The organism is Flavobacterium sp. P1_E4 (genome assembly GCF_056405915.1).
Genome location: NZ_JBFUBE010000007.1, coordinates 57,672 through 115,342, shown reverse-complemented (window position 1 = coordinate 115,342; position 57,671 = coordinate 57,672). Strand labels below are relative to the sequence as shown.

32 protein-coding genes and 1 tRNA gene (2 of these 33 cut by a window edge) are annotated in these 57,671 nt (G+C 36.2%); 23 read left to right on the top strand and 10 right to left on the bottom strand.

Going from position 1 to position 57,671, the window contains the following annotated elements; translation table 11 throughout:
- The 3 genes from AC1DY0_RS09190 to AC1DY0_RS09180 all read left to right on the top strand — a co-directional run.
- Positions 1 to 771 carry the 3' portion of an SGNH/GDSL hydrolase family protein gene (locus AC1DY0_RS09190; protein WP_477188307.1) on the top strand. 801 nt of this gene lie to the left of the window's left edge, so 771 of the gene's 1,572 nt are visible here — the last part of the coding sequence; its start codon lies beyond the left edge, outside the window; its stop codon occupies positions 769 to 771.
- Between the two features lie 258 nt (positions 772 to 1,029).
- Positions 1,030 to 2,541 (top strand): F0F1 ATP synthase subunit beta, encoded by a 1,512-nt coding sequence (gene atpD / locus AC1DY0_RS09185; protein WP_477188306.1) that lies wholly within the window; start codon positions 1,030 to 1,032, stop codon positions 2,539 to 2,541.
- Positions 2,542 to 2,617: 76 nt separating this feature from the next.
- Entirely contained in the window at positions 2,618 to 2,899 is a 282-nt protein-coding gene (locus tag AC1DY0_RS09180; protein ID WP_326402525.1) for a F0F1 ATP synthase subunit delta/epsilon, read from the top strand.
- A 154-nt stretch (positions 2,900 to 3,053) separates the two neighbouring features.
- Here the strand turns inward: AC1DY0_RS09180 and AC1DY0_RS09175 are convergent, their stop codons facing one another.
- Positions 3,054 to 3,632: a DUF4136 domain-containing protein gene (locus AC1DY0_RS09175; RefSeq protein ID WP_477188305.1), complete on the bottom strand. Its 579-nt coding sequence runs from the start codon at positions 3,630 to 3,632 to the stop codon at positions 3,054 to 3,056.
- 97 nt (positions 3,633 to 3,729) lie between these two features.
- Positions 3,730 to 3,897 carry a hypothetical protein gene (locus tag AC1DY0_RS09170; RefSeq protein WP_477188304.1) on the bottom strand — a complete coding sequence of 56 codons (168 nt, stop codon included), beginning with the start codon at positions 3,895 to 3,897 and terminating at the stop codon, positions 3,730 to 3,732.
- 578 nt (positions 3,898 to 4,475) lie between these two features.
- On the opposite strand from AC1DY0_RS09170, the gene AC1DY0_RS09165 reads away from it, so the two are divergent.
- The 10 genes from AC1DY0_RS09165 (at position 4,476) to AC1DY0_RS09120 (ending at position 13,798) form a co-directional block, all read left to right on the top strand.
- Positions 4,476 to 5,597 (top strand): hypothetical protein, encoded by a 1,122-nt coding sequence (locus tag AC1DY0_RS09165; protein WP_477188303.1) that lies wholly within the window; start codon positions 4,476 to 4,478, stop codon positions 5,595 to 5,597.
- A 61-nt stretch (positions 5,598 to 5,658) separates the two neighbouring features.
- Positions 5,659 to 6,423 carry a porin family protein gene (locus AC1DY0_RS09160; protein ID WP_477188302.1) on the top strand — a complete coding sequence of 255 codons (765 nt, stop codon included), beginning with the start codon at positions 5,659 to 5,661 and terminating at the stop codon, positions 6,421 to 6,423.
- 24 nt (positions 6,424 to 6,447) lie between these two features.
- Positions 6,448 to 7,614 carry an aminotransferase class I/II-fold pyridoxal phosphate-dependent enzyme gene (locus AC1DY0_RS09155; RefSeq protein ID WP_477188301.1) on the top strand — a complete coding sequence of 389 codons (1,167 nt, stop codon included), beginning with the start codon at positions 6,448 to 6,450 and terminating at the stop codon, positions 7,612 to 7,614.
- A 12-nt stretch (positions 7,615 to 7,626) separates the two neighbouring features.
- Complete coding sequence (locus AC1DY0_RS09150; RefSeq protein ID WP_477188300.1) at positions 7,627 to 8,010, top strand: GxxExxY protein; 384 nt, start codon at positions 7,627 to 7,629, stop codon at positions 8,008 to 8,010.
- A gap of 471 nt (positions 8,011 to 8,481) precedes the next feature.
- Entirely contained in the window at positions 8,482 to 9,339 is an 858-nt protein-coding gene (locus AC1DY0_RS09145) for a TraB/GumN family protein (RefSeq protein WP_477188299.1), read from the top strand.
- Positions 9,340 to 9,343: 4 nt separating this feature from the next.
- Positions 9,344 to 9,847: an RNA polymerase sigma factor gene (locus AC1DY0_RS09140; protein WP_477188298.1), complete on the top strand. Its 504-nt coding sequence runs from the start codon at positions 9,344 to 9,346 to the stop codon at positions 9,845 to 9,847.
- The gene (locus AC1DY0_RS09135) at positions 9,837 to 10,445 is read left to right on the top strand and encodes a hypothetical protein (protein ID WP_477188297.1); all 609 of its coding nucleotides are present in this window, start codon (positions 9,837 to 9,839) and stop codon (positions 10,443 to 10,445) included. The genes AC1DY0_RS09140 and AC1DY0_RS09135 overlap by 11 nt, the downstream gene beginning before the upstream one ends.
- Before the next feature lie 51 nt (positions 10,446 to 10,496).
- Positions 10,497 to 11,114, top strand: coding sequence for a dethiobiotin synthase (gene bioD / locus AC1DY0_RS09130; RefSeq protein WP_477188296.1), 618 nt, complete (start codon positions 10,497 to 10,499; stop codon positions 11,112 to 11,114).
- 94 nt (positions 11,115 to 11,208) lie between these two features.
- The gene (gene bioA / locus AC1DY0_RS09125) at positions 11,209 to 12,480 is read left to right on the top strand and encodes an adenosylmethionine--8-amino-7-oxononanoate transaminase (RefSeq protein WP_477188295.1); all 1,272 of its coding nucleotides are present in this window, start codon (positions 11,209 to 11,211) and stop codon (positions 12,478 to 12,480) included.
- A 163-nt stretch (positions 12,481 to 12,643) separates the two neighbouring features.
- A complete protein-coding gene (locus tag AC1DY0_RS09120) occupies positions 12,644 to 13,798 on the top strand; it encodes a beta-ketoacyl synthase N-terminal-like domain-containing protein (protein ID WP_477188294.1) in 1,155 nt (384 codons plus the stop codon).
- A gap of 63 nt (positions 13,799 to 13,861) precedes the next feature.
- Here AC1DY0_RS09120 and AC1DY0_RS09115 read toward each other — a convergent pair whose 3' ends face one another.
- Complete coding sequence (locus AC1DY0_RS09115; protein WP_477188293.1) at positions 13,862 to 14,338, bottom strand: regulatory protein RecX; 477 nt, start codon at positions 14,336 to 14,338, stop codon at positions 13,862 to 13,864.
- A 281-nt stretch (positions 14,339 to 14,619) separates the two neighbouring features.
- Between AC1DY0_RS09115 and AC1DY0_RS09110 the strand changes: the two genes are divergently transcribed.
- From AC1DY0_RS09110 to AC1DY0_RS09100, 3 genes are all read left to right on the top strand, one after another.
- The gene (locus tag AC1DY0_RS09110) at positions 14,620 to 18,906 is read left to right on the top strand and encodes a T9SS sorting signal type C domain-containing protein (protein ID WP_477188292.1); all 4,287 of its coding nucleotides are present in this window, start codon (positions 14,620 to 14,622) and stop codon (positions 18,904 to 18,906) included.
- A gap of 268 nt (positions 18,907 to 19,174) precedes the next feature.
- Positions 19,175 to 25,027 (top strand): Ig-like domain-containing protein, encoded by a 5,853-nt coding sequence (locus AC1DY0_RS09105; protein WP_477188291.1) that lies wholly within the window; start codon positions 19,175 to 19,177, stop codon positions 25,025 to 25,027.
- Between the two features lie 167 nt (positions 25,028 to 25,194).
- Complete coding sequence (locus AC1DY0_RS09100) at positions 25,195 to 27,648, top strand: hypothetical protein (RefSeq protein WP_477188290.1); 2,454 nt, start codon at positions 25,195 to 25,197, stop codon at positions 27,646 to 27,648.
- A 66-nt stretch (positions 27,649 to 27,714) separates the two neighbouring features.
- On the opposite strand, the gene bioB is transcribed toward AC1DY0_RS09100, so the two are convergent.
- From bioB to AC1DY0_RS09085, 3 genes are all read right to left on the bottom strand, one after another.
- Positions 27,715 to 28,800, bottom strand: coding sequence for a biotin synthase BioB (gene bioB, locus AC1DY0_RS09095; RefSeq protein ID WP_477188289.1), 1,086 nt, complete (start codon positions 28,798 to 28,800; stop codon positions 27,715 to 27,717).
- Between the two features lie 100 nt (positions 28,801 to 28,900).
- Positions 28,901 to 29,338 carry a hypothetical protein gene (locus tag AC1DY0_RS09090; protein ID WP_477188288.1) on the bottom strand — a complete coding sequence of 146 codons (438 nt, stop codon included), beginning with the start codon at positions 29,336 to 29,338 and terminating at the stop codon, positions 28,901 to 28,903.
- Positions 29,339 to 29,748: 410 nt separating this feature from the next.
- Complete coding sequence (locus AC1DY0_RS09085) at positions 29,749 to 30,693, bottom strand: bifunctional riboflavin kinase/FAD synthetase (protein ID WP_477188287.1); 945 nt, start codon at positions 30,691 to 30,693, stop codon at positions 29,749 to 29,751.
- A gap of 357 nt (positions 30,694 to 31,050) precedes the next feature.
- Here AC1DY0_RS09085 and AC1DY0_RS09080 point away from each other — a divergent pair, with 357 nt between their 5' ends.
- A complete protein-coding gene (locus tag AC1DY0_RS09080) occupies positions 31,051 to 33,756 on the top strand; it encodes a zinc-dependent metalloprotease (protein WP_477188286.1) in 2,706 nt (901 codons plus the stop codon).
- 58 nt (positions 33,757 to 33,814) lie between these two features.
- Here AC1DY0_RS09080 and pth read toward each other — a convergent pair whose 3' ends face one another.
- From pth to AC1DY0_RS09065, 3 genes are all read right to left on the bottom strand, one after another.
- Positions 33,815 to 34,441: an aminoacyl-tRNA hydrolase gene (gene pth / locus AC1DY0_RS09075; protein WP_477188285.1), complete on the bottom strand. Its 627-nt coding sequence runs from the start codon at positions 34,439 to 34,441 to the stop codon at positions 33,815 to 33,817.
- Positions 34,442 to 34,884: 443 nt separating this feature from the next.
- Positions 34,885 to 35,493, bottom strand: coding sequence for a 50S ribosomal protein L25/general stress protein Ctc (locus AC1DY0_RS09070; protein ID WP_477188284.1), 609 nt, complete (start codon positions 35,491 to 35,493; stop codon positions 34,885 to 34,887).
- A 111-nt stretch (positions 35,494 to 35,604) separates the two neighbouring features.
- The gene (locus AC1DY0_RS09065) at positions 35,605 to 36,546 is read right to left on the bottom strand and encodes a ribose-phosphate pyrophosphokinase (RefSeq protein WP_219317584.1); all 942 of its coding nucleotides are present in this window, start codon (positions 36,544 to 36,546) and stop codon (positions 35,605 to 35,607) included.
- Positions 36,547 to 36,765: 219 nt separating this feature from the next.
- Between AC1DY0_RS09065 and AC1DY0_RS09060 the strand changes: the two genes are divergently transcribed.
- Positions 36,766 to 36,845: transfer RNA gene (locus tag AC1DY0_RS09060), tRNA-Leu, on the top strand.
- Between the two features lie 229 nt (positions 36,846 to 37,074).
- Here the strand turns inward: AC1DY0_RS09060 and AC1DY0_RS09055 are convergent.
- On the bottom strand, positions 37,075 to 37,257 hold the full coding sequence (locus tag AC1DY0_RS09055; RefSeq protein WP_477188283.1) for a hypothetical protein: 183 nt from the start codon (positions 37,255 to 37,257) through the stop codon (positions 37,075 to 37,077).
- Between the two features lie 368 nt (positions 37,258 to 37,625).
- Between AC1DY0_RS09055 and AC1DY0_RS09050 the strand changes: the two genes are divergently transcribed.
- The 5 genes from AC1DY0_RS09050 to AC1DY0_RS09030 all read left to right on the top strand — a co-directional run.
- Complete coding sequence (locus tag AC1DY0_RS09050; protein WP_477188282.1) at positions 37,626 to 39,551, top strand: glycoside hydrolase family 97 protein; 1,926 nt, start codon at positions 37,626 to 37,628, stop codon at positions 39,549 to 39,551.
- Between the two features lie 454 nt (positions 39,552 to 40,005).
- On the top strand, positions 40,006 to 47,943 hold the full coding sequence (locus AC1DY0_RS09045) for an Ig-like domain-containing protein (protein ID WP_477188281.1): 7,938 nt from the start codon (positions 40,006 to 40,008) through the stop codon (positions 47,941 to 47,943).
- A 52-nt stretch (positions 47,944 to 47,995) separates the two neighbouring features.
- Positions 47,996 to 48,913 carry a PorP/SprF family type IX secretion system membrane protein gene (locus AC1DY0_RS09040; protein ID WP_477188280.1) on the top strand — a complete coding sequence of 306 codons (918 nt, stop codon included), beginning with the start codon at positions 47,996 to 47,998 and terminating at the stop codon, positions 48,911 to 48,913.
- Between the two features lie 18 nt (positions 48,914 to 48,931).
- Positions 48,932 to 50,794: an OmpA family protein gene (locus AC1DY0_RS09035; RefSeq protein WP_477188279.1), complete on the top strand. Its 1,863-nt coding sequence runs from the start codon at positions 48,932 to 48,934 to the stop codon at positions 50,792 to 50,794.
- A gap of 299 nt (positions 50,795 to 51,093) precedes the next feature.
- A protein-coding gene (locus tag AC1DY0_RS09030; RefSeq protein ID WP_477188278.1) for a T9SS type B sorting domain-containing protein crosses the window boundary here: on the top strand, positions 51,094 to 57,671 show its 5' portion. The gene runs 2,815 nt beyond the window's last position; the window shows 6,578 of its 9,393 coding nt (coding positions 1-6,578); the start codon lies at positions 51,094 to 51,096; its stop codon lies off the right edge, out of view.

The window sequence follows — 57,671 nt, the reverse complement described above, 5'->3', positions numbered from 1 at the left end:
GTTAGTCCATCGGCATACTTTGTTGACGGTGATGAAAGCGAGAAGTTGCCTGTAATTAGTGCTGGTGATGTAGCAACTATTAATGCTTTGAATACACAGCTTTTAGGGCCATTAAAACAAGTTTTAACAGCTTTGGGAGCTGGTGATAGGATTGAGTTGTTGTCTACTACTGCAAATAATCCGGTATTGATTGTAGATGAAACCTTAACGGATTATAGTCAGCAAATAGCTGCTGCTTTGACACCAGTTTTGGGAGCTCCTACGGCAGGTTTTTATGGTGTAACTTTTGGAAGAGTGAGACAAACTAAAAAAGGGGATACTTCAACAGATTTAATATTATTGTCTACTAGTAGTGTAATAGGAGCAACTGCAGCAGGGGCACCTTCTCCATTAAATAAATATGGAATTTCTTATCCATTGCAAGATAAGCATGTGTTAATTCCATCTGAAATTTCAGAAATGGAAGCTGCGGTAATAGCTTATAATACTATTATTAAAAGTGCAGCTGAAGCAAAAGGACTGGCATTTGTAGATGCTAAATCGGCAATGGCACAGTTGTCTACTACTGGTGTTAGTTTTGGGAATTTTCAAATGACTGCCTCCTACATAACAGGTGGGGCTTTTTCGTTAGACGGGGTTCATCCAACTCCTAGGGGGTATGCTTATATTGCCAATCTTTTTATTAATGCGATAAATAAGAAATATGAAGCAACTTTAAGAACGGTAAATTTGGCTGAATATCAAACTTTGTTTCCTTTGACAATACAGTAATTCAATTTTTAATTGATGCTAAAACCACCCGTTTATGACGTGGTGGTTTTTTTATTTTTTGGCTGAGAAAGAAGTGTTTTGATAGTTTGAAACTGCTTAATAATCAATTCGATAAAAATTTAGCTTTTTTTATAAAAAAAAATATTGATTTTATATTTTAAAAAATTATCTTTGCACTCTGAAAAAAGTATCCATTCGATGAAATTCGATGGGCTGTATTTCATAAACCTAAATAGCTATTTAATAAACACATAAGTAATGTCAAAAGTAATAGGAAAAGTTGCCCAAATCATTGGACCAGTAGTCGATGTAGTTTTCAACGGAAAAGATGTTGAACTTCCAAAAATTTATGATTCATTAGAAATCACAAAAAAAGACGGAACATTATTAGTTCTAGAAGTACAATCTCACATCGGTGAAAACACTGTTCGTACCATTTCGATGGATTCAACAGACGGTTTGAGCAGAGGTTATGAAGTAGTTGGAACAGGAAATCCTATCAAAATGCCTATCGGAGCCGATGTTTACGGTCGTTTGTTTAATGTAATTGGTGATGCTATTGACGGTTTGCCTGCTTTGCCTAAAACAGGTGAAAACGGAACTCCAATTCACAAGCAAGCACCAAAATTCGAAGATTTATCTACATCTTCTGAAGTTTTATTTACAGGTATTAAAGTAATCGATTTGATTGAGCCTTATTCAAAAGGGGGTAAAATTGGATTGTTTGGTGGTGCTGGAGTAGGTAAGACAGTATTGATTCAGGAGTTGATTAACAATATTGCAAAAGGTCACGGTGGACTTTCTGTATTCGCAGGAGTAGGAGAAAGAACGCGTGAAGGAAATGACTTACTTCGTGAGATGTTGGAGTCAGGAATTATAAAATACGGTGAGGAATTCATGCACTCTATGGAAAATGGAGGATGGGATTTATCTAAAGTAGATTTACCAGGAATGAGAGAGTCTAAAGCTACTTTCGTTTTTGGACAAATGAATGAGCCTCCAGGAGCTCGTGCTCGTGTGGCACTTTCTGGATTGTCTATCGCTGAATATTTCCGTGATGGAGCAGGTACTGATCAAGGAAAAGACGTATTGTTCTTCGTTGATAATATCTTCCGTTTTACACAAGCAGGTTCTGAGGTTTCGGCTCTTTTAGGACGTATGCCTTCTGCGGTAGGTTACCAACCAACATTGGCAACTGAAATGGGTGCGATGCAAGAACGTATTACATCTACAAACAAAGGTTCTATTACATCTGTACAAGCGGTTTACGTTCCTGCGGATGATTTAACTGACCCGGCGCCAGCAACAACGTTTGCTCACCTTGATGCTACTACTGTATTGTCTCGTAAAATTGCTGAGTTAGGTATCTATCCTGCGGTGGATCCATTGGATTCTACTTCAAGAATTTTGGCACCTCACATTATCGGTAACGAGCATTATGACTGTGCACAAAGAGTAAAAGAAATTCTTCAAAAATACAAACAATTGCAAGATATTATCGCAATTCTAGGTATGGAAGAACTTTCAGAAGAAGATAAATTAGCGGTTTCAAGAGCTAGACGTGTACAACGTTTCTTGTCTCAACCTTTCCACGTTGCTGAGCAATTTACAGGATTAAAAGGTGTATTAGTTGATATCAAAGATACTATCAAAGGATTTAACATGATTATTGATGGTGAATTAGATCACTTGCCAGAATCAGCTTTCAACCTTAAAGGTACTATTGAAGAAGCTATCGAGGCTGGAGAAAAAATGTTGGCAGAAGCGTAATTGGTTGCTAGTTGTTAGTTGTCAGTTGTTAGAAACAACCACCAACCATCAGCCATCAACTATTAACTAAATAATTATGATTTTAGAAATAGTATCACCAGAAGCGAAATTATTTTCAGGAGAAATTACTTCTATTTCTGTTCCAGGAGTAGACGGTCGTTTTCAAATGTTGAATAACCACGCGCCAATAGTTTCATTGTTGCAAAAAGGAACGGTTAATATTACTGCTCCAAGTTTTGATTTAAACGAAGAAACTGCAAGTTTATTTACCAAAATAAATGATCAAAATTATACTTTAGAGATTGCCTCTGGTACTCTTGAGTTAAAAGATAATAAAGTAATTGTTTTAGCAGACTAAGACAATTCAGTTTTTTAAATGAAAATGCCTGACTTGTGTCAGGCATTTTTTTGTTTAAAATAGTTTTGGAAACAGTTGATTTAATTTATCGTTTTGAATAAATCATTCAAGGGTTATATCCATATGGTATAATTTTAGAAATAAAGTATTAGATTTATTTTTTAGCTGCTCCGGGAGGGAAACCTGCCATAATGCTTTTTACGGAACTATTAATAAATTCTTCAGGATTGTCTGGTTTGTTGTCAATTTCTGCATTACCAATACCCTGCCAAACTAGTTTGTCGGTTTTTGTGGATACAATATCAATTACCAAGGAGCCATCAACATAATTATAGGTGTTAAATGTTGTTGAGCCTCCCATCATTGCACCTCCACCCCAATATCCGTAGGGGCGATACATACCGCCATAACCATAGTAATTAGAATTGGCAGTAACCTGAGTTTTGTTTTTTAAAATCGCTACTGCATTTACTTTTAAATCGGGATTATCGCTTGTTTCTTTAAAACCTTTAGCAGTCATTTCTGCGATAATTGCTTTTGTAACCCGATCAACGTTTAATTGGTTTACCTGCCCTTTCTGTGCATTTAAATCGAAAGTTGCAAAAGTTTTGAATTCGCTAAAATTAACCGCACGATCATAATCTTGAGTAACAGTTACGGTTGGGCCACAGCTAAAAAATAATCCCAAAAACAGCATAGGAATTATATCTAATGTTCTTTCTTTAATGTTCATCTTATTAAATTTTGAGTTAATAATAATTGTTTGTAAATTCTTAAAATAGGTATTGATTGTCATTTTAGACATCAGTTGCAATAGGCAGACGACCTTCTTAAATTATATCCTGCATTTTTACATAATCAATATCATTTTGATCTGCATACAAAACTGACAAATGCGCTAATGCATGGTCGAATTCATCATTTTTTTTCATATAACCAAATAATACAATTTTACTCCCTTTTGAATAAGGCTCAATCAAATTGATTCTCTTTTTCATCTAAGAATTTATCATACATAGATTCAGTTTAATTAAAATTTATCCTCTTTTGAAAATCTAAATAGATGTATTAACATGTTGATTGTCAGTGTTAAATTTACTGAAATTTAAAACACTATAAAAGGGATTTTGATTTAAAATACTTAGTTTTTATGAATTAATTCTCAATTCGTATAAGTCGACTTGTTTTAATTTCTGATGGAATCTAAGTTATTTCTCTACAAATAACTTTTCGAGTCTTCTTTCATATTAATTATATGCCGTTTGTTTTTTGAAGCTACGCCTAATGAAGTGTTATCTTTTTCATGATGGCTTTATTCGCTAAAAGAATATTCTGGTTGATTAACAATTAGTTTAAATTGTGAAGTGCTGAAAAAGAAGATTATTTTTTTAAAACAGGTGTTTGTTGCCTCTTTTTTTATAAAGCATTTCAAAGATATAGAAGTAGTTTGTTAGATTTTTTTTCCAGCTTTAAGCTTAGGAATTAATTAAAAACAGGGTCTATGGAGGTTTGACCAATTATTTTTTTAACTTTACCTTATGAATTTTTAAGTGTATAGGTAATTTAAATTTTAAAAATGAAAAATAATAAATTTTTAGTATTTCTTTTTTTATTAGTAAGTGCTATAGGTTTTTCTCAAGTATATACTAATAAAGTAGTGGGTAAAAAAAATGCAGCGCTCCTAGATAGTCTTAAAGTAGAGGAGTATCCATATGCTTTGCCTATATGGGGAGAAAAAGCAACACAAAAAGGCTATCAATTACCATATTCAGCAGGTCTTTCGGTGAATTATTTTTGGCAAGAATCAGATTTAACCATAAAGAATTTGGAAGTTGGGTTCAATAATGGACCGATGTACAATCTGGATCAAATTATACGTTTTAATAGCGCAGTTGCATCTGGATATGCAGTCAATGTTAGACCAGATATTTGGTTATTCCCATTTTTGAATGTGTATGGAATTTTTGGAAAAACAAGAATGTCCACTAGTATTGATGCAGGGGTTTGGGTTCCAGATGCCAACAACGATTGGTCGCAAGTAACTTCATTTAGGTCAAAAGCTGAATTTGAAGGTACGACATTCGGACTGGGTATGACTCCTACTATTGGAATTGGTGGTGGTTGGCTTGCTCTTGATATGAACGTTGCATGGACTGATATTAGTGCTCTTGATAAACCGGCACTTAGTTTTGTTTTTGGTCCAAGATTGGGAAAAACTTTTAAACTTAATAAACCGGAAAGCAATATTGCATTTTGGGCGGGGGGATTTAGAGTGCATCTAAAAAGTGGAACAAATGGTTCATTGGCTTTGTCAGATGTATTACCACTTGAAGGAGCACAAGCCAAAGTGGATCAGGGCTTGGCTACAGTAAATGAAAAACAAGCCCAAGTGGATAATTGGTGGAGTGGGTTATCCAATACGGATCAGGCCAAACCATCTAATAAAGCAAAATACGAAACAGCTAATAGAGCATTAGACACAGCCGGAAACCTTTTGAATGGTATTGATGGTGCATTAAGTACTGCTGGAACTTCTACGGTACAATATTCTCTTGAAAAAGCGCCAAAAGATATGTGGAACTTTGTTTTAGGGTCCCAATATCAGTTTAATAGACATTTTATGTTGCGTGCCGAATGTGGTTTTCTCGCATCCCGTACTCAGTTTATGACCAGCCTTCAATATCGTTTTGGGTTGTAGTATAATGATTTAGTGAAAAAAGAAAGAGTTGTGATTCCAGAAAATTAATTAATATCAACACATGAAAAAAGTTGTATTCTTCATTGCATTTTTTTTTAGTTTTCAAGCTGTCCAATCACAAGTAATAATGTCCTTGATTTTTGGAGACAAATTGAATTCTCCGAATATTGAATTTGGTTTGGAAGGAGGTATGAATTTTTCGAGTATTTCGAATTTGGATTCGGATTATAGGAGGGATTTCAATTTGGGTTTTTATTTCGATTTTAATCTAAAGAACCCTTCCTGGATGTTCAACACGGGAGTAATTGTAAAATCGACTATGGGTGCCAAAGACATTGCGGTTTATTCGTTGAATGATGAGAAATTAGATGCTGTATTTGCTGAAGGTTCTGTCAAAAGAAATATAAACTATTTTAATGTTCCTTTGATGATTAAATATAAGTTTGACAATAACATTTATGTAAAGGCAGGTACGCAATTGGGGCTTTTGTCCACGGCTAATGATTTGTTCCGTCAAAATTATAATGGGGAGGATGTCGAGTATAAAAACAATATACGTGACAAGATTCATGTTGTCGATGCCGGTTTGTTAATTGGCGCTGGGTATCGAATAAAAACCAAGTACGGTATGAATGTTGGTTTGCAGTATTATTATGGATTGGTACCGCTTCTAAAAGGGGATGACAGCCCAACCCAATACAATCGTTCGCTTTATGTAACGGCTGGACTGCCTATCGGAAAAGGTAAAGCGGGGAAAAGGGCAGCCGAAAAGGCAGCCGCCGAAAAGAAAGCATTGGAAGAAGGGAATACCCTGCCTAAAAAGTAAATTGGTTTTTATAACTTTGTTGTTATGAATTTTCCAAAAAAACTGTCCGATAAACTAGAGTCACGAAGACAAAATAAATCATTACGCATTCTTCCGCAACCTAATGAGTTAATTGATTTTGCTTCGAATGATTATATTGGCTTTTCAAAATCGGAAGCAATTTTTAATGCTACTCATCAATTTTTATTGGATCATAACATAAAAAGCAATGGCGCTACTGGTTCGCGATTACTTTCCGGGAACCACACTTTATATACTGAAACCGAAAATTATATTGCACTATTTCATCAGTCGGAATCGGCTTTGTTGTTTAATTCGGGCTATGATGCTAATGTTGGCTTTTTTAGTGCTGTACCTCAAAAAGGCGACTTGATTTTGTACGATGAATTGTGTCACGCTTCGATTCGGGACGGAATCCAATTGTCGAATGCCAAGTCCTATAAATTCAAGCACAATGATTTTGAGGATTTGGAACTGCTTATTCAACGTAATCCTAATACTTTAATTTACATAGTAACAGAATCCGTTTTTTCCATGGATGGTGATTGTCCAAATATGGAAGAATTGATTGCCGTTGCTGAAAAATACAACTGTTATTTGGTGGTTGATGAAGCACATGCTTTGGGAGTTTTTGGAGAAAAAGGCGAAGGACTGATTCAATATTTGCATTTGCAAGACAAAATATTTGCCCGAATTATGACTTTTGGTAAAGGTTTGGGGTGTCACGGTGCAGTGGTTTTGGGTTCGGATGAATTAAAATCGTACCTCGTTAATTTTGCCCGAAGTTTTATTTACACTACAGGGCTTTCTCCCCATTCGGTAGCCACAATTTTAATAGGATATCATCATTTAGAAAAAGATAAAAATGATCTTGAATCACTTCGTGATAATATTGTGTTTTTTAACCAAGTGAAAAAAATGCTGTATTTGAGTCCGCTTTTCATTCGCAGTAAATCGGCTATCCAAAGTGTTATTATTCCAGGAAACGAAAAGGTAAAAAGTATTGCGGTTGCTTTACAGCAAAATGGTTTTGATGTTAAAGCGATACTATCGCCAACGGTTCCAGCGGGGCAGGAGAGACTGCGTTTTTGTTTGCACAGTTTTAATAGAAAGGAAGATATAACCAAAGTATTGACGTTGTTGATTAGCTTTGTATATAAGCCCACGGATAACACTGATTTGACTGATTGACACAGATTTATTATGACGGACTTACTTTATAAAAATGTTACGGATTCAATTTTAAAAGCATTTTATGCTGTTTATAATCAACTTGGTTATAGTTTTCTAGAGAAAGTATATCAAAATGCGATGTATTTTGAATTAAAATCTCTAGGCTATAAAGTTGAAGCTCAAAAGCAAATTAAAGTTTATTTTAAGAATCAATTAGTTGGAGAATATTATGCCGATTTATTAGTTGATGATAAAGTCATTGTTGAACTTAAAGCTTGTGAGTTGCTTATGAATGTTCACGTGGCTCAATTAATGAATTATTTGAAAGCAACAGAAATTGAAGTTGGATTAGTCTTAAATTTTGGGGAAGAACCAGAATTCAAACGTATTATATATACAAACAATAAAAAGTAATTTTAAAAATCCGTGATAATCCTTAAATCAGTGTTATCCGTGGGCTAAAATATACAGGAATTTCTACCGATCTGGGTAAGACCATTGCCTCAGCAATTATTGGCTAAGTTTGAAAGTCGATTATTTAAAGTCAATTCAAGCTAGGGATGTTGATATTTCGATAATCATAAAATTAGATCATTAATTTCTAATGATACGGGAATAATTTACGCAATAGCTATTTGTGAATATGCCTGTAAGTTGACATCTTTCGGTTGCAATTGATGAAGTTATTATTGAATTGCAACAAACAACAAGACATTTACCAATAATAATTTGCCAGTAGAAAAAGAAATATCATCTCTGATAGCTTGTTTTTCCTCACTTCTTTAAAAAAATAAATATTTTTTTGTAACGTTTTGATTGTTTGATTACTTACGAGCCGTAATCAAATAAGATTACTTCAATCATCAATCAAAAAACAAACAAATTATGAAAAATGTATTCAAATCAATTGTAGCACTTGCGGTATTCGCATTCAGTTTTTCGGCCAATGCACAAACTCCAAAAACTAAAAATTCAGTATTATGGGAAGTATCGGGTAACGGATTAGAAAAACCTTCTTATCTTTTTGGAACCGTTCATATGATATGCGGAAAAGATTTTGTTATGAAACCTAACGCAACAGAAGCTTTCTCTAAAACATCAAAGTTGGCATTAGAAGTTAATATGGCTGATGCGAACGAAATGAATGTGATTCAGCAAATGGCTATTGGTAAAGAGCCACTGTCTAAAAAATTAACTGCGGAACAAATAGCAAGACTGGAAGAGGTATTGCAAAAAAGCGGAGGAGTTTCATTGGCACAAGTAGATAATTATACTCTTGAAACCGTGATGAGTTTACTGTTTGCGAAATCGTTTGGTTGTCCTGATTTGAAATTTTACGAAATGGAATTTATTAGCAAAGCAAACGAAAGTAAAAAACCAATCGTTGGACTTGAAAAAGCTATCGAACAACTGGATTTATTAAACAAATCGTTCACAGATGACGAACTGATTTCCTATTTGCAAAAAATTAATCCGGATATGGCTAATACAATGACTAAAGATTATATGAATGAAGACATAAACAGGCTCTATGAAACGACAACGACCGAAGAAATGATGTCGGTAAATACAAAAAAAATATTGTTGGATAACCGAAATGCCAATTGGTTAAAAATTATGCCAAGTATGATGCAAAAAGAGAGTGTTTTCTTTGCCTTTGGTGCTGCACATTTAGCAGGAGAACTTGGAGTTATCAATTTATTAAAAAAAGCAGGATACACTGTAAAACCTATATTGAACTAAAATTTTGAAAGCCAAAGAACAAGACTTTTTAAATCGCATCGAAAAGCATAAAGGAATACTTTATAAGGTTTCTAAGATGTATATGGATAATCTGGACGATCAACAGGATTTGTTTCAGGAAATTGTCCTACAGTTGTGGAAAGCCTATGATAGTTTTAAAGGCGAAAGCCAATTTTCGACCTGGATGTATCGTGTTGCTATTAATACTTCAATCGTTTTTTTGAAAAAAGAAAAGCGAAAGGTTGATAAGTATGAAATTGCCTCAGAAAACATTAAGGAAGATGAAAGTGATTCGGATCTCAAAGAAAATCAGTTGAATCATTTTTATAAAGCCGTTCAGGAATTGGATAAAATCGATAAAGCGATCATCTTTTATCAACTCGAGGGATTTTCGCATAAAGAAATTGGTGTCAATCTGGGTATTTCGGAAGGAAATGCAAGGGTTAAATTGAACAGAGCAAAAGATAAATTAAAAGAAATTATAAAAAAACAAGGTTATGGACTTTAACGATATACAATCAGCTTGGAAGAACGAAAAAACTGAAAATGTAACTCTTCCCACACATTTAGACAAAATAAATTCGGCAAATATGCCTTTAGACAAAATAAAAAAGAATTTAAAAAAAGAATTTTTCTATCAAATAATCTCGATTATTTTTATCGGATTTGTCCCTCTTTTTTATAGCATTCCTGCCAATGCAATTGCTCCATTTTATTTGCTTTTCTCTCTATTTGTGGCAGTTTGCATCTATTATTTAGTCAAATTATACGTGTTTTACAGAAGATTAGGCAAGACCGCTTTAAGTACTAAAGACAGTTTGTATGAAACCTATTTTGACATTCGGCTAAACATGGAGTTGTATAAAACTTTCGGATTTGCTTTGATACCTTTTCTTATATTGTTTTTACTAGGTTTAATGTATTATGAAACCCCTGCCTTTTTTGCTAAAGGGTTAAATAGCACTCCTTTTTTGGTAACTACATTCTCAATTGTTATTTTTTCTATCTTATTTATGGGTTTGGCTCTCGAATGGTGGGTACACTATTTTTATGGGAAATATGCTAAAGAGATGCGAAAAGTGATTGATCAGCTCAAAGAAGAATAAAATATGCCCATCTTTAAGATGGGTTTTTTACTTTTGTAGAAAATACTTTAGATGAAACTATTCATTACAGGAATTTCTACAGATGTAGGTAAAACAATTGCTTCTGCAATTATTGTTGAAGCTCTAGAAGCCGATTACTGGAAACCCGTTCAGGCTGGGGATGTTGATCATTCCGATAGTCATAAAGTCAAATCTTTTATATCTAATAAAAAAACAATAATTCACCCGAACAGTTATTTGCTAAACACTCCTGCGAGTCCGCATCTTGCTGCTGAAATTGATGGGATTACTATTGATTTGAAAGCTATAAAAGAACCTAAAACCGAAAATCATTTCGTAATAGAAGGGGCTGGAGGTGTTTTTGTCCCATTGAATGATATGGATTGTGTCATTGATTTAATCCAACCCGATTATAAAGTGATTGTGGTTTCAAGACATTATTTAGGTAGTATCAATCATACACTACTAACTATTGAATCCTTACATAATCGTAAAATAGCGATTGGAGGAATTATTTTTTCTGGAGAAGAAAACAAAGCAACTGAATCTATTATTCTGAATAAAACTGGAGTTAAATTGATTGGACGAATCGATCAAGAACCGTATTTTGACCAAAATGTAATCAAGGAATATGCGGATTTGTTCCGAGATCAACTATTGAATTTGTAAACTGGAAAGAGACAAGAGTAAAGAGGCAAGACGATTGTTATTAAATTTATTGTATCTCTTTTTTCTTGGTTCTTTCTTCTTTTATCTTTGTAAAATGAATTTAATCGAAAGAGACAGCCAACATCTTTGGCATCCATATACCCAGCACAAAACAGCGGCTCTTCCTATTGCGATTACAAAAGGAGAAGGTGCTTTGCTTTGGGACGAAAACAACAAAGAATATATTGATGCAATCGCCTCTTGGTGGGTCAATCCGTACGGGCATTCCAATAAATTTATTGCCGATGCGATTTACAAACAGCTCACTACATTGGAACATGTTTTGTTTGGCGGATTTACGCATGAGCCAGCAGTTGTTTTAGCTGAAAAGGTTTTAGCAATTTTGCCAATCAATCAAAAGAAAGTTTTTTTTTCCGATAATGGATCTACTTCGGTTGAAGTGGCAATCAAAGTGGCTTTGCAGTATTTTTACAATAAAGGCGAAAAGAGAACAACAATTATTGCTTTCGAAAATGCTTTTCACGGCGATACTTTTGCCGCAATGGCTGCCAGCGGAATTTCATTTTATACACAAGCGTTTCAGGGAATGTTTATTGATGTGGTTCGGATTCCGGTTCCCGTGAAAGGACAGGAGAAGGCAAGTTTTGATGCTTTGAGAGAAGTTATAAAAAACCATAATTGCGCGGGATTTATATTTGAGCCTTTGGTTCAGGGTGCTGCGGGTATGGTTATGTATGAACCCGAAGCATTGGATCAATTAATCCAAATTTGCCAAGAAAACAATGTGCTTACCATTGCCGATGAAGTGATGACGGGCTTTGGAAAAACTGGAAAAACGTTCGCCTGTGATTATTTGACCCAAAATCCGGATATGTTGTGTTTGTCGAAAGCTTTGACGGGAGGAACTATTCCGATGGCGATTACGACTTTTACACAGGATCTTTTTGATGCTTTTTATGATGAAGATATCAATAAAGCGTTATTTCACGGACATACTTTTACCGCAAATCCTACGGGTTGCGCAGCGGCTTTGGCTAGTTTGTCTTTATTGGAAACAACAGAAATGCAGCATAATTTGACCCGAATAAATAAAAGCCATTTGGATTTTAAAAAACGTGTTGAAAATCATCCTATGGTTACCGCCACAAGAGTACTCGGGGTTATTTTTGCATTAGAAATAAAAACAGAAACTTCTGCGAGCTATTATGGAACATTGCGTAACAGGCTTTATGATTTCTTTATTGAAAATGGAGTGATTCTGCGCCCAGTTGGAAATATCGTTTATATTTTGCCTCCTTATGTGATTACTGATACACAATTGCAAAAAGTATATGAAGTGGTTGAAAGTGCTTTGGAAATAGCATAAAGTTATTTAGAAAAGACCCACGAATGAGTTGCAGAGATTAGTAAAGGGATTTTGTATTTATAATTGTAACAATTTGTTTCTTTCTGTTGTTATAAAATTAGAATCCTTTGTGGACTTTGCCTAAAACTTTGCGACCTTTGCGTTTAAATCAGAATAGAATATTTTGTCACAAATTATCTCAATAACAGCCATAGCTTCCATTTCGTCATTAGGAAATTCATCCGAAACGATTTGGAAAAATTACCTTTTGGAAAATCCTTGTTTCTCGACACAATTTTTGGATCATCAAAATACGGCAGTTGCCGCACTTGATGAAAATTCAAAGACTGAAGTAGAATTATTACGACAATCGGACATAAAATACAAATCTTTGGATCAATCGGTATTGTTTGCGATGGTGGCTTCACGCAAAGCCATAGAAAAAGCAGGTTGGACAAAAGGAGCCGAATTTGGAATAAACATTGGTTCTTCACGCGGCGCAACCGACTTATTTGAAAAGCACTTTCAAGAATATTTAGAAACAGGAAAAGCCCAAACTTTGGCTTCGCCAACAACTACTTTGGGAAATATTTCCTCATGGGTGGCACATGATTTACAAACTACTGGTCCCGAGATTTCGCATTCCATTACTTGTTCTACCGCTTTACATGCCGTACTCAATGGAGTCGCTTGGTTGAGAGCCGGTATGTCCGATAAATTTTTGGTTGGCGGAAGTGAAGCTCCTTTGACCGATTTTACCATTGGACAAATGCGAGCTTTGAAAATTTATTCCAAAAGCGAAGAACAATACCCCAATAGAGCTTTGGATTTGGACAAAAAACAAAACACCATGATTTTGGGAGAAGGAGCAGGAGTGTGTTGTCTCGAAATTGGGAAAAAAGATAATGCTATTGCTTTTATTGAAGGCATTGGTTATGCGACCGAAATTTTGGAACACAACATTTCGATTTCGGCAGAAGCGACTTGTTTTCAGAAATCGATGAAAATGGCGCTGAAAAATATAGATAGATCTGAGGTTGATGCCATTGTTATGCATGCTCCAGGAACTATAAAAGGAGATTTGACAGAATATAAAGCAATCGAAAAAATATTTGGCGAAAGCCTACCTTTATTGACCACCAATAAGTGGAAAATCGGACACACTTTTGGAGCTTCGGGTATTTTAAGTATAGAAATGGCTGTTTTGATGATGCAACACAATCAGTTCATCGGAGTTCCTTTTGCTGAAGCGCAAAAACAAACGAAACCTATTCGTAAAGTTTTGGTCAATGCGGTTGGTTTTGGAGGGAATGCCGTGAGTGTGTTGTTGAGTGTATAGCCTAGATTGTGTGATAGGCCACAGATAGTGCGGATTTAACAGATTTTACACGGATTTTTTTAGTTACTGACCACTAATTTCCAGTTCTTTTACCTTGTCATAAATCAAATTACTTTCAAATCCTCGGCGAAGCATATAATCGCAAAATTTCTTTCTTTTTTTGAGTGCATTAGTCTCAGTTATAGAATTCCAATTTCTTTCGGCAAGTTCCTCAAACGTGGTGATATATTCTTCTGGTTCAATTTCCTTTAACGCAAGATTGATCAAAGTTTGATTGATTTTTCGCATTTTCAGTTCATTGGTAATCCTAATTTTCCCCCAATGCTTGATGCGGTGTTTTCCTCGGGCAAAACTACAAGCAAACCGAGCTTCGTTGAGAAAATTATGCTCAATAAGATGTACGATGACTTCGTCTATTTCATTCTGATTCAATTTCATGCTCCACAGTTTGGATACCACTTCCTCATGACAGCGTTCCTGATAGGCACAATAATGTTCTATTTTTTGGATAGCTTCTTTGAGGGAATATATTTCTTTCATGTATTGGGTTTATTGCTAAAAATTGAAATTTAAGTTTTTTTATTTAGAAGAAAAAATTTGTTCCAAAATAATGGAATGTTATCAATGGTCTTTATTTTATATTACATTTCCTCTTTTTTATAAATAGCTAAAGTGTTTAAAATCAATGAGTATTCCCTTTGGCGGATTTAAAAGTGTTTTGACGATTTAATTATTAATGTTAAATAATATCATTTAATTTTAATATAAAACTATAGTTTTTGTTATTATAGAATTGTAATGTTTAACATAAATCTTCTGTTATGAAAACACTTTTACTTTCAATTTTTTTATGTGTCTTCTTTGTCAATAATGTGTTTAGTTTGACAAATACTTATATAGGTGCTAATGGGGACTGGAATACGGCAGCAAACTGGTCTACTGGACTAGTGCCAATTGCATCTGACGATGTAATAATTCCTTCTGGAGTCAGCGTAAATATATCTGCGAATTCCTATGCAAACACCATTAGTCTTTCTGGTACTTTGACAGTTAATGATGGAATACGACTTAATGTTTATAATGATTTTACAGTGAATTCGGGAGGAAGTTTCCTTATGCCCGGAGGTTCTGCGCTGTCAACACTTGTGGTATATGGAAATTACATTAATAATGGCTCTACGGATTTTTGGAAAAGTACGGTTGTAATAGTGGGGGATTTAATAAGTTCGGCTACGTCAGAATTACAAAAACAAGGTAACGTGGTAGTTGGAGGAAACATTATAGGAGATTTTGATCTCACCGGAGGTACAGGGACAGGACAAATTTATGCAGTAAATCCTAACGCGACAGTAACAATTACACCAACTTCAATTGATAATAATGTTGCTCCAGGCACTCAGGTTGTTAATCCTCCAGAAACGCAAACATTAGTAGATTTAGTTAATGAAGTAATATATGGAGGGACTTGTCCATTTTCAATTACTAATCCAACTAGTGTGGCTGCTTGTTCAGGTAATACTAAAACGTTTTCGGTTGTTGCTTCTGGAAGTGCATTTGCTTATACCTATTTGTGGCAAGTTAATTCAGGTTCTGGATGGATAGACTTAACAAATGTGGCCCCTTATTCAAATGTTACAACAGGAACACTTACAATAACCAATGTTACTGTTGGAATGGATAAATATAAATACAGAATAAAAGTAACATCAAATGGCTGCTCAAAAAACAGTAATTATGGCACATTATCAGTAAGTGCTTCTGCACCGTCTACACCTGGAACTATTTCTGGATTAACAACTCAATGCGCAACGAATGCAAATAATGAGATTTACAGCGTTACGGCAGTTCCTTCTGCAACAAAGTATAATTGGGTGTTTCCGTCCGGATGGACAATTACTAGCGGATTAAATACAAATGTTGTTACGGTAACAACTTCGAGCGCTGTGGGGGGTAACATTACAGTAACTGCAGAAAACGGCTGTGGTATTAGTGCAGCTAGAACATTGGGAGTAACTATTTCGTTTACTGCTGTGCCAACCGCACCAGTTTTATCTGCAGCTACAGGCATAACTTGTGCCGCATTTGTTGCCAATTGGGCAGCAGCTACTAATGCGACAAGTTATATTTTGGATGTTTCTTTAGCAAACGGTAATGGTTCAAATTCTTTCGATAATAACAAATTAGCTACATATACCAATTTGAATATTGGAAATGTTACTAGTTATAATATTATTTTGTTAAGTCCAATTACTGTTTATTACTATAGAATAACAGCCGTAAATAGTTGTAGAACGACACCCTCTATAATACAAACCGTAACAACATCTTCATCAGTATTGGGAACAATGCCTACGATTACAGGGTCAGCAACAGCATGTGCTTCAAATGCAGGATTAGTTTATAGTATTACTGCGGTAGCAAATGCAACAAATTATTTCTGGACGGTTCCTTCGGGATGGATAATAACTAGTGGTCAAGGAACTATTTCTGTAATAGTAACTTCAGGAACGTCTGGAGGAGAAGTTACAGTTAGTGTAGGTAATGACTGTACAACAAGTGTAAATATTAATAAGCCAGTAACAATAGATGCTGCTCCAGCAATAACCGTTCAGCCTCTAGCTCCGGCTACAATCTGCTCAGGAAGCGGAACCCAAACGATATCTGTAACTGCAACTGGAGCCGGATTAACCTATTCATGGAGAAAAGGCGGAGTCGCAGTAACAAATGGCGGAGTTATAAGTGGTCAAGGTACTGCAATACTTACATTGACAAATGCTATCACTGCAAATGCCGGAAGCTACGATGTAGTTGTCAGCGGAACCTGTACGCCAGCAGTAACATCAAGTGCTGTGGCTGTAACGGTAAATACAGCACCGGCGATAACCGTACAACCAACTGCTCCAGCAGCTGCAACATGTTCTGGGACAGGGACTCAAACAATATCTGTTACTGCAACTGGAACGGGCTTAACCTATTCATGGAGAAAAGGTGGTGTGGCAGTAGTAAATGGAGGTGTGATCAGCGGTCAAGGTACAGCTACCCTTACATTGACAAATCCTATCTCTGTAGATGCTGGAAGCTACGATGTAGTTGTTAGCGGAAGCTGTACACCAGCGGTAACATCAAGTGCTGTGGCTGTAACGGTAAATATAATTCCTGGGGCACCTGTTCTTCCAGGGACATTAACTCTCGGCTGTTCGGCAACTGCTTTTGACGCTACTTGGGTGGCGTCGGTTAATGCAACAAATTATAGATTTGACGTGGCTACCGATGCGGGATTTTTATTTAAATTGGCATTGTATAACAATATAGCTTTAGGGAATGTATCCACAGAAAATGTTACTGGGTTGACAGTTGGCTCCTCCTATTATGTTCGATTGCGTGCTGTAAATAGTTGTGGTACAAGTCCCGATTCGAATTCGATGGTTGTTTCAGTTCCTACTACAACTTATAGTGCTGGTTCATGGAATAATGGAGCACCTAGCGCATCGAATAATATAAAAGCGATTTTTGCAAGTGACTATTCACTAACAACTGTGTTAGAAGCGTGTTCTTGCCAAATCAATCCTGGGGTGAATGTCGTGGTAGGAGTTGCTGGCGGATTAAATGATACTGCTATTTTAAAGATAGAAAACGAATTGAATGTTGATCCTACTGGGACTTTAACTTTTGAGAACAATGCGAGTTTGGTACAAGTGAATGATGGTGCTGTGAATAGTGGGGCAATTATCTATAAGCGGAATACGAATGCCATGAAGAATTTGGATTATACACATTGGTGTTCACCAGTGAAAGATCAAGTGTTGAATGTGTTGTCTCCTAATACTCAGTCGAATAAGTTTTTTAGTTATGCTAATGGTGCATGGGTTCCGGAAGCAGGCACAAATCCAATGAATCCACCAGGAAAAGGATTTATTATTCGTGTCCCTAGACCTAATATTGTTTATCCAAATGGGGAGAATTGGACAGGCACAACGTATATACAGAAAGTTAAGTTTATAGGTAAGCCGAACAATGGAGAATTACAAATACTTACTCAAGGACCATCTAAATATAATTTGATTGGTAATCCGTATCCATCAGCCATTGATGCTGACTCGTTTATAAATGGCAATGTAGGTATGGTTGGTGGAGCTTTGTATTTTTGGACTCACAATACGGCCATTACGAATAATGCTTATACTTCGAATGATTATGCTGTTTATACTTTGACAGGAGGAACGGCAGCAACAACAGGAGGTGCAACTCCAAATGGAAAAATAGCTTCGGGGGTTGCCATTTTTGTAAGAAGTATTGACGCTGGAAGTTTTGTATTTAATAATTCTATGCGTAATTCGGCTGATGTTTTGGATACTGGATCAGGAGGACCAAATAGTCAGTTTTTCAAGATGTCGAATACTAAGAAAGGGAATATTAGTGAGAAAAGTAGGGTTTGGTTAAATTTAACCAATTCTGGAGGAGCTTTCAAACAATTGTTGATTGGTTATGTAGCTGGTGCATCAAATGATTTTGATAGATTATATGACGGTATTACTTTTGGTGGTAATACTTATATCGATTTTTATAGCATAAACAAAACTAGTAATCTTGCAATTCAAGGGCGTGCCTTACCTTTTGAAAAGACAGATCAAGTTCCATTAGGTTATAAAACAACTATTAAGGGTGTTTTTACAATCAATATAGATAGAGTTGAAGGTGTTTTAGTTGATCAAAGTATATTTATTGAAGATAAAGTTACTGGTGTTATTGTTGATCTTAAAAAAGGGCCTTATAGTTTTTCCACTGAGATAGGGGTATTTAAAGATCGTTTTGTATTACGATTCTTATCCAATAATATTACTGCCAAAACTCTAGATACTACAACCTTTGACAAAGTGGGGGATTCCATAATTGTTTCTGTGAAAAATAGTCAAATAAAAATCAATTCATTTAGTGAAACAATTGATAAAGTAATGGTCTATGATTTAAAAGGTAGTTTGATTTATGAAAAACAAAATGTGAATAGTAATGAATTTAGTGTGTCGGATTTTAATTCTAGTGAACAATTTTTAATTGTACAAATTTTGCTTAAAAATGGCAAATGGGTTACTCAGGAAATTGTTTTTTAATAATAGTTAACTATCAATGATTTATAAAACTCCATTTTATTTTAAAATGGAGTTTTTTTTGTGGCTTTTAACTTTCGAAAAGAAAAAAAAATTGTTGTTTGACTGATATTAGGGTATAATTATTAAACTTATTGAGAGAAATAATTTTTAATGTTTATTTTTGACACGTAAAAATACCTGTTTTTGATTCTGCATTGTAAAATATATTTTAAAATGTGAGTCGATTACAGATTTTTTTCTTAACAGCCCCAGAAATACCCCAAACTATATGAATAGAATTTTACTTAGATCTAAGAGTTTACTATTTTTTTTATTTTTATTTGTTTTTTATGCAAATGCAAATGCCCAATGTTCAATTACAACAACAACAAATGCATCTACTCTAACTTGTGTAAATGGAACTTCTCCATTGTCTGGTTGTAGTATTGTTTACATTGGTGATGGGACAAATGCTATGAGTCTAGGATTGGATGAGGATTTAAATCTTACATGTTTAGGGGCAATTCAGTTGATCTTTAGGAATAAGGCTACTTTGGATTTTGATGCGGGTAGTAATAAGGATTTAATATTAGGTGCTGGTTCTTCCATACAATTTGAATCAGGGTCCGCAATAAAAAGTGTTAGTAATTGTGGTGGATCTGATAGAATTACGATTGGAGGTTCTCCAGTTGCAGCTTGTGGTGGTAATTCGGCTCCTCTTGATTTTACACAAATAGTTAGTCAAGGAGGTTATAGCTCAATTAATGCTTCGGCAAATCCAAGCATAATTTGCATTTCTGGTAGCTCTTCAATAACTGCTTCGGCAACTCCATCGGCTGGAGCAACATATAAGTGGTATAATGTTTCCAGTGGAGGAACAGCAATTTATACTGGAAATCCATTTTCTACTGGAACAATATCAAATACGGCAACTTATTATGTAGAAGCCTATTATGCTTCTGCTTCACCAGCATATACAACAGTAAGAAAAGCGGTAACTGTGACAGTGATTCCAGCTTATAGCCTTACTGGTGTTTCAGTGCCAACTGCACAATGTTTATCTAGTGCAACAGTTACCGTTAACGGTACAGCTACGGGATTGCCAGTTGGAACTTATACGGTAACTTATAACAGAAATGATCCATCGGCAACAGGGTTAACTGCTAGTATGACAGTAACTACTGCGGGAACAGGAACTTTTACCGCTACAGGTTTAACTAATCCAGGTAATGCAGGAACCACAATATCAGTAACTAATTTGGCTTCTGCTTCTTGTTCAAATGCTATTACATCAAATAATGTGTCTAATACTTTTGTAATGAGAGCAGGTTTAAGTGCTCCTACTTTGGATACAGGCTATGCTTCTTGCCCTAATTATGTAGTAAAAGTTCTAAATCAATCTCCTAATGCCACTAATTATTATTTAGATGTTAGTACGAGTAATACTTTTGCTACAGGCGCTTATCTGTCTGGTTATCAAGATAAAGATCTTGGCACTACATTTTCGCATACTATTACTGGATTAACTGCTGGTACGCAATATTATTATAGATTTCGTTCTGCCAATGTTTGCGGAACAACAGGAAATTCTGCAACAGGTTCATTTACTGCTCCCGGTATTGCGGTTGCTCCAATTGGTGGAGGAGCTACTACTGTTTGTTCAGGAACTATTACTCCAGCATTTACTGATGCAACTACTGGAGGTACTTGGTCTATTACTGCAGGTACAGGAACAGCAACAATCACATCTGGTGGTGTTGTTACTGGAGGAAACGCAGGAACAGTTACCGTTGTTTATTCGAAAAATGATGGTGCAGGATGTACTATATCGGTCACTAAAGCATTGACTGTTGATCCTTCAGTAAGTGTTAGCATCGCTGCAGTACCATCTGGAGCAATTTGTTCAGGAACATCCGTCACTTTTACGGCTACACCAATTAATGGTGGTACATCTCCAACATATCAATGGAAATTGAATGGGGTAAGTGTTGGAGGAAATTCGCCAACGTACACTAATACTACCTTGGCGAATGGTAATACTGTTACTTGTGCTATGACTTCAAATGCGAGTTCTTGTTTAGCAGGGAATCCAGCAAATTCGAATACGGTTACTATGATCGTTACGGCAAACGTTGCTCCTTCTGTTACCATTGCCATTACGAGTGGTTCTAATCCAGCATGTAACGGCAGTTCTGTGACATTTACGGCTACTCCAACCAATGGAGGAACTCCGACATATCAGTGGACTAAGAATGGAACAAATATTGGAGGTGCAACTTCTTCTACCTATACAGGGGTTGCAGGAACCGACTTTGTGAGTACAGATATTATTCGTTGTGTTTTGACACCAACGGCAATTTGTGTTTCTCCGACTATAGCAACGAGTGCAGGTATAACAATGACCGTTACGGTAAACGCAAGCATAGCTTCGGTAATAGGAGCAAGCCCTTTGTGTATCGGTGGAACTTCGACATATACTGCGAATTCAGTAGTCTTAGGAGGAGGGTCAGGGGCTTGGAGCAGTAGTAATATGGCTGTTGCTACAATAGATGTATCTGGGAATGTTACGGGTGTTTCGGCAGGAACAAGCAATATCATTTATACTATATCAGGAGGTTGTGGCGGAATAGTGTCTGCTCAACAATTGGTGACAATAAATTCAACAAGTAATGGCGGAAGTATTTCTGGATCACAAACAACTATTTGTGCGAATACATCTACTGGCGTCTTAACTTTAGGAGGTGGTTATGTAGGTTCAATAGTACAGTGGGAGAAGAGATTAGATTCGAATACTTGGACAACAATTGCAAATACAACGACAACTTATTCTGATACACCTACAGTAGCGGGTGTTTGGGAATACAGAGTTTTAGTTCAAAGCGGAAGCTGCCCAGCAGTTTACTCTACTTCTTTTTCGGTTACTGTTGAGTCAGGATTTCCGATTAATGCTCCTACTTTAAGTAATATCACTTTATCATGTAATCAAACTACGGCTATTGAAAATTGGGCAGCAGTCCCTAATATATCCAATTATCGATTTGATGTGTCCACAGATTCTTTTGCAACTTATGTGACTAATTATCAAGATCTATCAGTTGCGCCATCAGCTACTTCTTTAAATCTAAGTGGCTTGGTTTCGGGTGTGACTTATTCAGTTAGAGCTCGTTCTGAAAATAGTTGTGGAACTAGTGCCAATTCAAATGTTGTGACAATTACGGTTAATTTTTCACCGTCAACACCATCGGCGACGGCGACTGCACAGCCTACTTGTGCGGTGCCAACAGGAACCATTACTGTAACATCGCCTACGGGAATGAATTATAGTATAGATGGTTCTGATTATACTAATACCTCAGGAGTTTTTAGTAATCTAGCTGTAGGGTCTTATACGGTAACCGCCCGAAATGGATCGGGATGTGTTTCATTGAGCTCAGCTCCAGTTGTAATAGATGCTCCACTTATTATCACTACTTGGAATGGTACTAGTTGGTCTAATGGATCACCAGATGCTAATAAAATAGCTATTTTTACTGGAAATGCATCAATAACTTCCCAAGTGAATGCATGTTCTTGTCAAATTGGTCCAGGAGTAGAAGTTCGCGTAGGTATAGAATCTAAGCTTCCACTATATTCCACAGATAAAAATGCCCATGCTATCTTAAAGATTGAAAACGGATTGGTTGTTGATCCTGCAAGTTCTTTAATTTTCGAGAACAATGCAAGTTTGGTACAGGTTAACGATGATGCTGTAAATAGTGGAAAGATTCTTTATAATCGCGATACGAATCCAATGAAGAATTTGGATTATACACATTGGACTTCACCAGTAAAAGACCAAATATTGAATGTGTTGTCGCCAAATACTCAACCAGATAAGTTCTTTTATTATAATAATAGTAAATGGGTTGGTGTAGCAGGCACAGAACCAATGAGTCCTGCAGGAAAAGGTTTTATTATTCGTGTTCCTAAACCTAACATTCATTATACAAATGGAGAGTATTGGGCAAGCACAGATGTTACATACACGCAAAAGGTTGCGTTTAAAGGAGATCCAAACAATGGAGTAATTAAAATAGATACTCAAGGAAAGTCTAAATATAATTTGATCGGTAATCCGTATCCATCAGCTATTGATGCCGATTTGTTTATTGCTAATACTAATAATAAGAGTTTGCTTGGTGGTGCTTTGTATTTTTGGACTCACAATACACCCATTACGAATAATGCTTATACTTCAAATGATTATGCTGTTTATACTTTGACAGGAGGAACAAGTGGTGCTCCATCAGGGGGGGCGGCTCCAAGTGGTGAAATTGCAGCTGGTGTTGCCTTTTTTGTAAGAAGTATTGACGTAGGAAAGTTTGAATTTAATAATTCGATGCGTATTTCGAATGCAGCATCTAACAGTCAATTTTTTAGACAATCGAAGACCAAGAAAACGGCAGGAATTGAGAAGAATAGAGTTTGGTTGAATTTAACCAATTCCGGAGGAGCTTTCAAACAATTGTTGGTTGGTTATATAGAAGGAGCAACAAATGATTTTGATAAATTATATGATGGAGCTAGTTTTAATGGTAATACCTATATTGATTTTTATAGTGTTAATAAAACTAATAAGCTTGCAATACAAGGTCGTGCATTGCCATTTGATAAGACTGATAAAGTACCATTGGGTTACAAAACCACAATAGCGGGTACATTTGAGATTAGTATCAGTAAAGTAGATGGTGCTTTGGTAAATCAAACTGTTTTTGTAGAAGATAATGTTACTAAAACGGTTCATAATTTGAAAAATGGAGCATATTCTTTCACAACTTTAAAAGGAACATTCAATGATCGTTTTGTACTGGTTTATGTTGAGAAAACTGCGGTAGTAACTCCACCAGTTGTAGTGACTCCTCCTGTGGTTATCGATCCTCCAGTAGTTATCGATCCACCAGTAGATGTAGAGCCACCAGTAGTTGTGACTCCTCCTGTAGTTATCGATCCACCTGTTGTAGTTGAACCACCAGTAGTTGTGACTCCTCCTATAGTTATCGATCCACCTGTTGTAGTTGAACCGCCAGTAGTTGTGACTCCTCCTGTAGTTATCGATCCACCGGTTGTAGTTGACCCACCAGTAGTTGTGACCCCTCCAGTAGTTATCGATCCACCGGTTGTAGTTGAACCACCAGTAGTTGTGACTCCTCCTGTAGTTATCGATCCACCGGTTGTAGTTGAACCACCAGTAGTTGTGACTCCTCCTGTAGTTATCGATCCGCCGGTTGTAGTTGAACCACCAGTAGTTGTGACTCCTCCTGTAGTTATCGATCCGCCAGTTGTAGTTGAACCACCAGTAGTTGTTACTCCTCCTGTAGTTATCGATCCACCGGTTGTAGTTGAACCACCAGTAGTTGTTACTCCTCCTGTAGTTATCGATCCACCTGTTGTAGTTGAACCACCAGTAGTTGTTACTCCTCCTGTAGTTGTGACTCCTCCAGTAGTTATCGATCCACCGGTTGTAGTTGAACCGCCAGTAGTTGTGACTCCTCCAGTAGTTATCGATCCACCGGTTGTAGTTGAACCGCCAGTAGTTGTGACTCCTCCAGTAGTTATCGATCCGCCGGTTGTAGTTGAACCACCAGTAGTTGTGACTCCTCCAGTAGTTGTGACCCCACCTGTAGTTATCGATCCGCCAGTTGTAGTTGAACCACCAGTAGTTGTTACTCCTCCTGTAGTTATTGATCCACCGGTTGTAGTTGATCCTCCAGTAGTTGTGACCCCTCCTGTAGTTGTCGATCCTCCAGTTGTTGTAGAACCACCGGTTGTAGTAACTCCACCAGTCGTTGTTGAACCGCCTGTTGTTGTAATTCCTCCAGTAATTGGTTTGGATCCAACATTGGAAAATCCAACATTTGATAAAAAAGGGAAGTCAGTTATTGTATCTGTAAATAACCATCAAATTAAAATAAACTCTTTTGATGAGATTATCGCAATGGTTATGGTGTATGATTTGAGAGGAAGATTACTTTATGAAAACAATGATGTAAATACCAATGAATTTGTAATAAAGGATTTAAATGTCAGTGATCAATTTTTAATTGTTATGATTCAATTGACAAATGGCAATTGGGTTACCAAAGAGATAATTCTTAAGAATTAATTTTAAAAAAATATATTATTTATAGTCCCATTCTGATTAGTCAGAATGGGATTTTTTATTTTAAATAATGTTATATGTAAGAAAATATTTTTAAAAATTATTATATTATAAATAAATTCTTATTTTAGTAGTGTCTTTTTTTGGATTATAATTAGACACTATTTTTTATGAAGCGATTTATTTTTTGTTATCTATTTTTTATTTTTTCACCAGTTTTGCTTTGTGGACAAACTATATTTGAGAACCCTATCGTTGGAGTTAATCTCAATGAATCAAATCCCTGTACGATTGGACAATTAGTGGATTCAAATATTACAGTTACTGGTATTGGAAGAGGTAGAGGAATATTTGGGATTAATTCTAATAATAGATACGATGCCAGAAGTTGGAAGTCAGATATGTTAGATCTTAATGCCTATTTTGAGTTTACTATAATTCCCAATACGGATAAAAAAATTGATTTTGTTAGTTTTGTGTATACAGGTCAAATTTCGATTAATGGACCCACTCTTTTTGCGTTTCGTTCCAGTATTGATAATTATGCGTCAGATATTGGTATTGCCTCTGCAACTGGTTCGACAATTTCTTTGTCAGCTAATTCATTTCAAAATGTTGCTTCTCCCATTACTTTTAGATTATATGGGTGGGCGGCCACTACTGGAACGGGAAGTTTTAGTGTTAATGATTTTCAATTTAACGGTATAGTTTCTTGTGCAGCTCCGCAAATACCCATATTGCCAGAAATTAGTATTAGCTGTTCAACGACTTCTTTTGTGTTGAATTGGCCAGCTTCTTTACATGCTTCAAATTATTTTATAGATGTAGCTAAAGATTCTGGTTTTGTCAATAATCTGGCTAGCTGCCAAAATAAAGCATTAGGAAATACTTTGTCTGAAACTGTTACAGATTTGATAGCAGGACAAACTTATTATGTTCGGTTGCATTCTGCCAATGGTTGTGCGGCTAGTAGTTATTCTAATACTATAAAAGTGGCTGCACCAGAAACTATTTATGATGGAACATGGTCCAATGGTTTTCCTGATTTGGATAAAAATGTGCGATTTTTGGATGATTTTAATGTGAATGAATCTTTTGAAGCTTGTTCTTGTCAAATTGAAGATGGTGCATCTGTTCATGTTGATTCTGGAGGTGTTTTAAAGCTTCAAAATGGATTAGATGTTGACGACTCAAGTACTCTAACTTTCGATAACAACGCGAGTTTGATTCAGGTCAACGATCTTGCTGTAAATAGTGGAAAGATTACCTATAAGCGTGATACGAATCCAATGAAGAATTTGGATTATACGCATTGGACTTCACCAGTAAAAGACCAAATATTGAATGTGTTATCGCCAAATACTCAATCTGATAAGTACTTTAATTACGTTAATGGTAAATGGGTTGTTGTTGCAGGTACAGATGCAATGAGTCCATCAGGAAAAGGATTTATTATTCGTGTCCCTAAACCCAATATTTTTTTTCCAAATGGAGAGAATTGGACAGGCTCAACCTATATACAAAAGATTGCGTTTAAAGGAGAGCCAAACAATGGGGTAATAAAAATAGATACTCAAGGAAAATCCAAATATAATTTGATAGGTAATCCGTATCCATCAGCGATTGATGCTGACTTGTTTATAAAGGCTAATCTAAGTATGATTGGTGGATCTTTATATTTTTGGACTCACAATACTCCCATTACAAATAATGTTTATACTTCTAATGACTATGCTGTTTATAATTTAACAGGAGGAACAGGTGTAGCCGCGCTAAAAGGTGGGCTGCCTCCAAATGGTAATATAGCTTCAGGTGTTGCCTTTTTTGTAAGAAGTACTAATTCAGGAGTTTTTGAGTTTAACAATTCGATGCGTATTTCGGATCCAGCAGACAACAGTCAATTTTTTAGACAATCGAAGACTAAGAAAACTGCAAGTATTGAGAAGAATAGGGTCTGGTTGAATTTAACTAATTCCGAAGGAGTCTTCAAACAATTGTTGGTTGGTTATATAGCAGGTGCATCTAATGATTTTGATAAGTTGTATGACGGGACTGCTTTTAATAGTAATAACTACATTGATTTTTATAGTGTTAATAACGGGAAGAATCTAGGTATTCAAGGACGAACCGTTCCATTTGACAAAACAGATAAAGTGCCATTGGGCTATAAAACTACTATCGAAGGTGTTTTCGAAATTAAAATTGCGCATGCGGATGGATTGTTAGCCAAGTGCAATATTTATTTAGAAGACAAAAACACAGGAATACTTCATAATTTAAAGAAAAGCTCTTATTCATTTTCGACGCTAAAAGGGGAATATAACAATCGTTTTGTATTGAGTTATTTGCCTAATTTAAAATCAATTTCAGAACAAGATCTTGTTGAAAATGTTAAGCATCAACTTGAAATCTATACACAAGAGAATCAATTGAGTATAAAGTCTAGAGACGGAAATATATCAACTATCATTATTTATGATTTAAAAGGGAATGTGCTTTATCAAAAAGAGCATATCGATAAGGAACAGTTTGTAATCTCTGATATAATCCCGAAACGTCAAATTTTAATTGTAAAAACGGTTTTTAGTGATGGAGTCAGTCAAACAGATAAAATAATTTTTTAATTTAGTATATAACTAAAAAACCCTCATTTTCTTTATGAAAATGAGGGTTTTAATATTTTAAAAGATTTATTTTCCTTTTATTGATGCTTCTAGGTTTTTCTCAATTGTATGTCCTGGTCTAGTCCATTTCGGTTTTTCTCCTAGTGACTCAAACTGTGAATCTACTGCTTCAACAGTTGGTCGCTGTGCTGCTTTTTTAAATGGTTTTTGAGGTTTTAAACCTAATAAATCAAACATTTTCATGTCTTCATTAACATCAGGATTTGGTGTCGTAAGTAATTTGTCTCCAGCAAAAATAGAGTTGGCTCCAGCAAAGAAACACATAGCCTGTCCTTCACGGCTCATATTCATTCTTCCAGCAGATAAACGAACTTGAGTGTTTGGCATTACAATTCTGGTGGTAGCAACCATTCGAATCATTTCCCAAATCTCTACAGGTTTTTCATCTTCCATTGGAGTACCTTCTACAGCTACTAAAGCATTGATTGGTACCGATTCTGGTTGAGGATTTAATGTTGAAAGAGCTACAAGCATTCCTGCTCTGTCCTCTATACTTTCTCCCATTCCGATAATTCCACCGCTACAAACTGTAACACTGGTTTTACGAACGTTTTCTATAGTTTGCAAGCGATCTTCAAATCCACGAGTGGAGATGACTTCTTTATAATAATCTTCTGAAGTGTCTAAGTTGTGATTGTATGCATAAAGACCAGCTTCTGCCAATCGTTGAGCTTGGTTTTCTGTAATCATACCCAAGGTACAACATACTTCCATATCCATTTTGTTAATGGTACGTACCATTTCCAAAACTTGGTCAAACTCTGGGCCGTCCTTTACATTTCTCCAGGCTGCACCCATACATACACGGGAAGAACCTCCAGATTTGGCTCTAAGGGCTTGCGCTTTGACTTGGTTTACTGACATTAAATCGTTTCCTTCAACACCAGTGTTGTATCTTGCCGCTTGTGGGCAATAGCCACAATCTTCAGAACATCCACCAGTTTTAATCGAAACCAAAGTAGAAACCTGAACCACATTTGGGTCATGATACTCCCGATGGATAGTAGCTGCTTCAAAAAGCAAATCCATCATTGGTTTATTATAAATTGCAATAATTTCTTCTTTAGTCCAGTTGTGTTTCGTGATACTCATTGATCCTTTATTTTGATGCCCCAAAAGTAATCAAATTGTTCTAAAGAAGCAATGTACTAGTATTAAAAAGACTTACTATGAATTGTTTAAAAAGGGGAATTTAATCGGCTATAAATTTGTCATTGTAGTACAACATCAGTAACAGAGTTACAATTACTGAAGACGCAATTCCTTCAAAAAATAAAGTAAAGCAATACATATTGATAGAAGGGTGCCCTCCAAATAAAAAGGTCTCCGATAAATTATGGATATAAGCATCGCCACCTCTCATATAACTGTAAATCAATAGTCCTAAAACCGATAGAAAGACACCGACTACTGAAGTAATTAAAGCCGCCAAAGCGTTAGAAACGAATTTTGTTTTACCATGTGCAACCCTTGATCGCAACGTATCATTTACGGCATAAAGAACGAAGAACACATTAAATAATCGTAAGTAGAAAAGATTGGATAAGCCCAAAAATTCCATTAAAAGGAAATAGGTTCCTATTGATATAAAAATGAAGAACCCATTTTTAATTTCTCTTTTTACTTTCATGGCGTTGGCTTTTTAAAAGTTAAGAATGCAATATGTATTTGGTACTCAGGTATATTGACATAAATTTACAAAAAAAATAGACACCAATGGAAATATTTGTAGAAGAGTTTATTTGTCATATTTATTGAAAAATTGAAATAGAATCGATTACTGAAAAAATCATTTACTTCGTCAGTATATTAAAGTCCATGTGGGAGTGCCACCATAAAGAAAAGGGACCAACTCATTGTAGTGATTCGGTCCCTTTCCTTTATGCTGTCGGGCTATACGCGCTACTTCGGTAGCTTGCTTCTATCCCTCACTCGAGAGTAACGTGTTTAGGATCTGCCTATTTTCAGAATATCCGTCCCAATAATTCATCATTAAGCTTAAGAAGGTTTTGTTGAAAATGATAATATTATGGGAAGATTCTATAGATTCTTGAAATAAGTCAAAGCTGTATTTCTGTCTTTTTCCAATTGTTCCTTTAAAAGTGCAACCGAATCAAATTTTTCTTCGGAACGAATTCTTTCCAATATGGAAACAGTGATTTTATGGTCGTATAAATCTTCATTAAAATCGAAATAATTGATTTCTATAGTTTGATTTTTGCCTTCAACAGTGGGGTTAAAGCCGATGTTCATCATGCCCAAAACTGTTTTTGAGTCGATGATGCTTTTGACAATATAAACTCCGTTTTTGGGAATAAGTTTAAAATTTTCTTCTATTTTTAAATTGGCAGTTGGAAATCCAATGGTTCTTCCCAGTTGTTTTCCTTTGGCTATAATTCCGGTTAAAGAATAGTCGTAACCCAAGTATTCATTGGCCAAGGCGACATTGCCCTCGATTAAAGCCTGTCTGATTTTTGTGGAACTTACAGATACTTCTTTGATTTCTTGAGCAGAAATTTCTTCTACTTCAAAACCATATTGTTCTCCAAAAGCTTTTAAATCATCAATATTGGCAGTTCTATTGCGTCCAAATCGATGGTCATGACCAATTATTATTTTATGAATATGAAATTGGCCTACAAGGATGTTTTTTACAAATTCCTCCGCAGTCAATCTAGAAAAACTTTCATCAAAGGGATGGATAACTAAATTTTGAATGCCTATTTTATCCAATAGTTCTATTTTCTCATCTATTGTATTGAGTAGTTTTATATCTGAATCCTCTTGTAAGACCATACGGGGATGAGGAAAAAAAGTAAGTACCAGACTTTCGTATTTTTCGTTTTCAGTATTTTGGGTAACTTTTTCCAGTATTTTTTTATGTCCAAAATGAACACCATCAAAGGTTCCTAACGTAAGAATTGTTTTTTTTGCATTTTCCCCAGATGCAATTTGGAAATCGTTTATAGAATGAAAAATTTTCAAAGTACCTATTTTTAAATATTTTGCAAATTTATACTATCTATTTTAAAAAGAAGAATAAGAAGTTTCTATTTTTATCAATTGTAATGTTCGTTATGTTAATAAATCTTCAAATTGAGCATTATAACCTACTGTAATTGTTATGTTTTTCAAATCGTTTTTCAAATCATTGCATATTCCGTTGTAAATGAATTAATTTTGTATATCGATTTTGGAATTCTATAATCGAAAATTGACTTCAATTGAAAAAATTTTATTTGTTCATCTATTGGTTCGAGTTATCGAATAGCAAAACAAAATAGATGAAGATGAGATAAATATAAATGGAATTTGATATTTCAAAAAATACACTATGAACATATGAATAGATTTTTATTTTGTTTAGGATTGTTAGCCTTAAGTTTTGCTGGGTTTTCTCAAGCCAAATCTTCTTGGTCGTTAGTGAGTTCTTCCCAAAGAGGGATTTCTCAAAAACAGGAAGGAGATTTAGGATTTGAGCATCAACTTTCGTACACTTTAAATGAAGTTGAATTTAAACAATCGTTGGAAACACTTCATTCTGATCCTTCGTCGACCAAAAGTATAGCTGTCGCAATTCCAAATAGTACAGGTAAAATAGAGCAATTTAATGTTGTGGAATCTTCTAATTTTGTTCCTGAATTACAAGCAAAATACCCTGAAATCCGTGCCTATTCCGGAACAGGAATTACAGATCCCAAGGCGTCCATTAGTTTTAGTGTTTCGCCAAGCGGTATTCAAACTATGGTTTTAAGAGGTGACAGCGTTTCTGAATTTATAGAACAATTAGAAAAGAATAAATCTATATATGTGGTTTCTAGTTCAAAGAAAAGAAGCAAAGGAGATTTGCCTTTAACTTGTAAAACGGTGGATGTAGCATTGAATAGGGATTTGACAAAGAAAACAATTCAAGTAAAGTCAAGTAATGGTGTTTTTAAAACCATGAGACTAGCATTGTCATGTAATGGGGAATATGCCCAATATTTTGGTGGAACCAAAAGCAAAGCCTTGGCCGCAATGAATGCTACAATGACACGTGTAAATGGGGTTTTTAATAAAGACTTAGCTTTGAAATTAGTTATGATTGATAATGCTAGTATAATTTATACTGATGCAGCAAGCGATCCTTATTCTGATTACACAATTGATGATCCCAATAATACAATAACAGATGGATCCGAAGGCGCTTGGAATCTTGAATTACAATCTACTTTAACATCACAAATTGGTAATGCAAATTATGACATAGGACATTTGTTTGCCAATTCGGGAGGAGGGGGAGATGCCGGTTGTATTGGGTGCGTATGTGTTAATCCAACAGCTTCTGATCTTTATGGGAAGGGGAGTGGTTATACTTCGCCAGCAAATGGAAAACCAGAAGGTGATGCTTTTGATATTGACTATGTAGCGCATGAAATGGGACATCAATTAGGGGCAACACACACTTTTTCATATGACATTGAAGGAACAGGTACTAGTGTGGAGCCAGGTAGTGGTTCGACTATTATGGGATATGCAGGGATTACCGATTATGACGTTCAAAGTCAGTCTGATGATTATTTTGCTTATGCCAGTATTTCTCAAATTCAGAGTAATTTGGCATCCAAATCATGTCCAGTTAGCACGACATTGATTAATCAAACACCAACTGCTAATGCTGGTGCGAACTATACCATTCCAAAAAGCACTCCTTTTGTTTTGAATGGCTCTGCTTCAGATCCTAACGGAAATACAATGACGTATTGTTGGGAACAAAATGACTCAGCTACTAATCAAAGTGATGCGAATAGCTTTGCTTATGCAACGAAGCCCAATGGACCTAATTTTAGATCGTTTTTACCAAAGGGCGAGACCAATCGCTATTTTCCGGAATTGAGTAGAGTGTTGTCAGGACAACTTACAACTACCTGGGAGTCCGTCTCGTCTGTGGCCAGAAATTTAAATTTTGTGTTTACCGTTAGGGATAACGCAGTTTTGGGTTCTGCACAAACCAATTCGGATGGGATGTTAATTACTGTTGACGGAAATAAAGGGCCATTTGCGGTAACTTCACAGAACAGTTCGAATTCCAGTTGGGTTTTGGGTTCATCACAAACAATAACTTGGAGTGTAAATAGCTCTAACTTATTGGCAGGAGCGGCGAATGTGAATATTAAGTTATCTACGGATGGAGGTTTGACTTTTCCAACGGTTTTGGCATCCAATACACCAAACGACGGTTCTCAGGTGATTACGGCACCCAATACGGCGGCAAAGAATTGTAGAATTTTAATAGAGCCTACAGGAAATGTTTTTTATGCCGTAAATAGTAAGCCTTTTGCTATAGGTTATAGTGTTACAACTTCTTGTAGCTCTTATGTTTTTGCGGCCCCTTATTCAATACCTGATGCTCCGCATGCTTATACTGAGAAAACAATTGTAGTGCCTTCAAGCACTTCTGAAATAGCGGACGTTAATTTTAATATTGGTCTTACACATACCTATTTATCGGATGTTCAAATTGAAGTAGTAAGTCCAAAAGGAACTATTGTGAAGTTGTTTGATAGATCTTGTGGTGCGGGCGATAATAGCTTGATTTTGATTTATGATGATTTGGGTGGCGCTTTGAATTGTGGGGCAACAATCAGTCAAACGGTAGCCCCAGCGGGAACTTTATCTGCTTTTAATGGTGAAAATCCGGGAGGAACATGGAAATTGAGATTTATTGATGTAGGTGAAGGAGATACTGGGACAATTGATTCGGCATCTATACAAATTTGTTCAAATACTTATACTACTCTGTCAACGTCAAGTTTTGAAATCAATGACTTTGTGTTGTATCCGAATCCGAATAAAGGGGATTTTAATATTCGGTTTTCAAGTTCCAATACAACAGATATTCAGGTTTCTGTAAATGATATGTTAGGTCGAAAAATATACCAGAAGGAGTTTGAAAATACTGGAGATTTTAATCAAAATATTCAATTGAAGAATGCAGCAGCGGGGACTTATATCGTTACTGTTGTAGATGGGGATAGAAAAGGTGTCTCTAAGATTATAGTGGAATAGATTTTTTAAACTTATAAAAAAAGGGAGACATTCAAATGTCTCCCTTTTTTTATTTTATTTATTTTCCGTTGAAGGTAGTCATTGTGTTTTCCAATCCTGCCGTTCCAAAAGATTTAATGATTTCGGAAGCGACTTCCAATCTTTCGGTAAGTTTTGCTTTTTCGTTATCATCCCAATCTCCCAGTACATAATCTACTTGTTGCCCTTTTTTGAATTCATCGCTGATGCCAAATCTAAAACGGGTGTATTCTTGTGTGTTTAGAACGAGATTGATGTTTTTGAGTCCGTTATGGCCTCCGTCGCTACCTTTTTTTCGGATGCGAATGGTTCCAAAGGATAGGTTTAAATCATCGGTAATGACAAAGATGTTTTCGAGCGGAATGTTTTCTTTGTCCATCCAGTATTTTACAGCTTTCCCGCTCAAATTCATATAGGTGTTGGGTTTTAGAAGTAGAAAGGTTCTTCCTTTGAATTTGTATTCAGCGAGTGCGCCCAGTTTTACGGTTTCGAATGAGAGTCCTTCTTTTTTTGCTAAAAAATCGACTACTTTAAAACCAATATTGTGTCGTGTATTTACGTATTCGGAGCCGATGTTGCCAAGGCCAACGATTAAAAATTTCTTCATACTGTTTGTGTTCTCTTCTGTTTTTGGTGATGAAAACAGGTTTTGTATCCATTTTATCATGCTGCAAAAATAGTGTAAAAAGTATAAAGAGGAAAGAGCCGAGAGAAGAGAATAGAGAATCGAGAGAAAAGAGGCAAGAACTAAGAGAAGAGAGTCAAGAACTAAGAGAAGAGCGTATTGAATAAAGAGGAAAGAACGGAGAGAAAAGAGACAAAAACCAAGAGAAGAGAATAAGAGTAAGGAATAAATTGTTTTAAATTCTTAATTCTTAATTCTTAATTCTAAATTTTGGAATTGAACTTTGATTTTTTATTTCCAAAAATGTACTATGTTTCTCTTTAGCCCCGATGGGAGGGAAAATCCTTTTATTTTTTCTTTAAAAAATAAAAGATTTGGAAGGACAGCGGGAATCCATCTTTCTTGAAATGCCCGATCTTTCGCTTCAACTCAAAAAAAAAGCACCAGTCGTGAAACTGATGCTTTTGATATAGATTGAAAAAGTATTATTTTTTCTTTTTTGCAGGAGCTTTTGCTGCTTTTGCTGCTTCTTGCGCTGCTTTCATAGCCGCACGAGAGATCTTCACTTGACAAATTACTGTATTGTCTGGGTGCATGATTTTGAAGTTTGGAGTTGGCACTTTAGTAACATATAATTTGTTACCCATGTCAAGAGGTGTGATGTCAGCTTCAACGAAATCTGGAAGATTTTTTGGTAAAGCTTTAACTTTCAATTTACGGTTGTTCAAACGTAAATCTCCACCTGCCATAACTCCTTTAGAGTTACCAACGATTTTTACTGGAACTTCAATAGTGATTTCTTTGTCATCAAAGATTTGAAAGAAGTCAATATGTAAAATTTTGTCAGATACTGGGTGTACTTGAATGTCTTGTAAAACAGCAGTAAAAGTTTTCCCATTTCCAAGTTCAATCACAACTGTGTGTGCGTTTGGAGTGTAAACCAAGTTCTTGAAAGCTATAACTTCCGCTGAAAAATGAACTGCCTGACTTCCTCCGTATAATACGCAAGGAACCAATCCAGCATTACGTAAGGCTTTAGTAGCTACTTTGCCCACGCTTTCTCTTTCTGATCCTTTAATTGTAATCGATTTCATTGTAAATATTTATATAGTTATTAATTAAACTCTTGTTTGAAGCTTTAGGCTATAAGCCTTAGGCTTTAGGAGAACTGTAGCTTATTGCTTAAAGCTTACAGCATATTGCTTTTACATTAAAAACTTCCCGCTAATGGAATTGTTGTGGTGAACCATGTGCATTACTTCAGCAAAAAGAGGTGCACAACTCACAACTCTTATTTTGTTTGATTGTTTTTTTAACGGAATAGAATCGGTTACGATTAGTTCCAACAATTTTGAATTTTCTATTTTTTCGTAAGCACCACCCGATAAAATGGCATGCGTACAAATTGCTCTTACGCTTAAGGCTCCTTTTTCGATCATTAAATCGGCAGCTTTCGCCAAAGTTCCTCCTGTGTCAATCATGTCATCCACTAAGATTACATTTTTGCCTTTTACTTCTCCGATAAGCTCCATTGTTTCGATAACGTTGGCCGCTTTTCTTTGTTTGTAACAGATTACTACTTCAGAATTTAAGAATTTAGAATAAGCATAAGCTCTTTTCGATCCTCCCATATCTGGTGAAGCAATCATTAAATTGTCTAGACCTAAACTTTCTACGTATGGTAAAAAGATAGTGGATGCAAAAAGGTGATCAACTGGTTTCTCGAAGAATCCTTGTATTTGATCAGCATGCAAATCCATGGTCATTATCCTTGTTGCTCCTGCAGCATCTAGTAAATTAGCTACTAGTTTGGCTCCAATCGGAACTCTTGGTTTGTCTTTTCTGTCTTGTCTTGCCCAACCGAAGTAAGGTATAACAGCTGTAATGTGTCTTGCTGATGCGCGTTTTGCTGCGTCAATCATCAACAATAATTCCATTAAATTATCGGCAGTAGGAAACGTTGAGCAAACGATAAAAACACGTAACCCTCTGATTGATTCTTCGTAAGAAGGTTGAAATTCACCATCACTATAAGTAGACATGGTAACTTTCCCCATTGGGATTCCGTATTCCTTTGCAATTTTCTCTGCAAGATATTCACTTTTTGAACAAGCAAAAATTTTAGCTTCTGGTTCTAGGTGTGACATTTAATTTGTTGTTTTGTAGTTAGTTGTGAATTCCTTTTTTTAGGAGGTGCAAATTTAGAAAATAAAATCAACTCTGAAAGGAAAAATTTAAGTATTTTTATTAGAATGTTTAAAAATATTTTTTACATTTGCACCGTGTTAAAGGAAAAGATAATTGTTAATATTAATTGTCTCTTTATTGCGTTTGGAATGATTGTTTATTATTCCATGTCTAGCTAAGCCCGGATGGCGGAATTGGTAGACGCGCTGGTCTCAAACACCTGTGGGAAACCGTGCCGGTTCGACTCCGGCTCCGGGTACAAAAACCTCTTCGAAAGAAGAGGTTTTTTTGGTTTTAGAAGGTTCAATTTTGCTTTTTACAATTTATTGACTAAAAAACCTGAGTAAAAAGACTTTTTTTTGTTGTAATTATTTTATTAAATAATTGATATTCTATAAAATAAATAATTGTATTTCGAATAGTATGATTTCTAAAGATTTATTAAATCGAGTAAGGTTTTAAATTAATTTTTTTATAATTTTAATGGTTTAGTCTATTCCTCGCAACATATGTTCTTTTGCTAGTGTATAGTGTTTGTCGCAAAAACCAACACTGTTCCAATTGATTTCTTTCCCACATCTTGTGCATTTTCCTGTATATGCATAATCTCTTTTAGATGAACAACCTATTATTGTAAATAATAGTATTGCACCTAATACTAATTTTTTCATAGTTCTTTTTTTGAAGCCGCAAATTTATGTTAAGAACATATTGAAAAACGATTAATGACTATGAAATGTTTCTTTTTACAGATAGAAGTAGTTTAATTATTTTTTTTGTAGTATAAATTTTATAAATATTTTTATTTTTTTATTAGCTATAAAGGTAATTGCTGGAATTAATTTTGTTTTTGACAGAATGTGGGTTTCTGTTTTGTGTTTTTCTTTTTAGAAATAATATATTATTAAAGCTTTCATATTTGTATTTGGTTTGCATTTTGTAATTATTTTATAACTAATAGTATTGATTTTTAAGAGTGTCTGTATTATACTCATTTATTTTTTGTAAACTTGTAAGTGTAAAATAAACACTTATAATTATGAAAAAAATATACTATATAGTTCTGCTATCTATTTCGCTAACGTCATTTGCTGAAAACGTCGTCAATTATTCGTTTGTCAACTCCGATAAAACAATAAAAGTTGAATTTAATCTGACTCCAAAGAAAACAGCGTGTTATAAAGTTTTCTTTAATAATAAATTAGTCATCAATACTTCAGAGCTTGGGATTGTTCGGGAAGACGGTAATTTTTATACCGATATGAAGATTGTAAAAGTATCTGAAGCGAAAGTTATTCAGTCTTCTTATAGTATGTTGCAGGGGAAAAGAAAAAACAACAACTATGTTGCCAATCAATATACAGTGAATTTGCAAAACAGTGAGGGAGAGGATATGGAAATCATTTTTCAGATTTCACATGATGGAGTTGCTTTGCGTTACCATTTTCCTAAAACTTCTAACGATATTAAAAAAATAGCTGAAGAGAAAACCACTTATAATTTTGATGCTTCCGCAAAAGCATGGTTACAGCCTATGTCTAAAGCTAAAACAGGGTGGAAAGAAACCAACCCGTCCTATGAGGAACATTATTCTATGGGGGTTCCAGTAAATACCAAACCAGCAATTGGGGAAGGGTGGGTGTATCCTGCTTTGTTAAATGCCAATGATGCTTGGGTTTTGATTACCGAAACTGGATTACAAGATAATTATTGTGGAAGCCGATTAGTATATAATGATGCTTCAAAAGCGTTGCAGGTAACTTTTCCGCAAAAAGAAGAGGTTTTCACAAACGGTGCTCTAAATCCAGAATCGCAATTGCCATGGTATACTCCTTGGCGAATTATAACGATTGGTTCCTTGAAAACAATTACTGAAAGTACTTTAGGAACCGATTTGGCGGATCCTGCCATTTCCATGGATACTTCTTTTATAAAAAGTGGATTGTCTTCATGGAGTTGGGTTTTATTAAAAGATGATTCGGTTAATTTTGAGACTACTTTGCAGTTTATTGATTATGCGTCCAGCATGAATTGGCCTTATTGCCTGATTGATGCCGATTGGGATACCAGAATTGGTGATGCTAAAATGAAAGAATTAGTAGCTCATGCCAAAGAGAAAAACGTAAAGTTATTGGTTTGGTACAATTCATCAGGACCATGGAATGGTACAGAATATCATCCGAAAGGTAAATTACTTACCCATGCCGATAGGGACAAAGAATTTTCAAGATTAAACGAACTTGGAATTGCCGGCATCAAAGTCGATTTTTTTGGGGGAGACGGACAGTCGATGGTTGCCTATTATCATGGGATGCTTAAGGATGCTGCATCACATCAGCTATTAATCAATTTGCATGGGGCCACTTTACCTAGAGGTTGGCAGCGTACTTATCCCAATTTGCTGACTACCGAGGCTGTAAAAGGATATGAGTATATTACTTTTTTTCAAGATATTGCCGATTTGGCACCAAGCCACTGCTCAATGCTTCCTTTTGCCAGAAATGTTTTTGATCCAATGGATTTCACTCCTATGGTTTTAGATTCTATTCCGAATATTAAGCGTAAAACAACACCTGCATTTGAGTTAGCTTTACCAGTTTTATTTCTGTCGGGTATTCAGCACATTGCTGAAACTCCTGTTGGTATGTCCAAAATGCCAAAATATGTGGTGGATTATCTAAAAGACATTCCAACGAATTGGGATGATTCCAAATTTATAGAGGGCTATCCGGGAAAGTACATTATTATGGCTAGAAAAAAAGATAATGTTTGGCACATTGTTGGAATTAATGGAGAAAACAAAGCCAAAGAAATTGAAGTTGATTTGTCATTTGTAACGAATGAATCTGGTTATATCATTTTTGAAAATGAAAAGGGTTTTCAACAAGAGATGATTACAAAAGCGCAAAACAAGAAGCTTAAAGTAACAATGAAACCAAATGGTGGTTTTGTGGTGAAGATATAGCGTAAAGAAAAAAGGTTAAGTTTAGTTAGATTTGGAAATGCCGGGGCGACAAATGACATTTTGTTATTTGTTGTCCCGGCATTTATTTTTTATGTCTGTATGTGTTGTTTAGTTTTTCAATATTTAAATTGAAAGACAAAGTATTAGTTTATTATCTGCTTATTTATTTGTGTAGTTGTTTTGATTTTGATGCTTTAAGTTGGAAGTTGAATCGTTGTTTGGATTTAAAAAGGTGAGCGATAAAAAAATCGACTAAACATAATTTTTAATCGATGAAGGTACAATTTATTAGGAAAAAGTGGTATTAACCTACTAACTTATAAACATTAATAAGGACTACATCGTTGTAGTTTTATTGTGAAAAAAAAGTCATTGTTGTAAAGTAAATAAAGGTTTACTTTTAAAGCCTTGTATGTTATCAAATCATTATTTTTTTAACAATAAATTTAGGTTGATGAAAATAAAACTACGTTTAATTTTACTAATTGCTATTATATTAAGTAATGTAATAATTGCTTCAAATTTTAAAAATTTAACTTTATTAGCTATAAATAAAGGTGAAATACTACTTTTAAAAAATGCTAAAAGCAAAAAATCATTACATAAAACATTCTATGAAAATCGGAATGTTTTAGCAGTTGTTACCCCGCCCACAACAGTAGCGGGAAGTTCTTGTGGTCCAGGAGTAATCAATCTTTCGGCTACAGGAGCAAGTGGAGATATTATAGAATGGTATGCAAGTCAAACTAGTACAACGGTTTTGGCTACTGGAAATACTTATAGTCCTGCTGTATCAGTTACAACTACTTTTTATGTGTCTGCTAGATCAGGTATAGGAACCAGTACACGTGTTCCTGTGGTAGCATCGGTATATAATATTCCGCCGGCAGTTTCTTTGTCGTCAAATCCAGTAAATAATACTTTGAATCCTTTATGTTTAGGGACCTCAATAACATTTACTGCTAACGGTGGAGCCGATTTATTTGAATTTTCGGTTGATGGTGTTGTTAAACAAGCAATGTCAAGCAGCAGAGTTTATACTACAAATTCTTTAACCAATGGACAAATAGTGAGTGTTCGATCTCGTTATGCAGTAACTTTGGATGGATCTCTTGCAGAAAATGCATGGGGCACAGGTCCTTTAGAAGATAATGTTCTTTCAGCAACATTATCTGGATTAGCTGCAAATGGATATATTAATGCTTTAAAAATAAGTCCTACAGAAGATAAATTGGTTTTTGGTATTGCCGGTAAAGCTATAAATTACAGGAGAATTATGGTTTTCTTGGATACCAAACCAGGGGGATTTAATGTTTCTAATTATGGGGATGAAAATGGGTCGCTTCCAGATGTAAGGGCTTTTAATTATTTCAATAACAATCCGAGTACTTTTGATTCTTATTTTGCTGCTGATTATTGCTTGGCCATTGCCACAGATACTGGTGAAACAAATTATTACGCCGATGTGATCGAATTGAAAACAGGGAATTCTACAAAAACCTATTTGGGTACAGCAGCTACAGGTGTTCCAACATCTGTAATGGGAGTGAATAAGAATAATACTGGTACTTCTGATTATAATTTGGGATTCGAAGTTGAGGTTTCAAAAGCATTAGTTGGATACACTGGCGGTGATGTTAAGTTTTTTGCCTTTACAATGCAGGATAACACTTCGTCCAATTATAATGTGACCAACTCATTTTTGAGTCCGGCTACAAGGACGAGTGATTATGGTAGTGGTTCTATTGATTATAATTTGGAATCACCAAATCCAGTTGTAGTGGCTGGAGCAGCTTTGACTCCTTGTTATTCTACGGATAGTATGTCTATGAATTTTGCTGCCAATCCAACTGTTGCCACAGTAGGAGTAAATCAATCTAGATGTTCTTTAATTAGTGCAGTCCTTGGAGGAAATACGCCATCAATAGGAGTGGGAACTTGGTCAAAAAAATCTGGGCCAGGTACGGTTACTTTTAGTGATAGTTCTCTTGGGAATGCTACTGCTACTGTTAGTACTGCTGGAAACTATGTTTTTACATGGACAATTTCAAGTGGTCAATGCTCTGTTTCATCTGCTGATATTACTGTTGTTTATAACGTTACGGATGCTCCAACGGGTTTGTCTAATCAAAATTTTTGTAAACTGAACAGTCCAAAAGTGTCTGATTTGGTTGCAACTGGGAATAATATAGAATGGTTTACAACGGCTAATGGAGGAACTGCGCTTCCTGTCGGTACAGATTTGGTAACAGGGTCCTATTTTGCTGAACAAACGAATGCAACGACTTCCTGTAAAAGTATTTCTCGTTTGCAAGTAAATGTTATTGTCGATAATCCATCTGGACCGACAGTAGCTGCGTCGCAAACGTTTTGTAACACGGCAAAAGTCTCTAATTTGGTTGCAACAGGGACGGCAGTAAAATGGTATGCAGCTCCGACAGGAGGTTCAGCATTGGATCCTAATACTGCTTTGGTAAATGGTGAAACTTATTATGCTACCCAAACCATAACCGGAACGCTGTCCTGTGAAAGTTTTCCAAGAAATTCATCCACAGTAACTATAAATACAACAGCGGTTCCAACGGGTTCTGGCTCTCAGACAGTATGTAACTCAGGTATTATCGCTGATTTAACTGCTTCCGGATCAGGTACAATTAAATGGTATGCAGCTTCAGCTGGAGGGAGTTCTCTTTTAAGTTCTGAGGTTTTGGTTTCAGGAACTACTTACTATGCTTCTCAAACCATTGGAACTTGTGAAAGTGCTTCTAGATATGCAAATACTGTTACTATAAATAATCCTGTGATTCCAACAAGTGGAGGAAATCAATCTGTTTGTGCTAGTAGTCCATTACAGACGTTAACGGCAACCGCAACTGTTTCTTCGGGGACTATTGTTTGGTATGATTCTATGACAAATGGAACTGTAGTTACGAGTCCAGTCTGGAATTCAGTTGGTTCAATTACTTATTTTGCTCAAAACAATATTGCATCCTGTTCTAGTATTTCGAGAACATCTGTTACATTAGAAATAAAAGATTCTCCATTTTTGAATGTGACAACAAAAACGTGTTCGGCTGATTTATTAAGCTATACTGTAGATTTTACCGTTGCAAGTGGTAGTGTGATTACAAGGGTTCCGGCCGTTGGTGTGATAGTCGGGAATTCGATTACAAGTATTCCTGCAGGGACAAATATTACTATTAATGCCGATAAAGGAAATGGTTGTGTTGAAGCATTTACTGTAGTTGCTCCAAATTGTGCTTGTGCAATTATAAGTAATCCAATAAACAGTGGAGATAAATCTATTTGCGAAGGGCAAGTAAATCCAATTTTGTCAGCTAATGTTAATGCGGGAGAAACTATTGATTGGTATAGTAACAGTAGTGGAGGTGTGTCTTTGATAGCTAATAGTCTTACTTATGCGCCTACAGTAAGTTTACCAGGTGTTTATACCTATTATGCAGAAGCTAGAAATACAATAAGTAACTGTTTAAGTTCCAGCAGAACGGCTGTGTCTTTAACCATTAATTCGCAATCAAAACCAACTGGACCTTCTAATCAAACTTTTTGTGAGTCTCAAAATGCTACTGTTGGAAATTTAATAGCTATTGGAACAGGAGTACAGTGGTATGCAGATGCAACTGGAGGATCTGCTTTGCCAATTGGTACTGTTTTAGTTGATTCAGAAGATTATTATGCTTCTCAAACGGCAACAACAGCTTTGCTTTGTGAAAGTTTTGATAGATTAAAGGTAATTGTTACTATTAATAAACCAGCTGCTCCAACAACGACTGTTGCCAGCCCTGTTTTTTGTAATTCAGGAACGGTTGCCGATTTAATAGTTACAGGAACCAATGTGAAATGGTATGACTCTCTAGGAACTTTATTAACACCAAGTTCAATATTGACAGATGGTGTTTATTCGGCTACACAAACTTTATCTGGTTGTGAAAGTGTATCGAAGCTAAATGTAACAGTTACTATTAATAAGCCTTCTGCAATAACGATAAGTGGAAGTTTGACTTTTTGTGAATCGGAGAATGCAACTGTTTCTTCCCTTACTGCTAAAGCTACTTCTGGGACTAATATACAATGGTATTCATCGGCCACAGGAAATACATCATTGTTGAGCTCAACCCCTTTAATTGATGGCTTGTATTATGGTTCTCAAACGGTATCAGGTTGCGAAAGTACACCTAGAGTTGTAGTAGATGTTGCAATAAATGCTCCATCAAGCCCAACAGGAGATGGAATACAATTGTTCTGTTCAAGTCAATCTGCTAAAATAACGAATTTATTAGTTTCGGGTAGTACTCCAATTTTATGGTATAATGCAGCAATTGCTGGTAGTTCTTTGCCTGTAACAACTTCTTTGGTGGATGGGACAAAGTATTATGCCACTCAAAATGTTTCGGGTTGCGAAAGTGTGAATCGTCTTGAAATTTCGGTAGTAATAGTTGATCCCTTAACTCCAACGATTGCTACGGCAAATCCACTTTTTTGCGAATCCCAAAATGCAACACTTAATTCGATTGTTTTAAATGGAATCATAAATAATTCAAATATAATTTGGTATGATGCTTTAAATGGAGGGACTGTTTTGCCTTCAAATACTTTAATTGTTACTGGGGGTGATTATTATGTAGTACAACAATCTACAACTCCCCTAATTGGTTGCGAAAGTATCAATAGATTAAAGGTAAGTCCTGTTTTAGACAAACAACAACCGGCTATTATCAATAGTATTACCCAGCCAACATGTGCAGTAAATACAGGAAGCATTTTATTTAGTGGATTGCCAACAACTGGAAATTGGACTATCATTCCATCAACTGGTATTCCTGTAATTGGTTCGGGGGCTAGTTATTTGTTTACAGGTTTAACAGCAGCCTCTGATTATACTTTTAAAGTTTCAAATGCCAATGGTTGTACCTCTGTAGCCTCAACTTCTGTTGCAAAAATAAATGCTATACCAACAGCTCCATTAGTTCCGACCGTTTCCAATAGTATTCAGCCTACTTGTGCAATTCCATCGGGGACTATTGTAATAACTCCTCAACAAGGAATGGAATATAGTTTGGACGGAATCAATTATCAATCCTCTACTGTTTTTGAGTTTTTGTCTCCAGGGGACTATGCAATGCATGTTAGAAATATATTGGATTTTACCTGTTCTGCAGTATCAATAACTACTTCGAGAATCAATGCGATTCCAACAGCTCCAGCGGCTCCAACTAGTTTAAGCGTTGTTCAGCCTACTTGTGCTGTACCTTCCGGTTCTATTACAATTGTGAGTCAAGCTGGTAAGGAATACAGTTTGGACGGAGCAACATATAAATCGGGAAATGTATTTAACGGTCTTGTACCAAATGACTATACGCTCTATGTTCGAAACACTGCCGATGCTACCTGTTTAGCTACATCTGTAAGTGCTACGAGAATCAATGCAATTCCAACAGTTCCAGTGGCACCAACTAGTTTAAGCGTTGTTCAGCCTACTTGTGCTGTACTTTCGGGTTCTATTACAATTGTGAGTCAAATTGGAAAGGAATACAGTTTGGACGGAGCAACATATAAATCGGGAAATGTATTTAATGGTCTTGTGCCAAACGACTATACGCTCTATGTTCGAAACATTGCCGATGCTACCTGTTTAGCTACATCTGTAAGTGTAACGAGAATCAATGTAATTCCAACAGCTCCAGCGGTACCAACTAGTTTAAGCGTTGTTCAGCCTACTTGTGCTGTGCCTTCCGGTTCTATTACAATTGTGAGTCAAATTGGAAAGGAATACAGTTTGGACGGAGTAACATATAAATCTGGAAATGTATTTAATGGTCTTGTACCAAATGACTACACGCTTTATGTTCGAAACACTGCCGATGCTACCTGCTTGGCTACATCTGTAAGTGCTACGAGAATCAATGCTATTCCTACTGCTCCTGTGACTCCAACTAGTTTAAGCGTTGTTCAACCTACTTGTGCTGTGCCTTCCGGTTCTATTACAATTGTGAGTCAAATTGGCAAGGAATACAGTTTGGACGGAGCAACATATAAATCTGGAAATGTATTTAATGGTCTTGTACCAAATGACTATACGCTCTATGTTCGAAACACTGCCGATGCTACCTGCTTGGCTGCATCTGTAAGTGCAACGAGAATCAATGTAATTCCAGCGGCTCCAGTGGCACCAACTAGTTTAAGCGTTGTTCAGCCTACTTGTGCTGTACCTTCCGGTTCTATTACAATTGTGAATCAAATTGGAAAGGAATACAGTTTGGACGGAGCAACATATAAATCTGGAAATGTATTTAATGGTCTTGTGCCAAATGACTACACGCTTTATGTTCGAAACACTGCCGATGCTACCTGTTTAGCTACATCTGTAAGTACTACGAGAATCAACGCTGTTCCGACAGCTCCGATAGCGCCAACTGTTCTAAGTATAGTTCAACCTACCTGTACGATCCCGTCTGGGGCAGTTTCCATAGCCGCCCCCCAAACGGGAATGGAATACAGTCTGGACGGGATAACGTATCAGTTATCGGATATATTTAACGGTCTTGTACCAAATGACTATACGCTCTATGTTCGAAACACTTTGGATGCTACCTGTTTAGCTATATCAGGAAGTACTTCGAGAGTAAATGCTGTTCCGACAGCTCCAATAGCCCCAACCGTTCTAAGTATTGTTCAACCTACCTGTACGATCCCGTCCGGGACAGTCACCATAGCCGCTCCCCAAACGGGAATGGAATATAGTCTGGACGGGATAACGTATCAGTTATCGAATGTATTTAACGGTCTAGCGCCAAATGACTACACGTTTTATGTTCGAAACACTGCCGACTCTACCTGTTTAGCTACATCTGTAAGCGCTACGAGAATCAATGCAATTCCCACCGCTCCAGCGGTACCAACTAGTTTAAGTGTTGTTCAGCCTACTTGTGATATGCCTTCTGGTTCTGTTACAATTGTGTCGCAAATTGGAAAGGAATACAGTTTGGATGGAGCAACATATCAATTATCGAATGTATTTAACGGTCTTGCACCAAATGACTATACGCTCTATGTTCGAAACACTGCCGATGCTACTTGCGTAACTACATCTGCAAGTACTTCGAGAATCAATGCTATTTCTACCGCTCCAGCGGTGCCAACTAGTTTAAGTTTAGTTCAGCCTACTTGTGCAATGCCATCGGGTGCTGTGACGGTTACTTCTCAAGCAGGAATGGAATACAGTTTGGACGGAACAACGTATCAGTTATCAAATGTATTTAATAATCTTGCACCAAATGACTATACGCTTTATGTTCGAAACCCAGTCGATGCTTCCTGTTTAGCTACATCGACTACTGCTACGAAAATTAATGCTATTCCAACATCGCCAATCGTGCCAACCGCTTTGAGTGTGACCCAGCCGACTTGTGCTGTGCCTTCTGGTTCTATTACAATTGTGTCTCAAACCGGAAAGGAATATAGTTTGGACGGAACAGCATATCAATTGTCAAATGTATTTGACGGTCTTGTTTCAAATGATTATGCTTTATACGTTAGAAATATAGGAGATGCTACTTGTATGGCTTCATCATTGGTAAATACTACTATAAATGCTAAACCTTTGTCACCGGTAACTCCAACTCTTTTGAATGTGATTCAGCCTACTTGTTCGATGCCTTTTGGAACAATTGAAATTGGAAGCATTTCAGGTGTTGAATACAGTGTAGGTTATGGTTATCAAGACAATCCAGTGTTTTTAAATTTAGCTCCAGATAACTATAAAATAAGTGTTCGGTACAAAAACAACGTCACTTGCGAAACTTTTGGTTTGGATCAATTAGTAAATGCAATACCCCCTGATATTCAATTTGAATCGTCTTGGACTTGTCAATCCAATAAATATGAATTAACAGCCAGTCCATTGTCAAATTCCTATGATCCAAACGCTGTTGAATATGTTTGGAAAGATCAAAAAGGAAATACCGTTGGAACCAATTCAAACGTTTTGAATGTAAATGATGCTATAGATGCTACTGCCGAAATAGAAACTTTCCCGTTAACTTATAGCCTCACCATACAATCAAATGCTACAGGTTGTGAAACAACTTCAAATGTTGTGATTGAATCAATATACTGTGATATTCAGAAAGGAATTTCTCCTGATGGGAATGGTTCAAATGACTACTTTGATTTGCGATTAATGGATGTGAAAAAATTGGAAGTATTTGATAGATATGGTATTCAAGTGTACAATCAGTCAAATTATACCGATCAGTGGAGTGGTCAAACCAATAACGGTGAAGCGCTTCCAAGTGCTACCTATTATTATGTTATTGAGTTTAATAATGGCAAATCAAAAACAGGATGGATTTATTTAATTAGAGAGAATTAATAAAGTCATTTTTTGAATCAGCTTTCCTTTTTAGAAAAAAAATATTTAGAATATGAATAAAATTTTACTGACTGCTTTATTATTTCTAGTACTAGTTATTGATGTTAAGGCGCAACAAGATCCACAATATACCCAATACATGTATAATATGAATGTTATAAATCCCGCTTATGCTGGGACAAAAGAGCATCTTACTTTTGGGTTATTATACAGAAAACAATGGGTGAATATCGAAGATGCCCCAACCTCTTTTACTTTCTACGGTGAAGGACCAGCAGGAAAAAATGTTGGAATTGGATTGTCTATTATTGCCGATAAAATTGGACCAATTACTGAACAGAATGTTTATGGAGATTTTGCTTATAAATTAAAATTGGGTGAGAATAGTAATTTGTCTTTTGGGATCAAAGCTGGGGCCACTTTTCAAAAAGTTAACTTTTCTGAAATTGTTCCAACATTGCCGGATCCTTCAGAAGGCATTTTTGGTAAAAACAGTAATGATGTGACTCTGAATATTGGTAGTGGTATTTTTTATTATACCGATAAATATTATGTTTCCTTTTCGATCCCCAATTTGATAAATGCTGCTCATTTGGATTATGACGGTAAAGAATATGGCTCAGATGTTTCTCATTATTTTTTGACTGCGGGTTATGTTTTTGACCTTAATCCGAATTTAAAGTTTAAGCCATCATTCTTGTTGAAATCAGCATTTAAAGTTCCGACGTCTTTGGATGTTTCGGCCAATTTTTTATATCAAGAAAAAGTGGAATTAGGAGCTACTTATAGATTGCAGGACAGTTTTGGCTTATTGGTGAATTTTAATGTTACTCCCGATTTGAGAATAGGATATGCCTATGATCATATTGTTTCTGATTTGAATATTTCTACATCTTCATCTCATGAGATAATTCTATTGTATGATTTTTTACCTGTCAAAAAAGTATCTCTTTCTCCAAGGTTTTTCTAATATTATATACCATTCGTAATGAAAAAAAACACTATACTGCTATTTTTTATGCTGATAAGTTTTTCGCTTTTGGCACAAAATAAATTTACAAAAGTTGCCGATGATTTATTTGAAAGATATGAATATGTTAAAGCCTCCCAAGAGTATCTTTTATTGGTTGAAAAAGGAAATTCAGAAGCTTATGTGTATAAGCAGTTGGGGGAATGTTATTATAATATGTTCAATACGGTGGAATCGGCAAAATGGTACTCCTTGGCAGTAAAAACGGAGCAGGAAGCTGAAACGTATTTTAATTATGCTCAAATGCTAAAAGCGAATGTACGATATGAGGAAGCCAATGTTCAAATGAAGATTTTTGCCGAAAAATCACCGGCGGATCAACGAGCGATTGATTTCAATAAAAATCCAGATTATCTACCAAGTTTAATTGACAATAAAAAACTTTTTGATGTCAAAATATTAGACATTAATTCTGATAAGTCAGACTTCGGTGCGGTACTTTATAATGATGTTTTGTATTTCTCCAGTGCGCGAAATGGTGGCGGTAAAAAATATGGTTGGAATGAAGAGCCTTTTTTAGATATCTATCAATCGAATCTGAAAGCTGATGGAAGTTTTTCTGAGCCAACACCCGTTTCTGAGCTGAACACTAGATTTCATGAAGGACCAGTAAGCATAACTGCAGATGGAAATACAATTTACTTTTCCAGCGAAAGTTTCAATTCCAATTCATTTGAAAAAAACAATGCTAAACGATTAAAATTTGGTCAAGTTCACTTGTTTAAAGCCAAAAATGAGAATGGAAAATGGACAACAATAACGGCATTGCCTTTTAATGGTAAACAGTATTCAACAAGTAATCCGTCAATTGACAAGGATGGAAAAACCCTGTATTTTTCGTCTAATATGACTGGCTCTATTGGTGGAATTGATATTTGGAAAGTACAGGTAAATAGTGACGGAACTTATGGAGTTCCAGAAAATTTAGGTGATAAAATTAATACTGCCGGTGACGAAAGTTTTCCTTTTGTTACAGATGATAATGTACTGTATTTCGCTTCCAATGGTTTGCCTGGTTTTGGTGGGTTGGATGTGTTTTTGGTTGATCTGAAAAAAAATGATGCTCCAATTAATGTTGGAAAACCAGTAAACACAGAGAAGGATGATTTTGCATTAACCTATAATACAACGAAGCAATTAGGGTATGTTTCCAGTAATAGAACAGGCGAAGATCATCTTTATTCTTCCATACCAGTTTGTAAAGGTCAGATAAAAGTGGTTGTAAAGAGCTTAAAAGACGATACAATTCTGACCAATTCGAAAGTGCTTATTCTGGATGAAAATAGCAATGTTATAGGCACTCAGATGTCGAATGAAAAAGGGGAAGTGGTTTATGATGTTGATTGTGAAAAAATTTACATTATTGAAGCCTATAAAGATGGATATGTTACTGCAAAAATACCTTTGGCGAAATTTGTTGGAGGTGTGATGGCGGTGAATGTAACGATCAAGCCTATTGATGTGGTTATTACGGAAACAGAAATTATTTTGAACCCGATTTATTTTGATTACGATAAAAGCAATATTACCAAGCAAGGTTCTGAAGAGCTCGATAAACTGGTTTATGTTATGTCGCAAAATGATAAACTGAAGATTTATGTGAAATCGCATTCTGATTCCAAAGGAGATGATAAATACAATTTAAATCTTTCAGACAAAAGAGCGAAAGCAACTGTTCAATATGTAATTTCCAAAGGTATTGATGCCTCTCGTATTTCTGGTAAAGGGTATGGAGAAACCGAACTTAAAATAAATTGTAAAAAATGCACTGAGCAACAAAATGCTACAAATAGAAGGTCTGAGTTTTTGCTGGTGAAATAAAAAAGATTAAAGTCAGGCGTTTTAAAAATCACAAAACATTCATAATTAGTGAGTTTATCTAAACTTTTCAACACTATCACGTTTTCGTAAACGAATTAAAATTCGCCTAAGTTGAGCATGTAGAAATTTACATAAATTTAACATCTAAAAATAGAGTATCTATAATTTTAATAACGAAAAAAAGAGTAATTCTTAAAATATCAGCTCCATAAGTACATATTTTAAATTGTAGAAAGTTGTTCAATTCTTAAAAAATTGTAGCCCCAAAAACCAAATCAAATTATTTATAACCTATACTTATGCGAAATTATACTTTGCAATCCCTTTTTGCCCCAAAAAAGAGATTATTACTGCTTATTTTTTTATGTTTTAGTGCTTCAATCGATGTAAATGGCCAAAATTTAATTACCAATGGTGGTTTTGAATCTGGTAACAAAGTTGGATATGATATTAATGGCTTTGGATATAACTTTGTTACAGGTATGACGGGGTCAAGTAATTCAGGCGAGTATGCATTAATATCACAACAAAACACAATGAATTCTTCTACATTTTTGTCAGGAACTGATCACACTAATCCTGGTTCAGGGAAGATGATGGTTATTGATGGAAATACGAATGGAGGACAGCAACGATTTTATAAAGCTGGTTCAGGAGGGGGCGGAATTTGTGGTTTAACTGTAGGAGCTACTTATACTTTTACATATTATATTAAATCTGTTTCGTCCACTGTTGTTGGTTCTACCACACAAGCTGATATTGGGATTCAAATTAATAATGCTGATGCTGCAACTATTGTACTTGCAACTGGAAGTACTGTTGTTCCATTGCCTGGAGGTGGAGATAATTGGATGAAAGTTAGTTATACTTTTAAGCCTACAAATGCATGTGTTAATATTGAATTATGGAATAATAATACAAATCCAGTAGGAAATGATTTTGCAATTGATGATATTTCTTTAATCGGGCCTCCCCTCCCTTTATCCATTAGTACGTCTCAAACTGCGATTTCTTGTCCTGGATTGAATGATGGATCAATATCAGCCTATGGTTTCGGAGGAGTACAGCCATATTCATATAAATTAACACCTCCTGTGGGCTTGGCAGTTACTAACTCAACTGGGATTTTTACAAACTTAGCTTCAGGGCCTTATAAAGTTGAAGTTTTTGACAGTAATAGTCCTGTAGGTTCTGATTTTAAAAATGTTACTATAAATTCAGTTTTGGATATGACTATTGCAGGAAGTATCCCTGCAAATTCAGCTTTAGTTCCAGCAAGTAGTTCGCAACCATTAAGTACAACAATTTGTGCAGGTAACACAATAACGCTCGTGGCAAATAATATGACCGGTTATACTTGGTCAGCAACTCCAGCTGATGCTACTTTGACAGTGCCAAATTCGGCTTCTATTTCTGTGACTCCAACACAAATGACAGTATACAAAGTGACTGCTACTGGTCCTACAGGAGCATTGAGTAATTTAGTGTATAATGGTGATTTTGAAAATGATGTTGCTGGCTTTTCTTCCGATTATAGATATTTAGCAACTAATCCTGCTTTCGAAAAAAGAACTTATGGTGTAATCACGAATCCTAATATATGGGGATCTGTCTACGATAGTTCGCAAGATCATACAAATCCAGGGACTGGAAAGTTTTTTATAACTGATGGTTCAACGTCGACACCAACTATCGACAAAGTTTGGGGACAGAACATAGCTGTTAAATCCGGGGTAACTTATGATTTTAATTATTTTTTGAGGACTATTACTTCTACTTCTCCAACACTTCCAGCAAAAATGCAGTTGAAAATTAATGGAGTTGTCATAAATAATTCGGCTTCTTCATCAACAGATGTTGCGCCAGCAACTACAGCAGGAGGGTGGGTAACATATAAACATACTTGGACAGCAGGTGTTGGGGTTACAATAGCCACAATTGAACTATATGATATAGAGACTAGTGGGGCTGGAAACGATTTTGGATTAGACGATATTACCTTTATTGCACAAGGGGTTCCTACCTGTACAGTTTCAAAGGAAATAACAGTGAATATATCTCCTGGAACTTCTGATACAGCTTTTACTTATCCAGCTGCAGTTTGCCAAACATCAACAACTTTAATGCCAACAAAAACAACCCCAGCCACTTTTACATCCGGAGGTACTTGGAGTAAATCTTCCTCTGGAGGTACTTTGTCAATAAACAGTAGTACTGGAGAAATAAATCCATCCTTGAGTACTGCAGGAGCATTTACAGTTAAATATGAAGTGTTGCAAGATCTTTCTATTTGTCAGGCTGCAAGTTCGTCAACTTTTAATATCAGTATAAATGCACAGCCAGATGCAGGAACAGCAGGAAGTATAACGGTTTGTGAAAGTAGTGCAACTTCAATAAGTCTAGCTAGTTTAATAACTGGAGAGCAATCTGGAGGGACTTGGTCAAGAACGACGGGAACTGGAGGAACGTTTAATATAGCTTCAGGTATCTTTACTCCGGCAGTTGGAGCGACAACGAGCACTTTTACTTATACATTGACAGGAACTTTTCCTTGTGTTAACAGCTCCAGTGTCGCAACAGTAAATATCAATCCACAACCAGTGGCAGGTACTTCGGGAAATACAACAGTTTGCGAAAGTAGCGTAACTTCAATAAGTTTAGCTAGCTTAATAATAGGAGAGCAAACAGGAGGAACCTGGACAAGAACAACGGGAGCGGGAGGAACGTTTAATGCTGCTTCTGGTACTTTTATCCCAGCAGTTGGAGCCACAACTAGTACATTTACTTATACATTGACAGGAACTTCTCCCTGTGTTAACAGTTCTAGTGTTGCAACGGTAAACATCAATCCACAACCAGTTGCAGGTACCTCGGGAAATACCACAGTTTGTGAAAGTAGCGCAACATCAATAAATTTATCGAGTTTGATAACTGGTGAACAAGCGGGAGGAACCTGGACAAGAACAACGGGTACAGGAGGAACATTTAATGCAGCTTCGGGTACTTATACTCCGGCAGTTGGAGCCACGACGAGTACATTTACTTATAGTTTAATGGGAACGTCTCCTTGTGTTAACAGCTCTAGTATTGCAACTGTAAATGTTAATCCACAACCAGTTGCGGGAACTTCGGGAAATGCAACAGTCTGTGAAAGTAGCGCAACATCAATAAATTTATCGAGTTTGATAACTGGTGAACAAGCGGGAGGAACCTGGACAAGAACAACGGGTACAGGAGGAACATTTAATGCAGCTTCGGGTACTTATACTCCAGCAGTTGGAGCCACGACGAGTACATTTACTTATAGTTTAATGGGAACGTCTCCTTGTGTTAACAGCTCTAGTATTGCAACTGTAAATGTTAATCCACAACCAGTTGCGGGAACTTCGGGAAATGCAACAGTCTGTGAAAGTAGCACAACTTCAATAAATTTATTTAGTTTGATAACTGGAGAGCAAGCGGGTGGTACTTGGACAAGACCAACGGGAACTGGTGGAACATTTAATGCGGCTTCGGGTACTTATACTCCGGCAGTTGGGGCCACCACGAGTACATTTACTTATACTTTGGTAGGAACGTCTCCTTGTATTAACAGTTCCAGTACTGCGACAGTAAATATTAACCCACAACCAGTATCAGGAACTTCGGGGAATATCACAGTTTGTGAAAGTAGTGTAACTCCAATAAGCTTATTCAGTTTAATAACTGGTGAACAAGTGGGCGGAACCTGGACAAGAACAACGGGAGCGGGAGGAACGTTTAATGCAGCTTCGGGTACATTTACACCGGCAGTTGGAGCAACTACGAGTACATTTACATATACTTTGATAGGAACTTCGCCTTGTATTAACAGCTCTAGTGTTGCAACGGTAAATATCAATCCACAGCCAGTTGCTGGTACTTCTGGAAATACGACAGTTTGTGAAAGTAGTGTAACTCCAATAAGTCTTTCCAGTTTAATAACTGGTGAACAAGCAGGAGGGACATGGACAAGAACAACAGGGACTGGAGGAACTTTTAATGGTGCTTCTGGTACTTTTACTCCGGCAGTTGGAGCCACGACGAGTTCATTTACTTATACTTTGGTAGGAACTTTTCCTTGTGTTAACAGTTCTAGTGTTGCAACGGTAAATATTAACCCGCAACCCGTTGCAGGAACTTCGGGAAATACAACAGTTTGTGATAGTAATACGGCATTAATAGATTTATACAGTTTGATAACTGCTGAACAAGCAGGAGGAGCTTGGTCAAGAACAGCAGGAGTGGGAGGAACGTTTAATGCTGCTTCGGGTGAATTTACTCCGGCAGTTGGAGCCACGACGAGTACATTTACTTATAGTTTAGTGGGAACTTTTCCTTGCGTTAACAGTTCTAGTGTTGCAACGGTAAATATCAATCCGGTTCCTACGCTATCTATTAATTGTGGTACTCCAACTATATCAAGTGTAACTTTTAATTGGAATACCATTTCAGGAGCAACAAGTTATAATTATAGTTATAGTATAGATGGATCAGCTCCAATTACAGGATCGGGTCCTGCTACAACGTTAACAATTAATAGTTTAATGCCTGGACAAAATGTAGCAATTACTGTTACTTCTGTCGGTAATACTTGTGTAACAACAGGTAGCGGTAATTGTGTGTCATCAAATTGTCCTACCCCAATAGTTAATCCAATCGCAGATATAACAACAATTTGTGCCAACGGAACTGTATTAGTTCCGAATTTTACAAGTCCAGATTCTGGGGTAATTTTTAATTGGGCAAGTAATAATGCTTCAATTGGTATTCCTAACAACGGAACTGGCAATATTACATCATTTACTGCGATTAATGCAACAGCTGTTGTTCAGACTGCAACAATATCGGTAACTGCATTTAATGGTACATGTACAGGGCCAGCGAAGACTTTTAAAATAGGTATAAATCCTTTGCCAGTGATGAGTATTTCGGGGACTACTTCTATTTGCTCAGGTACAGGAACGAATATTACTTTTTCAGGGACACCAAATACTACAGTAACCTATACTATAAACGGGGGTTCAAACCAGACTATAGTTTTGGATGTTACAGGATCTGCAATATTGCCAACAGGAAATTTAACTGTCAATACGGATTATAGTTTGATAAGTGCATTGAATTCGTCAACAACTTGCTCACAGATTCAAACTGGTACTGCTACTATAACTATAGATCCATTGCCGACTGTGAGTATTTTAGGAACTACTTCTATTTGCTCAGGTACAGGAACGAATATTACTTTTTCAGGTACACCAGATGCTACGGTAACCTATACTATAAATGGGGGTGCGAACCAGACGATAGTTTTGGACGCTGTAGGATCTGCTATATTGCCAACAGGGAATTTGACAGCCAATACAGTTTATAATTTGGTAAGTGTATTGAATTCGTCAACAAATTGTTCACAGGTTCAAGTGGGTACGGCTACTATAACTATAAACCCATTGCCAATCGCAACTATTTCCGGGACTACGGCTATTTGCTCGGGCACGGGAACGAATATCACTTTTTCAGGGACACCGGATGCTACGGTAACCTATACCGTAAACGGAGGTGCGAACCAGACGATAGTTTTGGATGTTACTGGATTTGCTATATTACCAACAGGAAATTTGACTGCCGATGTTGTTTATGATTTGGTAAGTGCATTGAATTCGTCAACAACTTGTTCACAGGTTCAAACTGGAACAGCCACGATAACCATAAACCCATTGCCAACTGTGAGTATTTCAGGAACTACTTCTATTTGCTCAGGTACAGGTACTAATATTACTTTTTTAGGAACACCAGACGCTACAGTAACCTTTACTGTAAACAGTGGTGCAAATCAAACTATAATTTTGGATGCTGCTGGAACGGCTATATTGTCAACAGGGAATTTGACCACAAATACAGTTTATAGTTTGGTAAGCGTGTTGAATTCGACAACAACTTGTTCACAGCTTCAAACAGGAACAGCTACGATAACTATTGATCCGTTGCCAACTGCAAGTATTTCTGGGACTACTTCTATTTGCTCAGGTACAGGTACTAACATTACTTTTAGTGGTATGCCAAATGCTAGGGTAACCTATACTGTAAATGGGAGTACCAACCAGACAATAGTTTTGGATGGTACAGGGTCTGCCATATTGCCGACAGGAAATTTGACAGCCAATACTGTTTATAGTTTGGTAAGTGCATTGAATTCGTCAACAACTTGTTCACAGCTTCAAACAGGAACGGCTACTATAACTATAGACCCGTTACCAATTGCGAGTATTTCAGGGACTACTTCTATTTGCTCAGGTGCGGGAACGAATATTACTTTTTCAGGGACACCAGATGCTATAGTAACCTATACCGTAAACGGAGGTGCGAACCAGACGATAGTTTTGGATGTTACTGGATTTGCTATATTACCAACAGGAAATTTGACTACCGATGTTGTTTATGATTTGGTAAGTGCATTGAATTCGTCAACAAATTGTTCACAGGTTCAAACTGGAACAGCCACGATAACCATAAACCCATTGCCAACTGTGAGTATTTCAGGGACTACTTCTATTTGCTCAGGTACAGGGACTAACATTACTTTTACAGGTACGCCAAATACTACGGTAACCTATACAGTAAACAGCGGAGTAAATCAAGCCATAGTTTTGGATACTGTAGGATCTGCTATATTGCCGACAGGAAATTTGACAACCGATACCGATTATAGTTTGGTAAGTGTGTTGAATTCGGCAACAAATTGTTCACAGGTTCAAACTGGAACAGCTACGATAACTATAGACCCGTTACCAATTGCAAGTATTTCAGGGACTACTTCTATTTGCTCAGGTACAGGAACTAATATTGCTTTTTCGGGGACACC

Excerpts from the sequence above, each read along its gene's own strand:
- bioA (WP_477188295.1), top strand. The coding sequence starts at position 11,209 with ATGAATTTAATCGAAAGAGACAGCCAACATCTTTGGCATCCATATACC.
- AC1DY0_RS09090 (WP_477188288.1), bottom strand. The coding sequence starts at position 29,338 with ATGAAAGTAAAAAGAGAAATTAAAAATGGGTTCTTCATTTTTATATCA.
- AC1DY0_RS09115 (WP_477188293.1), bottom strand. The coding sequence starts at position 14,338 with ATGAAAGAAATATATTCCCTCAAAGAAGCTATCCAAAAAATAGAACAT.
- AC1DY0_RS09135 (WP_477188297.1), top strand. The coding sequence starts at position 9,837 with ATGGACTTTAACGATATACAATCAGCTTGGAAGAACGAAAAAACTGAA.
- AC1DY0_RS09170 (WP_477188304.1), bottom strand. The coding sequence starts at position 3,897 with ATGAAAAAGAGAATCAATTTGATTGAGCCTTATTCAAAAGGGAGTAAA.
- AC1DY0_RS09165 (WP_477188303.1), top strand. The coding sequence starts at position 4,476 with ATGAAAAATAATAAATTTTTAGTATTTCTTTTTTTATTAGTAAGTGCT.
- AC1DY0_RS09175 (WP_477188305.1), bottom strand. The coding sequence starts at position 3,632 with ATGAACATTAAAGAAAGAACATTAGATATAATTCCTATGCTGTTTTTG.
- AC1DY0_RS09160 (WP_477188302.1), top strand. The coding sequence starts at position 5,659 with ATGAAAAAAGTTGTATTCTTCATTGCATTTTTTTTTAGTTTTCAAGCT.
- AC1DY0_RS09105 (WP_477188291.1), top strand. The coding sequence starts at position 19,175 with ATGAATAGAATTTTACTTAGATCTAAGAGTTTACTATTTTTTTTATTT.
- AC1DY0_RS09050 (WP_477188282.1), top strand. The coding sequence starts at position 37,626 with ATGAAAAAAATATACTATATAGTTCTGCTATCTATTTCGCTAACGTCA.
- bioB (WP_477188289.1), bottom strand. The coding sequence starts at position 28,800 with ATGAGTATCACGAAACACAACTGGACTAAAGAAGAAATTATTGCAATT.
- AC1DY0_RS09145 (WP_477188299.1), top strand. The coding sequence starts at position 8,482 with ATGAAAAATGTATTCAAATCAATTGTAGCACTTGCGGTATTCGCATTC.
- AC1DY0_RS09150 (WP_477188300.1), top strand. The coding sequence starts at position 7,627 with ATGACGGACTTACTTTATAAAAATGTTACGGATTCAATTTTAAAAGCA.
- AC1DY0_RS09100 (WP_477188290.1), top strand. The coding sequence starts at position 25,195 with ATGAAGCGATTTATTTTTTGTTATCTATTTTTTATTTTTTCACCAGTT.
- AC1DY0_RS09045 (WP_477188281.1), top strand. The coding sequence starts at position 40,006 with ATGAAAATAAAACTACGTTTAATTTTACTAATTGCTATTATATTAAGT.
- AC1DY0_RS09035 (WP_477188279.1), top strand. The coding sequence starts at position 48,932 with ATGAAAAAAAACACTATACTGCTATTTTTTATGCTGATAAGTTTTTCG.
- pth (WP_477188285.1), bottom strand. The coding sequence starts at position 34,441 with ATGATAAAATGGATACAAAACCTGTTTTCATCACCAAAAACAGAAGAG.
- AC1DY0_RS09040 (WP_477188280.1), top strand. The coding sequence starts at position 47,996 with ATGAATAAAATTTTACTGACTGCTTTATTATTTCTAGTACTAGTTATT.
- atpD (WP_477188306.1), top strand. The coding sequence starts at position 1,030 with ATGTCAAAAGTAATAGGAAAAGTTGCCCAAATCATTGGACCAGTAGTC.
- AC1DY0_RS09080 (WP_477188286.1), top strand. The coding sequence starts at position 31,051 with ATGAATAGATTTTTATTTTGTTTAGGATTGTTAGCCTTAAGTTTTGCT.
- AC1DY0_RS09055 (WP_477188283.1), bottom strand. The coding sequence starts at position 37,257 with ATGAAAAAATTAGTATTAGGTGCAATACTATTATTTACAATAATAGGT.
- AC1DY0_RS09070 (WP_477188284.1), bottom strand. The coding sequence starts at position 35,493 with ATGAAATCGATTACAATTAAAGGATCAGAAAGAGAAAGCGTGGGCAAA.
- AC1DY0_RS09110 (WP_477188292.1), top strand. The coding sequence starts at position 14,620 with ATGAAAACACTTTTACTTTCAATTTTTTTATGTGTCTTCTTTGTCAAT.
- AC1DY0_RS09065 (WP_219317584.1), bottom strand. The coding sequence starts at position 36,546 with ATGTCACACCTAGAACCAGAAGCTAAAATTTTTGCTTGTTCAAAAAGT.
- AC1DY0_RS09155 (WP_477188301.1), top strand. The coding sequence starts at position 6,448 with ATGAATTTTCCAAAAAAACTGTCCGATAAACTAGAGTCACGAAGACAA.
- bioD (WP_477188296.1), top strand. The coding sequence starts at position 10,497 with ATGAAACTATTCATTACAGGAATTTCTACAGATGTAGGTAAAACAATT.
- AC1DY0_RS09180 (WP_326402525.1), top strand. The coding sequence starts at position 2,618 with ATGATTTTAGAAATAGTATCACCAGAAGCGAAATTATTTTCAGGAGAA.